This window comes from Corallococcus sp. AB011P (genome assembly GCF_003611605.1).
In the GTDB taxonomy this organism is placed as follows: Bacteria; Myxococcota; Myxococcia; order Myxococcales; family Myxococcaceae; genus Corallococcus; species Corallococcus coralloides.
In genome coordinates this window covers 57,672-115,342 of record NZ_RAVX01000008.1, presented here as the reverse complement: position 1 = coordinate 115,342, position 57,671 = coordinate 57,672, and the positions used below count along the sequence as shown (strand labels likewise).

The following is a 57,671-nucleotide window of genomic DNA, read 5'->3' as shown; positions in this document are numbered from 1 at the left end:
TACCTGGCCACGTTCCTGGAGATGAAGGGGCTGCGCGTGCTCAACAGCGCGAGGACCATCTCCCTGTGCGGGGACAAGGCGCTCACCAGCGCCGCGCTGGCCGCGAAGGGCGTGCCCATGCCGTGGTCGTTCGTGGCCTTCGACGAGGACGCGTGCCTGGAGGCGATTGAGAAGAAGGGCTACCCGGTGGTGACCAAGCCCGTGCTGGGGAGCTGGGGCCGGATGGTGGCCCGGCTGGACTCGCGCACCTCGGCCGAGGGCGTGCTGTCCACGCGCTTTGGCACCGGCGGCGCGCAGGACCACGTGGCGCTGGTGCAGGAGTTCGTGGACAAGCCGGGCTACGACCTGCGCGTCTACGTCATCGGACGCGCGGTGGGCGGCCTGCGGCGGCGCTCCGAGCACTGGATTACCAACACCGCGCGCGGCGCCGTGCCGGAGCGCTACGAGGTGCCGGTGGTGCACGCGAAGCTGGCGGAGGCCGCTGCGGAGGCGGTGGGCGGGGACATGGTGGCGGTGGACCTGCTGGAGACGCGCGGCGGCGACATCTACGTCAACGAAATCAACCACTGCGTGGAGTTCGCGCGCAGCATCGACGAGACGGGCGTCCCGCTGCCGGACCTCATCGCGGAGTACGTCGCTTCCGGAGCCGGAGGAGCCCGGCGATGAGCGTGCGCGTGGCGGTGTTGGGAGCCGCGGGCTACACCGGCGGCGAGGTGCTGCGCCTGTTGCTCGCGCACCCGGCCGTGGAGGTGGTGCAGGCCACTTCCGGCCAGTTCGCTGGCAAGCGCCTGGACTTCCCGCATCCGCACCTGCGCGGGGTGGGGACACTGCGCTACACGCAGCACGACGCGCTGGCGCCCTGCGACGTGCTGGTGAGCTGCATGCCTCAAGGCGAGCTGCTCCAGCGCTGGGCGAAGGTGTCCCGGCTGGCGGAGCGGGTCGTGGACCTGAGCGCGGACTTCCGCCTGGACGCCGCGGGGCATGAGCGCTGGTACGGCAAGCACCCGCGCCCGGGTGACGTGCCCGCGTTCGTCTACGGCCTGCCGGAGTGGATGGGCGACGCGCTGACGAACGCGCGTCACGTCGCGGTGCCCGGATGCATGGCGCACGCGGGACTCCTGGCGCTGCTGCCGCTCTTGCACGCGGGGCTCGCGCGTCCGGACGTGCTGGTGGTGGACGCGAAGACGGGCTCGTCCGGAGGCGGCTCCACGCCGGACCGCTCCTCGCACCACCCGGAGCGCGCGAACGCGCTGCGCTGCTACAAGCCGGTGGGCCACCGGCACACGGGCGAGCTGGAGGGCGTGGTGGCGCGCGTCACGGGCCAACAGCCCACCATCCACTTCAGCGCCACGGCCGTGCCAGGCGTGCGCGGCATCCTCGCGACGGTGCACGCCTTCGCGGCGCGGCCGGTGGAAGAGGCGGAGGTGGTGCGCGCCATCGCCACGCGCTACCGCGAGAAGCCCTTCGTGCGGCTGCTCCGGCCCAGCGCGTCCCTGTCACCGTTCCCGGAGCCCGGGCCGCTGCTGGGCACGAACCACTGTGACTTGTCGGTGGACGTGGACACGGAGCGGGGCCGCATCGTGGTGAACGCCGCCATCGACAACCTGGTGAAGGGCGCCGCTGGCACGGCGGTGCATGCGCTGAACCTGATGCTGGGCCGCCCGGAGACGGAAGGGCTGGGCTTCCGGGGCCTGCATCCGCTCTAGACCGCTTTCTGACTCCCGCATTTTGACTCCGAGGAGCCTCACCCCATGAGCATCCTGAGCACGAAATCGAAGGCGGACGCGTCGCTGTCCCCTGGCGCGGCGTTCGCGGCGGCGGTCCAGAAGCACGGCACGCAGGCGCACGTGGACTACGACACGTCCATCGTGGACGCGTTCCCCGGCTTCAAGCGCCGTCCGCGCATCGCGGTGCGCGGCATGTTCAAGACGGCCAAGGCGGAGCGCGACCCTGTCCCCTTCTGGTACGAGACGCACCCCCAGACGAAGCCCACCGGGCCCGTGGAGGACGTGGAGCTGCGTCCGGAAGCCGGCTTCGAGTTCCATCAGGACACGCAGGCGCTCAAGCCCACGCGCGCGTGGATTCAAGTGCCGCGCAACCTGCTGGAGGATTCCCAGTCGCTGGCGCAGTTCATCGACTTCCGGCTGCTGGTGCGGCTGAACACGGCGGAGAACCAGGCGCTGTGCATCGGCAAGGGCGGGGACGGCGTGCGGGGCCTGTTGCACACGCCGGGCATCGTGCGGCTGCCGGCGAAGAAGAACGCGGTGGCCTCGCTGCTCAACGCCTGCGCGCAGGTGGAGCAGATGGGTGGTTCGGCGGACGGCATCGTCATCAACTCGCTGGACTTCTACGAGCACCTGGTGGGCCAGCAGACGCTCCTGTCGGACCTGGCCGCCATGGGCATCCGCCTGTGCCGCACGCGCATGGTGAACCCGGGCACCATCATCGTGGGGGACTTCACCGCCGCGGCGACGCTGTATGACAGCCAGCGCTCGGTCATCCGGTTCGCGGAGCCGCCGCCGGGCATCTTCCCGCGCGAGGGACTGGCCGCCTACGGCGAGGTCTACACGACGCTCGCGGTGCACCTGCCCACCCACTTCTTCGTGGCGTCGCTGACCTGATGGCCTCCGCGAGCGCGAAGGGCGAGGGCGCGCAGCTCACGGTCCTCTACATCACCGGCTGGTGCCGCAGCGGCAGCACCATCCTGGGTAACGTCCTCAACGAGGTGCCGGGCTTCTTCCACGTGGGGGAGCTGAGCTTCCTCTGGAAGAACGCGTACGGGAACGGCTCCAACACGCTGTGTGGCTGCGGCCAGCAGTTGTTGGAGTGCGGCATCTGGGACACGGTGCTGACCTCCGACGTGCCAGCGGGCCAGACGCCGCGCGCGCACGCGGAAGAGGTGGTGCGCAGGCAGCAGTCCGCCGTGCGCACGCGGCACACGTTGCGGGTGCTGGACGAGGCTGGGGATTCGCAGGCGCTCCATGCGCACGCGGACTTCCTCGCGCGGACGTACCGCACCATCGCGCGAGCGACGGGGAGCAGGGTGCTGGTGGACAGCGGGAAGTTCCCGTCCGAGGCGGCGCTGCTGCCGCGCGTGGAGGGCATCCGGCCGCTGTACCTGCACCTGGTGCGCGACCCGCGCGCGGTGACGCACTCGTGGACGAAGACGAAGCAGTACGTCGTCCCCATGTCCGCGGCGCGCAGCACGGCGTACTGGCTGGGCTTCAACGCCGCGTCGGAGGAGGTGACGCGGAGGTTCCCCGCCCAATCGCTCTTCCTGCGCTACGAGGACTTCATCGCCGCGCCGGACCGCGCAGTGGACACGGTGCTGGACCTGGTGGGCGTGCCGCGCGCGCAGAACCCGGTGAAGGGCCGCACGGTGGTGCTGGGGAAGAACCACACCGTCACTGGCAACCCGGACCGCTTCCGCAGCGGACCCACGCTCCTGCGCGGCGAGGACGACGCATGGAAGGGGGAGCTGGCCTCTGGATCGAAGGCACTCACCGTGGCGCTCGCCTGGCCGCTGATGGCGAAGTACGGGTACTTCAGCGGAGCCCGGCGCGCTCCCACCGGAGGGGCCGCGCCGGATGCGGCGGGCGCGGAAACCCGGCCCTGAGCCTTCGGACATGAGCTCTGTCCTCACGGATGAGAAGGCGAGAACCCGGCTGAGCCCCCGTCGGCGGCGAACCGAAAAAACCTGTCCGACAGTCGGACAGGTTCGGGCGGCCATGGTGGTGGGCCCCCAGGCCAGCCAGGCTCCGGAAACCTGTCGGACAGTCGGACAGGTTTTGGAGAACCAGGGCCCGGGACCTCGTCCTTCCCGACCTGCGGAAACCGGTCGGACAGTCGGACAGGTTCTGAAGAACCGGGGCCATGGACCCCGCTCCGCCCAAGCGGAGGAAACCTGTCGGACAGTCGGACAGGTTCTGGAGAACCGGGGCCATGGACCCCGCTCCGCCCGAGCGGAGGAAACCTGTCGGACAGTCGGACATGGTTGGCGCGCCGGGGCCGGGGACTTCGCTCCGCCCGAGCCGCAAGAACCTGTCGGACCGTCGGAAGGATTTGGAGAAACAGGGTTGGGGGCTTTGCTCCGCCCAAGCCACGGAAACCTGTCGGACAGGTTCGAGAGAACCGGGACCAGGGACTGCGCTCGGTCCAAGTTGGGGAAACCTGTCGGACAGTCGGACAGGTTCGAGAGAACCGAGCCCGGGGCTTCGCTCCTCCGTGCAGCGGAAACCGGTCGGACAGTCGGACAGGTTTTGGAGAACCGCGGCAGGGGCTGCCGATCCAACCGGACCGCAGGAAACCAGTCGGACAGGTTTTTGGCGCACCGCAGCCGGGAGCCCGTCGTTCCATCTGGGGCACGGAAACCTGTCGGACAGTTGGACCGGTTTGGGCGCCCTGCGCCTGGAGGCTGCCGGTTCATCCGGGCCGCGGAATCTTGTCGGACAGTCGGACAGGTTGGGGCTGTGCCGGACGGGGATATCCGGGGCTCTGCGGGGGCCGTGCACCGGCGCGGTCGGGTGCACGAGGGACGGCTGGGCTGGGTTGGGGAGGGGACTCCGTCAATGCGGCTCTGTCCGGCGCGAAGTGGGGGACTTGTCTCTACGGGCCAATCGTTGGCGCTGGGCCTGGGCGGAGATGATGTGCGCTGGGTGCGGTTGGCGGAGCGGATGTTGTGCGGGGCCGGCTGGAATGCCGCGACCTGTGAATGCGTGGTTCGGTGATGTGCGGTGCGCTCGCTGGGGCGCAGCCGTGCTCCAACTTCTGGAGGGACGCGGATGGAACTGGGACTCGCCAACAAGGTCGCGCTCGTCGCTGGTGGCTCCAGCGGGCTGGGGCTCGCCGTCGCGGAGGAACTGGCGAAGGAGGGCGCGCATGTCGCCATCGGCGCTCGAGATACGGATCGGCTGGCCCAGGCGGAGGCTCGGCTCAAGTCCGTGGCCCGGGGCGGCCGGGTGCTGGCGACTCGCGTGGACGTGAGGGACGACGCGGACGTGCGCCGCTGGGTGGATGACGTGGTGGCGAAGCTGGGCGCGCTGCACGTCGTCGTCACCAACAGCGGCGGTCCTCCTCCCGGTCCGGCCTCTACCTTCGGCGTGGACGCGTACCGGAGCGCGGCGGACGCGGTGCTGCTGCCGCCCATCTCCCTGGCGCTCGCGGCGCTGCCTCACCTGAAGAAGGCCGGATGGGGACGCCTGCTGTTCATCACCTCCGAGACGGTGCACCGGCCCGTGGCCCGCTTCGCGCTGTCCGGCTTCGCTCGCATGGGCATCGTCGGCTTCTCCGCCGCGCTGGTGCAGGAGCTGGGCGACGCCGGCATCACCGTCAATGTGCTGGCGCCGGGCTACATGCGCACGCCTCCCGTCGAGCGCACCGCCGGCAACGCGGGTGACGTGGAGGCGGGCCTTCGCGCCATGGGCGCCCACATCCCGCTCAAGCGCGTGGGGCTCCCGGAGGAGTTCGCCGCCGCGGCGGTGTTCCTTGCCAGCGAGCGCGCTTCCTTCATCACCGGCACCGTGCAACTCGTGGACGGCGGCGCGAGCGTCATCGGATGAGCGCCACCTCCGCCGCTCCGTCCCGCCGTCCCGTCGTCGTGAAGATTGGCGGCGCGGCGGGCGTGGACCTGGAGAACGTCTGCTCGGACGTCGTGGAACTCGTAAGCCAGGGCGAGCGCGTCGTCGTCGTCAATGGAGGTTCGGAGGCCGGTGAGCGGCTCCTGGGCTCGCTGGGCCTGGCGCGCCCGGAGGCCACCACCGCGAACGGCAACGTCGTGCGCCTCACCTACGCGCCCACGCTGCGCGCGCTCACCATGGCGTGGGTGGGTGAGGTCAACAAAGCCGTGGTGCTGGCGCTGCTCACGAAGGGCGTCACCGCGCTGGGCCTGTGCGGCGCGGACGGCCGCGTGCTCACCGCTCGCCGCCGGCCGCCACTCAAGTTGCAGGACGCCGACGGGCGGATGCGCATCGACCGCGAGCATCTGGCCGGAGAGGTCTCCTCGGTGAACGCGGCGCTCCTGGGCACGCTGCTGGATGGCGGCTACGTGCCCGTCGTGTGTCCTCCCGCGGTGACGGAGGACGGCGTGCTCGTGAACGTGGACGCGGACCATGTGGCATCGTCCATCGCTGCGGCGCTGGGCGCGAAGGCCCTGGTCATCCTGTCCAATGTGCCGGGGCTGCTCGCGGATCCGAAGGACCCCGCCTCGCTGGTGCGCTCCAGCGACGACGTGGAGGGCTGCATGCCGCTGGCGGGCGGCCGCATGCGCTACAAGCTGGAGGCGGTGCGCCGGGCGCTGCTGGGCGGAGTTCCGACCGCGTACGTGAGCGCGTCGCGCGTGGCTCGGCCGGTGTTCTCCGCGCTGGAGGAGGCGGGCGGCACGAAGTTCACCCTTCGGGATGGAGGCAGGGCGGATGCGGGCGCGTGAGCCAGGCGTCGACTTGTTGCGGTGGATGGTGGAGCAGTACAGCCCCAGCCACCAGGAGGCCTCCTTCGCCGGAGCGCTGGTGGAGCGGCTGGGGACACGCGGCTGGCGGGCGCACACCGACGCCGTGGGCAACGCCGTCGCCCGCTACGGGGACGGGGACACCGTCATCGCGTTCCTGGGCCACATCGACACCGTGCCCGGGGAAGTGCCCGTGCGGCTGGAGGGACAGAAGCTCTACGGCCGGGGCGCGGTGGACGCCAAGGGCCCCCTGTGCGCGTTCATCGAAGCCGTGGAGCTGCTGGACGACGCGGAGCGCGCCGGCAAGCAGTTCCTGCTCCTGGGCTGCGTGGAGGAGGAGGTCGCCATCACTCGCGGCGCCCTGCACGTGCGCGACCAGTACGCCCCGGACTTCGTCATCAACGGCGAGCCCAGCGGCGCGCACGCGGTGACCATCGGCTACAAGGGACTGCTGCGCCTGGACCTGGAGCACCGCGCCAGCCGCCGCCACACCGCGAGCCGCGACTACCGCGCCGCCGCCGAACACGTCATCGAGGCGTGGAACGCGCTCAAGCGCCTGTGTGACGACTGGAACCGCGAGCGCCCATCCCTCTTCGAGCAGAACCTGCCCTCCCTCAACGCCTTCCACACCGGCGCCACGGAGACGGAGGAGTGGGCCACGGCCGCGGTGAGCATCCGCACCGGCCCGTCCACGGACACCGACGCACTGCTCGCGGCGCTGGCCACCGTACCCACCGTGACGGTGCGCACCGTGGCTCGGAAGAACGCCGTGTCCACCAACGGCAACGACGCGCTCTCCCGCGTCTTCAAGCAGGCCATCCGCGAGCGCGGCGTGAAGCCCACGCTGCGCCTGAAGACGGGCACGTCCGACTGGAACACCGTGGCCTCCGCGTGGGCCGTGCCCACCGTGGCGTACGGCCCCGGCGACGCCGCGCTGGACCACACGCCGCATGAGCACATCGACCTGCCGGAGTACGAGGAGGGCGTCGCGGTGCTCGCGCGCGTGCTGGCGCTGCTGCCCGTGAAGGGGACCGCGGGAGGCTGAACGCTCAGGTGCCCAGCGCGGCCAGGCCTCGCGAGCGCAGGGTCCGCATCCCCACCACGATGCCGAAGAAGAGCAGGGCACAGCCCGCGGTGATGGGCCGCACACCCACGCGGTCCGACAGCGCGCCCTGTCCCCAGACGCCCAGGATGTAACCCGCGTTCACCAGGAGCAGGAACAGGCTGCTCACGCGCGCCTGCAGCTCCGGCGGCGTGCGCGCCTGGCACACCGTCTTCAGTCCCGTGAAGGCGACCAGGTACACGGCGCCCAGGATGAACAGCGTCACCAGGGCCACCGGCAGCGAGGGGGACAGCCAGTACGCGGCGGAGCACAGCCCCACGAGCAGCAGCGACGCCTCCAGGAAGACCCGCCGCCCCATCCTCGCGACGAGGGCGCCGGAGCCGAACGCCGCGATGACCGCGCCCGTCCCCTGCGCCGTGAGCAGCATGGACGTGGTGGTCGCGTCCCCGCCCAGCACCTTCAGCGCGAACACCGGCACCAGGCCCACGAAGGGAGAGATGAGCAAGCCCACCAGCGCCCCGGAGCCCAGCGCGAGCGCGATGCCCGGATCCGTCCACGCCAGCCGCACGCCGCGCATGATGCCGGCCCACAGCGCCTCCACCTTGGGAGGCAGCGTGCTCGCCGCGCCGCGCATCCCCGCGAGCGCCAGCAGCACGGCGAGGAAGGACAGCGTGTTGACGAACAGCGCCCCGGCGATGCCCACCTTCGTCAGCACGAGCGCGGCCAGCACGGGACCGATGATGCGGCCCAGGTTGAACTGCGCCGAGTCCAGGCTGAGCGCGTTGTGCAGGTCCTCCGGAGGCACCACGGCCACGGTGAGCGCCGTGGCGCAGGGGATGACCAGCGTGCTGAACGCGCCGTTGAGCAGCGAGAGGACCGCCACCCACGGCACCGACAGGTTGTCCGTTGCGGCCAGCACCGTGAGCAACGCGGCCAGCAGCGCCTGCATGCATACGCACACGGCCATGAAGGTGCGCCGGTCGAAGCGGTCCGCGAGCGCTCCACCCAGGGGCGCGAGCACCAACGAAGGCAGGTGCGTCAGCGCGGCGACGCCGCCCGTCCAGGCGGCCTGGCCCGTCACCTGCGTGACGTAGACCCCCAGGGCCACGGACTCCATCCACGTGCCGATGTTGGACACGAGCGTGCCCAGCCAGAGAAGGGTGAAGTCGCGATGGGACAGGGCCCGGGCGGAGCCCGAACGTGAGAACAAGGAGGTGGCCACGGAGATATTCTTTCTACAGCGCGCCCCTGACGCGTGCTCGGTGGGCGCACGCCTACACGGTGTTTGACTCCCTGCCTGCCTTGGGAGACGGGGAAAGCCATGACGCGGCACAAGGTTCTCGTGGTTCCCCGGGAGATTGCCGGCGAGCGGCTCGACCGGTTCCTGACGAAGCACGTCCCGGGCCTCACGCCGGAGCGGGCCCGGGCGATGCTGGACGCAGGGCGCGTGCGCATCCGGGGCAAGAAGGCCCAGGCCACGCGCAAGCTGTGGGGCGGCGAGGAGCTCACCCTGGAGACGCCGGAGCCCCGGCCGTCGCCGCATGCCTCCCGGGAGGGCCCGGAGCTGCCGGTGCTGTACGACGACGCGGCGCTCGTCATCGTGGCGAAACCGCCGGGGTTGGTGGTGGAGCCGGAGGGGCGGGCGGCGTCGGTGGTGGGGCTGCTCGCGGCGCGGTGCCCGCCGTTCGACGTGGAGGGCGTGGTCCAGCCGGGCGTGGTGCATCGGTTGGATCGCGAGACGAGCGGATGTCTGGCATTGGCCCGGACGGATGACGCGGTGGCGGCGCTCCTGAAGGCGTTCCAGGAGAAGCGCGTGGACAAGCGCTACCAGACGCTGGTGCTGGGCCGTCCGCCGGACACGGGGCACCTGGAAGGACCGTACGCGAGGGACCCGAAGGATCCGCGCCGCTTCACGACCCGCGTGCCCTCCGCGCGCCGGGCGGCGCTGACGTTCACGGTGCGCGAGCGGTTCCGGGAGGGGGCGCTCCTGGACATCGACCTGGACACGGGGCGCACGCATCAGATCCGCGTGCAGCTGTCGGAGGCCGGGTTCCCGGTGCTGGGGGATTCGCTCTACGGCACGGAGGAGGCGCGCAAGCACCCGGCGGCGCTCGCGGTGGAGCGTCAGGCCCTGCACGCGTGGCGGCTGGAGGTGCCGTCCTCCGCCACGGGCCAACTCGTCCAGGTGGAGTCGCCGCTGCCGGAGGACTTCCTGCGTGGGCTCACGGTGCTCCGCGGAGGCGCGTGATACATCTCGGGCGCTGGGGACCTGGCGGATCAGGGCAGCACGAAGAGGGGAACATGCAAGCGCGGATGAAGTCGTGGGGCGGCCCGTGGGGAAGCCTGTCGTTGATGGTGGCCCTGCTGGTTTCGGGCTGTGGTTCCTCCACGAGCCCGTCGGGCCCCGAGCAGGATGCCGGCACGCAGGTGGATGCCGGGACGGATGCGGGCACCTCGGGCGACGCAGGCGTCGCGGACGCGGGCACGGTGGACAGCGGCGTACCGGAAGGCGCGCCCTGCGAAAAGACCCAGGGCGTGTGCGCGGGGGCGAAGCGGGCGTGGGTGGACGGCGCCTACGAGCCCGTGTGCACGGCGCGCTCCTATGGCGCGGACTACGAGGCGTCGGAGCTGCGCTGCGACGGCCTGGACAACGACTGCGACGGCGTGACGGATCCGACGACGTGGGCGGATGTCGCGCCGATGCAGTGGGCTCCTGATGACAGATGGGCGGACAGCCTGCCCGTGGAGGGGGGCTTCTTGTTCGTCTCTTCCGACGGCCTGGCGGCCATTGAGCTCCTCCGGCTCGATGCCTCCCTGACCCTGAAGGGCTCGGCGACCCTGCCGCTGTCGCCCGCGCCCATTCGCGTGTCGAGGACCCAGATGCTGCGGACCTCTCGCGGGCCGGCGCTCTTCTCCATCGTCGTGTACTCAGAGCCGAGCTACTTCGTGCGGGGGAGCCTCGTGCAGCTCGATGAGCTGGGGGCTCCCATCGGCGAGGGCGTCGTCCTCTTCGAAGGGCCCTACACCTGGGCGAATGGACACGTGGCCCCATCCCTGGATGGAGAGCGGCTCGCGGTGACCTGGACGTGGGATCTCGCCGGTGCCCGCGAGGTGCAGGGCATGGTTGTGGACCCCGCCGGCCAGGCCCTGGCGGCGCCCCGCGTGCTGCACCGGTCGGACTCGCTGGATCTCTCCGCGGCGGAGGTGCTGGGCCTGGGGGACGGCGGGTTCCTGGTGAAGGCGAACGAGAACAAGGCGGGCTCGTTCGATGACACGCGCGTCTGGCTGCAGCGTTACGACCGCGAGCTCCTGCCCGTGGGGGACGAGCGCATCCTCACGGTGAAGTATGCGGCCGCTCCCAGGCTGATGCTGACGGCTCCCTCGGAAGTGGGCGGCGCGGGCGAGCCGACGCTGCTCTACCGGGACACGCATGGACTTACTCCCCAGTTCCTTCAGGTGCGGTCCCTCTTCGACCAGGGCATGGCGGAGAGCCTGACCGCCACGAAGCAGAGCCAGACCGCCCTGTTCGGCGCGACGATGACCTCGCGGGGACTCCAGCTGGCGTGGCTCTCCATGCTCTTCGTTACCAACCCCAGCGGAGATGCCGCCTTCGGCTTCGAAGGGTGGCTCTGGGGGCGGAGCGCGACCGGCGTCGTGGAGGATTGGACTCCCGGCACCGCGTCCATGCCCATGCACGCCGCCGCGTCATGGGTGCGGCTGCATGAGCTGGCGGGGCATCAGCTGGGGGCGCTCACGATGACCGCCACGGACACTCCCCGGACCTACACCCTGCGTTCGCTGCGCTACTGCGCGCCCTGAGCCCGGCGACGGGCTCTGCTTCCCCGAGGAGTCTCCCGACCTCCTCGCGAAAGAAGCGCGCGGAGGACGGCTACCGGCCGGGGTCGTCCTCGGCGTCGGGCTCGGGCGGCTCCAGACGGGCCTGCCGCTCACTGGCCTCCCAGGAGGCCTCGGCGTCACCGGCGTGCACGCGGGCGGCGGCATCGTCGTCCTGGTCGCCGGTCCACGTCGTGTGGCCTCCCGCGAAGCCCTCCAGGGGGCGAGCGCCGCGATGCGACTCCACCTCCAGGTCCTTCTGCTCCTGCTCGCGCAGCCGCTCGCGCTCCTGCTCCCGCTCGTGCTCATGCTGCTGTTCAAGAATCCTGTCCGCCATATCGCATCACCTCCTGACCCAAGGTGGGGTGCGCCCGCGCGGGACGGCAGGGGGAGACGAGCGTTCGTGCACGGCCGCATGCCTTGCGTGCGGTCGGCTACGCTCCAGCTGCCCGTGTGAGCCGGGCATCTGGAGGAGCGCGGCGCATGAACGCGGGAGTCTCCATCGTCGCCGATGACACCCGGAGCTGGGGACTGGAGACCCCTGGCCCCGGCCTGCTGCTGCACGTGCCCGCCACGGGCCGCTGGGCGCGTCGGCCCTCCGTGCACCTGGAGGCGGCTCCCGGCTACCGCATCCGGTTGCGCGGCGCGGGGCAGACGCTGCTCTGGACCCGCATCGATTCCTATTGGGACCGCGCGGCCTTCCTCCGGGGAACGGCCCAGGCCCCCCAGGTCCTGCCACCCCTGTCCGCGCCCGAGGTCCGGGCCGTGGAGGCCGCGTCCGGCACCGGGGCCTGGTGGGAGGCCTGGGCGTGGCGGGTGGCGCGTGCGCTCGTGGAGGCCCCTCTGCCGGTGCTCCACGCCGGGTCCTGGTGTCTGCGCCCCGTGCGCGCCATCGCCTCGGAGAAGTCGGAGCGGCATCCCGTCTCCCCCATGGAATGGGGCTTCGGTCAGCCGCCGATGCCGCCGCACTCGCTGTCCGCCGTGACGCGGTTCCTCCACGCCTGGAACGAGGACTGGTGGGACGCGCGGACCGAACACACGCCGGGTGTCGTGCTCGGACTGCGGGCGCTCTCGTCACCCGAGGATGGCCGCGTGAAGAGCTGGCGCAAGCGCGCACGGGACGGGACGTTGCCGCCCGTGCTGCTGCTCTACGTGGACATCCTGGCGAAGTGGCTGGTGCTGGATGGCCACGACCGGCTGCACGCGGCGCTGCTCGAAGACGTGGAGCCTCCGCTCTTGGGCTTGTGGCCCTTCGTCACCCCGCCGCGTCCCGCGAGCGCCGTCCGCGAGGAGGGCGCCCTGTTCAGCGCGGAGTTCCAGCTGCGCTCCGGGGCGACGCCGGAGACCGTCGACCGCGTCAACCGCATGCTGCTGCTCAACTTCACTCCCAATCCCAGGGGAACCGTCTCGCGCGCCTGGCCGCTCCCGGGCGGGCGGGCCTCCTGGCGCGAGGAGGTCTCCGCCCGGCGCCGCGTTGCACCGGCCCCGCTTCCGGACGACATCGACTGGGATTGGTTCACGTAAGCTGTCCGGCATGTTTCAGCACTTCGAACGCACGACCACCGACCGGCTGCTGCTCCGCGCTGTTCGCGAAGGCGACCTGGACGCCGTCTTCGCCCTCCATTCGGATCCGACCACGAACCAGTTCAGCCGCCGTGGCTACATGCAGACACTGGACGACGCGCGGCGGATCATGGGCCTCTGGCTGGAGGACTGGGCGCGCGAAGGCGTGGGGTACTGGCTGGTGGAGCGGCTCGAAGCGCCCGGCGTCGTCGTGGGCCTGGGCGGCCTGCGCCACAAGGAGCTGGAAGGCCAGCGCGTGCTCAACCTCGCCTACCGCTTCACGCCCGAGACCTGGGGCTCCGGGTACGCGACGGAGGTGTCCCGCGTCGCGCTGGCGCTGGCGGCGCGGCACCTGCCGCACGTTCCCCTGGTGGCCATCATCCACCCGGAGAACGCCGCGTCCATCCGCGTGGCGGAGCGGCTCGGGATGCGCCTGGACCGCCACGTCACCGAGGACGGCATCCCGAACCGCGTGTATGTGATTGGCTGAGCAGCTCCTTCAGCGCGGGTCGAACGAAGCACAGACGCGCACGCCGATGCGGACGTCCCGCGCGGTCGCGTCGCCGGGAGACAGGTCGGCGCTCGCCGCGACGAACGAGTCGTAATACCAGGAGCCTCCCCGGAGCACGACGCTGCCGAACTCCGGCGTCACGGAGCGCGTGAGCTCGTAGGCGTTGCCCGCCATGTCCCGCAGGCCGAACGGGCTCACCGACGCGGGATGCGTTCCCACCGCGTCCGGTCCAAAGGCCAACGGCCGCCGGTCGTACGTCGCGTCGATGTTGGCGTCGTCGGGCTGGAGTTGGTCGCCGTGGGGATAGCGGCGGCCGTCCGCGCCCCGGGCCGCGTACTCCCATTCGTGCTGGCCACACAGGCGCGCTCCTGGCAGCCGCTTCGTCCGGTGGAGCCAGTAGAAGTAGCCCTCCAGGTCCTGCGCGGAGACGCCGGACAAAGGCAGCCGCTTCCAGTCGACGCTCGCGTGCCGCGTGCGCTCCGCGTAGAGCAGGGGCTCGCCTTCCTTCGCGGTGCGGAACTCCTCGCGGGTGCGGTGGAAGGTGAAGACCCAGCCCGTGCCCTGCCGCCACCGCAGCGTGATGGTGCCTCCGTCGCCGAAGTGCGGCTGTTCGAGGATTTTCCTCGCGGGCGCGTCCGGCGGCAGGTCTTCCAGGTAGGTCAGCCAGTCGCCAAACGTCACCTCGTCGCGGCCCACCAGATAGCCGCCGGTGAGGCAGTAGCGATGCATGGGCGGGCTGAAGGTGAAGCGGCGCACCACCTCCGGCTCGGCGCTGCCCAGGAGGAAGCAGCCCGGCGGAATGTAGACGTAGCCTTCGGGCACCTGGGTGGGGAGCGTGAGGCGCAACGCTTCACGCGCGCCGTGCGTGAGGAACACCGGAACGTCCAGGGGCACCCGTCCCGGCTGCGTGACGTGGAGCAGGTAGGAGCCTTCCGGGAGGACGAAGCGCGAGCTCCCGGTGGCCGGCACGGCTTCGCGGCGGAACGGCCCGTCGCTCCGGAGGACGCGCGTGATGGACAGGCGGGCTCCCGGCGGCGTGCTTTCGAACGTCAGCTCCGCGGGCTCGTGGAACCGCCGCAGGGAGGCCCCGCCCTCCTTCGCTGAGTCCACCTCCTGCTCCAGGCGCTGGAGCCACGCGTCGCGCTCGTGGCGCTGGTGGAACGCTTCCGCGAGGAGGACGCGCTCGGACAGGACCTCCGCGATGAGCCGGCGCGTGTCGGGGTGGTGGCGGTCGCGGTCCAGGCCGCGCTCCAGGCTCCGGCTGGCGCGGGTGAAGGCCGCTTCCGCCTTGTCACGCAGGGCGAGCGTCTCCGTCCAACGCTTCTCCGCGGCGCTGCGCAGGCCCGTGGCATTCGTCGCGGTCTCCGGGCCCAGCGAGGAGGGCGGCCGGCCGTCGAACATGGCCAGCGACTCCTCCCGGTTCGCGAGCGACCTCGCGGCGAGGGTGCGGCCCGAAGCCAGCGCCTCCTTCGCGGTGCCCAGCTCCGCGGCGATGAAGCGCGAGTCCTCCAGGTACGCCTGGAGCCGGAGGCCGCCATACGACGCGAGGACGGCGAGCGCGAGCACGAGCGCGGTGAGGCCCCGTCCCCAACGCGCGCGGCGCACGGCCCGGTGGGACGCCCGGAGGAAGGCCTGCTCCCGGGTGCCCAGGGTGGCGGGCTCCAGCACCCGCACTTCATCCAACTGGCGCTGACCCCACAGGGCCTCGCTGGCGCGGCGCAGGCGGTCCCACTCCACGCTGGCCGCCTCCACGCGCTTGCGCAGCACGCGGTGCCCGATGTCGTCATCCAGCCAGTCGCGCAGCGTGCCCCAGCTCGAGATGAGCGACTCGTGGGCAATCTCCCAGCGGGGCAGACCGCTCACCGTGCGCGTGTGCAACAGCCGGCCTTCCACGAGCATCCGCAGCGCCGCGCGGGAGGTGTCGTCCGAGGCGTCCGCGAGGTCCTCCGCGCCACGCTCGATGCGCGTGCCCTCCGCCGTCACCAGTTGGAGCAACAGCCGCCGCGCCGCCGCGTGCTCCGCGGGGCTCATGCGCGCGAGCACTCCGTCCGCATGCCGGGACAACGCTCCGGCCACGCCGCCCATCGCCTCCAGCGCCGAGCGCGTGATGCGGCCCCGGGCGGCGTCGCGGCGCTCCCACAGCTCCGCGAGCGCGAACTGGAGCAGCGGGAGGCTGCCCACGCCATGCGCCGTGGAATCGACGAGCGTCCGCACCAGCTCCGGCGACTCGAAGGCCACGCCCCTCGCGCGGGCCGGGCCGATGATGGCCTCGCGAACGCCCTCGGGCGATAGGGGCCGGAGGATGTAGAGCGCCCGCTCCGCCTCTTCCCCCAGGCCCGGGAGCGCGCACAGGCGCGTGAGGAAGTCGCCCCGCACCGCGAGCAGCACGTGCACTCCGGTAGACGGCAGGGCCAGCTCTCCCAGGAGGCGGGCGAAGTGCGCGGCCTGGCCGGGGTCGGAGAGGGTGAGCAGCTCCTCCAACTGGTCGACGAAGAGCAGCAGCCCCCGCCCGCGTCCATGCATCTCGCGCAGCGCCTGTCCCAGCCAGGCCGGCGTGTCCGTGAGGGCGGTGACGAGCTCCGCCTCCCTGCGCCCCAGCACCGGCGCGAGCGCGGCGGCCAGCGCTTCGAGCGGGCGATGACCGGGCCACAGCGTCACGATGTGCGGCTCGCGTCCGTCGCCCAGGTCTCCGGCCGCCACCCGGGGCAGCACGCCCGCGCGGCACAGCGAGGACTTGCCCGTCCCGGAGTCGCCAGCGACGAGCACCAGTGGCCGCGTGCGCAGGCGCTCCAGCACGGCGCGGATGTCGCCCTCGCGTCCGAAGAAGAGCGCCCGGTGCTCGGCCGCGAACGGCGCGAGTCCTCGGTAGGGATTGCCGGCGGCCAGCGGCGCGGGCGAGATGGAGCGCTCCAACTGCTCCAGTGATTCGCTCAGCGCTTCCGCGGAACCCACGCGCTCCAGCGGATCCACCGCGAGACAGCGCTGGATGAGTGCGGCGAAGTCGGGGTCCACCTCCGGTCCCAGCGCGGCGCGGGGCGGGGTGTCCTCGGGCTTTCGCGAGGCGCGGCGGGGCACCTGGCCCGTGCACAATTCATGGAGGATGAGGCCCAGTGCATACAGGTCGCTGCGGGCGGACGCCGGGCCTCCGGTGAGCACCTCCGGCGCCAGGTAGGGCAGGGTGCCCACGAGCAGCGGCGATCCGGACGCCAGCTCCGCGCCCACCTCGAAGCGCTCGGCGAGGCCGAAGTCGAGCAGCTTCACCTCGCCCTCGCGCGTGACGAGCGCGTTGGAGGGCTTGAGGTCGCGGTGCAGGACGCCCTGGCGGTGCGCCGCCGCCAGCCCCCGCGCCAGGCCCACGCCCAGGGACAGCACCCGGCGCCACGGCACGGGCAGGGGCAGCTCCGCGAGCGTCTCGCCGACGACGTACTCGGAGACGATGTACGGGTGGCCGTCCACCGCGCCCACGCTGAACACGCTGACGATGTTCGCGTGTTGCAACCGCGCGAGCGCCCGGGCCTCCGTGGTGAACAGGTCGCGGAAGCGCTCATCCGGCTGTGTCGCCGCCATGAACTTCACCGCCACGCGCCGGTCCAGCGACGTGTCGTGCGCCAGGTAGACGATGCCCATCCCGCCCCGGCCCAGCGGGCGCTCCAGGCGGAACGCATCGAACGACGGCGGTGGCGTCCAGGGCTCCGGCTCCGGCGGCGGCAGCCGGTCCGTCTCCCTCTCGTCGGAGGGCTCCGGGTCCTCCACGGACGAGCGCTGGATGCCGGGCGTGAGCGTGGCCAGCATGCTCCGGCACTCGTTGCATCCCGCGGCGTGGCGGTGCACCTGCGCCAGCGCCTCATCCGTCAGCTGGTCCTCGAGGAGCTGGACCAGGATGTCGTCGGTCAGGCAGCTGGAAGGGGGCGCGCTCACGGGGTGGGAGCCTTCACGCTAGCCACGCGGCGCGCGGCGTTCAATGACACACGCGGACACGCCCCCCCGCACCGTGCGCGCGCCGCGCGTGGGGGGCGGGCCGGGGCGCGCCATGCTATGGCGTTGCCATGTCCCAGGTGTCCGCACTGGCCGCGACCTTCCTCTCGCACACGAAGACGCGCTTCGTGGCCCCCTCGCCGGAAGAGCTCGCGGCACTCGACGCCCTGCTGTCGCGCGCCTGGGAGGAAGCGCAGGCCCGCTGGCCGGGCATCCCGCTGACCGCCGCGCGCTTCGTCACCCACGTCGCGGAGCGGCTCCCCCCGGCCAGCCCCACCGCGCCCATCGCGCCGCTCGTCTCCGCCCTGTCCCTGCCGGAGCTGTACCTGGCGTGCGCGTGCGTCCAGGGCCACTCCGTCGCGCTGGAGGCCTTTGAACGCCACTACCTGGCCCGGCTGCCGGAGCGGCTGCGGAGCCTGCGCCAGCCCGACTCGATGATCGACGAGGTCCGCCAGCGCGTGAGCGTGAAGCTCCTGGTGGCCAGCGCGGGCCACGCGCCCGCCATCGCGGACTACACGGGGCGTGGGGGCCTCTTGAGCTGGGTGGTCGTCATCGCCAGCCGCATCACCAACAAGCTGCGCGGACAGGAGAAGCCTTCCACGGAGGACGACGCGGAGGAGCTGTTCAAGGCGCTGCCCGCGCAGGGCCTGGATCCGGAGTTGGACGTGATGAAGCGCCGCCACCACGCGGCCTTCCGTCAGGCCGTGAGGGAAGCCGCCGCCACGCTGTCGGCCGAGGACCGCCATCTGCTCCGCCTCCACTTCGCCGACCGGCTTTCCACGTATGAGATGGCGCCGCTCTTCCGCGTCAACCAGTCCACCATCTCCCGCTGGCTGAAGCGGGTGCAGCAGCAGGTCTACACGGAGACCCGGCGCCGCCTGCAGGAACAGCTGGGCCTCTCCACGGAGGACTTCCAGAGCTTCATCGCCTTCGTGGACAGCCAGCTGGACCTGACCTTGAGCCAGCTCCTCGGCGAGAAGCGCGAGCCCTCGTCGGAAGGCTGAGCTACTGCACCCGCGCGGGCTCCGCCTTCGGGGGGCCATAGGAGAGGTTGCGCAGCAGCGCGGCCCCGGGCTTCACGTCGCCTCGGCGCACCGTGCACACCTCTCCCTCGCCGAGTGCGTCGCCTGTGTCCGCCTGGAAGCGGCCAGGGCACTCCTGGAGGATGATGTCCAGCGCGCGGCCGTCGCGGGTGCGGGAGAGGCAGGTGGCGCCGTCGGGTGCCCAGGCCGCCTCGAAGGACCCCTTCGCCGGGTCCCACTCGCGGGTCACCTCCGTCGCCCGCTCCAGCACGCCCAGCCGGTCGTAGATGTCGATGGTGGTGTCCTGGCGCGTGTGGCTCCGGCCGTTGCCGCAGTAGTCCGCGCGGGCCAGCCGGGTGCACGCCTGGTGGAGGCCGGACAGCGACTTCCCGTCCCGGGATGCCCAGGGCGCGTAGCCCCAGAGGATGCACTTGGAGATGGCGCCGTTCTCACACGCGAAGGTGACCCGGTCCGCCGCTTCGGAGTGGGCGCCGCTCGCGTCCCACACGCCGCCCACCGCCAGGGCCCGGGGCGCGGGAGAGCGGTCCAGCGCGACGCAGGGGTTCTCCCACTCGCGCGCCACCGGGTTCCACGCCTCGATGCGGTAGAAGACGCGGCTTGCATCATCCGCCGCGGGCTCCGCGCCGCAGATGGCCACCTCCACGGGCTTGCCGTCGCTGGCGGTGCCCTGGAGCACGGTGCCCACCACGTCGCTGGCCGTCGCACCGGCCTCCGGCGCGGGGACCGGCCACAGCCGGCCATGGTCGAAGCGCAGGGCCGTCACCCCGTCCTCCGCCTGCCGGGGCGCGTCCAGCGCCACGGAGACGAGCACGCTGGTGCGCTCGTCCGTCTGCTTCTCCGGATCCCAGCCGCGCTTGGTGCCCCACAGCATCGTGCCCTGGGGCCGGGCGATGCGCTGGGCCGTCTGGGATTGGCACCGGCGCGCGTAACGCTCGGCGTCGGTCGGGCCGCTCACGGACCGGGTGGGGCCGGGCTTCGGGGCGGCGGCGGGCGGCGCGGCCTGTCCTTGCGCGGACAGGAGCAGGAACAGGCACACCGGCAGGGTTCGGAAGGGCGCGTTCATCGCTTCCGATGAGCCCCCGGGCCCAAAATCGATGCACGGAATCCGTCCGCCCCCCGCACGGAGCCGTCAGTCCCAGCCGCGCAATTGGACGCGCACTCGCCGCAGCAGCAGGTCCCACTCCTGGCGCTTCAAGGTCGCCATCACGCGCCCGGTGACGATGGTGAGCCCCGTGAGGGTCATCACCAGGAAGCCGATGCGGTGGTCCCGCAGGCCCGCGTCGAGCAGGTTGGCCACCACGTCCAGGAGCAGGAACAGCGTCCCCAGCGCCAGGTAGGCGCGGATGCGCAGGGCCATGCCCACCGCCACCCCCAGAAGACAGACAGCGCCGAAGACAATCGCATACGTGCCATCCTCGGACTCTCCCAGGCTGGCCGTCAGCTTCGCCGCCGCGGGCACATACAGCAGCAGTCCGCCCAGGATGCGCACCGCGTTGCGCGCCGCGTGCGGGAGGCTGGACGTGAAGAGCTGTCCCATCATCAGGAGCAGCAGCCCGAGCGGCGCCAGGTACACCTCCAGCCCCTCCAGACCGAACGCGAGCGCGGCGATGAGCAGCGCCAGGTTGCAGGCCGCCGCGGCGAACGCGCCGAACATCCGGCTGCGCTCCACCGCGCCCAGCGCCGCGTACAGCAGGCCGGAGCCTCCCGCGAACAGGGCGGCATCGCCCGTCGCGTCGGCGGGGAGGATGAGCGCCACCGCGATGGGCAGGAGCGCCGCGAACCGCCGCGTCGCCTGCTCCACGGGACGCACACCCGCCCTGCGCGCCAGCACCGTCACGCCCACGAGGACGAAGCCCAGCGACAGCGCGAAGAGGGCGTCATGCTCGGGACGGAGGCCCTGCGCGTACAGCCCGCGCACCAGCGCGTAGACGCCCACCACCGCGAGCTGCACGAAGTAGACATGGCGGCCCGTGTGCTCGCGCCACGCGGCGTGCAGGGACACGCCCACGGCCAGCCCGATGGCCGCCAGCGCCACGGGCAGCACGTCCTCGGAGGCCTGGCCTCCCACGGCGACGGCCGCGAGCAGCGCCGCGCTCGCCACCAGCCACAGGTCGCGGCCCCAGCCCATGCCCCCCGCGACGTCGCTCCGGCGGCGGGACGTCATGCGGCGGGTGACCTGGAGGGCCAGCGCGCTCCCCGCGGCGGCCAGCGCCAGCTCCGCTCCGGACCGGGTGAAGAGGGGCTGGTACGTGGGGTCCCAGGGGGCCCTGGCCTGCGCGAGGAACGCCAGCCCCGTGGCCACGACCGCGCCTCCGGCGACCATCGTCCCGAGCCCCGCGATGAACCCTGCGAGCGCCCCGCGCCACTGGAAGGCCGCCACGAGCAGCGCCGCCGAGAGGAGGCCCAGCGTCAGGGGGAAGGCGAAGGACAGCATCCATTCGCCCGTCAGCCCCGAGATCATCTCCAACACGAGGAGGGGAACCGCCAGCGTCGATGACGTGTGCCCTTCGACGGCCAGCGCATACACCGCCGCCGCGATGAAGTAGGGCAGCACGGACAGGTGGGCACGCAGTCGCGCCCGGCCCTCGTCGTGGCCCCGACGCTTCGCGAGCCAGGGAGCGACGACCACCACCCCGAGCCCCAGCAGCGCCAGCGTGGGTCCCGGCCACGGTTCGAGGTGCGGCATCAGGTGGGCCAGGGCATGGACGAGCAGCAGGAGCCCCAGGCCCACCACGCCGCGTCCGCGCCCCCTCGCGCCGCCCACGAACAGCACGGCGCCGGTGGCGAGGACGAGGTCCGCCGCGAGCACGCCGGGTTGGAAGAAAGCCGCCGCCGCCACGAGCACCACGGCGGTGAGCGTTTCCCGGCTCAGGGCATCGAGGAAGGGGCCCGGGCGGTCATCGGTGCCCAGGGACAGCAGCCGCCGGAAGAACGCACGCCCCGCGTCCACCCGGGCCACCGCGACCGCGAACACCGCGTAGACGAGCCCGGCGGCGGCGATGCCCGCGAACGCCTGCTGCCACAGGAGGAAGTGCGTGCCGCCCGGCGGCATCCAGGCCTCCGGGTGCAACCATCCCAGCGAAGGGCTGATGAGATTCACAGCCGAGACGCGGATCCACTGCCCGTCGGGAGGCATCAGCGCCACCAGCGGACTGCCCATCAGCGACTGCTGCGCGGCCCAGAGCGCGGCGCCGGGAAGTCCCAGCAGCAGCCCCCAATGCGCCAGGACCCGCGAGCGGAACGAGGCCGCGAGCAGGACCGTCAACAGCGCCGGCCCCAGCACCAGGAGCGGCGGCACCAGGCCCAGCGCGCGGGACGGATCCGGCAGGCCCACGACGAAGGCCGAGCGCAGCAGCAGCACGGCCAGCACGGCCACGCCCAGGTGGGGCACCGCGTGGTACAGCGGCCCGTGCTTGGGTCTCTCCAGGCGCTGGGCCACCCACGGCCCTACACGCCGCAGACCCAGCGCCAGGACCCACAGCGCGATGCCGATAAGCGGCAGGCGCCAGGCGGACACGTCGGGCGGAAGCGGCCGGCCCGCGCGATTGACGGCCCCGGTGAGCGCGATGAACCCGCCGCACAGGGCGAGCGTCACCACCGAACCCCGCATCTGGAACGCCACGAAGCCACGCGACACGAACGCCAGCAGCGCGCCCGCCGTGAGCAGCACGCCCGCGAGCAGGGCCGCCGGACGCTCGGCGCTGTCGGGCAGGGCGACCCAGTTGACGAGCGTGATGACCGCGAGCACCGCCTGCACGAGCGCTGCGCCCGCGAAGCCATCCGTGAAGAGAGGCCGTCCCCGAGCGCCGAAAGGCAGGGGGAAGACGTCCAGCAGCCGCCGGCCCTTCACCGTGTCGAGTCCCTGGCCGCGAAGCATCGCGAACAGCGCGAAGCCGAAGCCCAGGCCCGCCGCCACGAGCGCGGCCCGCGCCGAAGCGAAGTCGGAGACCGTGCCCAGGCCCTGCGACACCGTGAGCGCGAGCCCCATGGCCGCCAGGAAGCCGACGAGCCTGCTGCCGTCGCGCCGGACGCGGAGCAGCAGCACCCCCGTGGCCACCGCCGTGGGCACGCAGGCGAGCACCGTCGAGAAGGGCTCCGCGACCCCTGAGAGCACGTCCGGCAAGGCGGGCGCGACCCCCAGCGCCCAAGCCACCCCGAGCGCGGCGATGGCCAGCGACAGGTCCTCAAGCGGCCGGAGCGCGTCCCGCATCCCCTGGCGCTCCAGCCACGCGGACTGCGCGAGCCCGCCCAGGCCATAGAGCACCGCCGCGAGCGCGAAGACGCCCAGGCCCGCCGCGCTGGACGCAAGCCACGGAGTCCCGTCCACGGCCGAGAGCGCCCCGAAGAGCAGCGCGACACCGCCCAGATAGTGGAGGCCCCGCCACCTCCACCGCCCCGCGAAGTGGGCCGCGAACGCGATGACCGCCCCCGTGTACGCCTGGGGCCAGGGCGCGTTCGTCCCCTGCGTCCACGCCAGCACGGAGAACGCGGGCATCGTCGCCAGCGAGACGACGACACTCCACGCGAGCATCCGGTTGCGCAGGATGCCGGAGGACGTCACGCGCGCCAGGAGCATCAGTCCGGACGCCACCGCCGCGACGCCGAAGCACCACCACGCCGGAACGTCCGGCGCCTGCACACGTGCGACCAGCGCCCCCGCGAGCAGTGAGGCCATGACGGCCGGATGCACCAGGGCCCGGCGGCGGAACTCCAACAGGAAGAAGACGAGCGCGGCCAGCACGGGTGCGCAGACGGATGCCGTATCCACCCAGGCGTCCTCACCCGGGAAGACCGAGAAGGCGCCGAGCGCCCCCGCGAGCGCGCCACTGGCCACCACCGCGTGCGCGAGCGTCTCGAACACCGGGGCCGCGCGGGGATGCGCCGCCCGGACGGCCTCCGAGGACGCCCCCGCCGCCACCACCGCGCCCATCGCCACCGCCCACAGCACGAGCCCCGCGAACAGGGGCGCCCCGGGCTCCAGCGCATCGAATCCGGAGGGGCCGCTCGCTACGCAGAAGACCGCCAGCCAGAGCGCGCCGTAGAGCGCGGCGCCCACACCGGCGAACGAAGCCGTGCCCGCCCGTGCCCGCCACACCGAAGCCCCCAGCGCCACCACGCCCGCGAACGCGCACAGCGCACGCAGCCAGGGCGCGTCGTCCCAACCCATCAGCGGCAGCCCCGCCAGGAGCGATGGGAACAGCGCCACCGCGAAGGTCGTGGCGGAAGCCCCGGGCCACAGCCGTCCCGCGGCCCGCAGAGGAATGAGCGCGACAGCAGCGACGCCGAACGCGGTGGGAACGCCGACCGTGGGCATCAGCGCCACCAGGGCCGACAGCGCGATGAACACCACCGGCAGCAAGGCGAGTCCGATGCTCGCGAGCACGCGCCCCGCCGACCGCGAGCGCCGCGCCAGGAACGTACCCAGCCCGATGAAGGCCGCGTGGTAGCCCAGCAGCGCGCCCGTGACGATGAGCTGCCGGGGCACTCCACCCAGCGCCCGCCACGCCTCGCGCACGCCCATGAGCGAGCCGCCCAGCACGAGCACCGCGCCGAGGAACCACCAGATGTACTCGTTGAAGCGGGGAGGGTTGTCGCCCTCGTCCAGCGCGATGACCGCCTCCAGGCCGCTGCCTCCCAGCGAGTCCAGGTGCCCCCGGCCGAACAACGCCTGCCCCGACCCCAGCGCCGAACCCAGGTCCTCCTCGCTGGAGGACTCGCGGTCGTCCTGCGCCACCACCACCCGCCGCCGTGCCGCCTGTTGTTCCCGCTCCGCCCGCGCCGTCTCATCCAGCGAGTGCGCGAGCGAGGCCAGCCAACCCGGACGCCACCCGCCCGCGCGACGCAGCGAGTGGGCCACGTCATCCGCCCAGGCCTCCACGCGCGCCGCGGAGTCGAGCGCCGGCTCCACCGGAACCGGAACCCCCACGGCCTCGGGCGCGGGCACCTCCAGAACGCTTACGACCGTTTCAGGAGGCGCCGCGAGCGAAGCCTCCAGCCGGACCGCCGTGTCCGCATCCAGCAGCCCATCGAAGCGCCAGTGCTCGATGCGCCGTCGCATCCGCGCCAGCACGACGTCATCCAGGTGCCGCCCGGTGGCGGGCACGAGGGCGGCACCGCACTCCGGGCACAGGGACCCGGAGTCCGGCGCACGCGGTTCCGTACAGGCAGGACAGAGCATGTGCGTCAGCATACCGGGTCGCTCACACCCGGAGTGCCGTCCCTGGAGACACTGTCACTTCAGGGAGCCCGGCCATGGCCTCCACGGCCGGGCTCCCCCCACGCCGGGCCTAAAGACCGTCGTGGTAGCACCAGCCGGTGGTGCGGTCGTAGCCGCCACCGGACAGCGGGTAGTTGATGAAGCCCAGCTCCTCGCCCGGACCGCACTCCGACCGGGCGCGGGTGTAGGGCTGGCACTTCGTCTGGCCGTTCAGGCTGACGCACGCGCCGCGCGCCCCTTCCGTGCCGCAGAACTCGGCGTAGCTCTTGGTGCACGTCTCACCAATCAGGGCAGGGTCGAAGTCGAAGCCGAGCGGCTCCAGGACCGCCTGCTCGATGCACGTGCCGTAGACGCCGCAGATGGTACCCGTGGGGCAGCCGGGGACCGCCGCCATCGGGTCGCACGTCTTCAGGCACTGCCGGTCATCCGTGAACAGGTCCGAGCACGCGAAGCCCTCCGCGCAGTCCGTCGTCGCCGGGTGGTTGGCGTCCGCCGCGGGCGTGAGGGTGCAGGCCGCGCCCTGCGTGCCCGTGCCCTGCGACTTCTCCAGCGTGCCGTCATCCGCGAAGTAGTTGTCCGCCACGCAGGTGTGACCCGGCACGCCCGCCGTCCACGAGCCCTCGCGCGGGTCGCAGCCCATGGGACGCACGGTGTTCCAAGTCGCGTAGCGGATCCACTTGCACTCGCCACCCGGGACCACCGCGCTGCCCTTGTAGGGCGCGCTGAGCGGCGCCGCGTTCACCGACTCGCGCAGCGTCACGTTGAAGAGCACGCCCACCGACTGCTGCGGCGACACCTTGAGCGCCAGCAACAGTGCTCCGGTGTCCGCCACGAACAGCTTCTGGCCCGTCGTGCCCGCGTCCTGGTAGCCGTAGACGCACTGCTCGCAGGTAAAGGTGTTGGCGCCGCCGGCCGCCAGGTCATGCACGCCCGTCGCCGTGTTCACGTCCAGCCGGACGAACGCCGTGTCCTTCAGCGCCGGATCTCCCAGGCCGTTGAACGTGCCCTGATAGGTCGGCTGGCCGCCGTACATCACCGGCGTCAGCTGGACGCCGTTCGACAGCGCGCCCATGGTGATCTCGGTACACCCCGCGGGTGGGGTGAGCTCATGCGCCTGCTGCTCCAGGACCTTCGCCTGCTCTTCCTGGTTGGGGACTTCCTCCCGCGGCTGCGGCTCCACGGCACAGCCCGTCAGCGCCAGCAGGGAAAGCACGGCACTCCAACGCCACGCACGAAACCCGAGGCTTCGAGTCGTCATTGTCATTCTCTTGGATGGTGGTTCAGGCTGTCAGGGGGGGACGGCAGCCGATCCGGGGAACCCGGATGAGGTGTTGATTACGTGAGGATGTCTTGAATTGACAGTCTGATTCGACATTGCGATGCGACTGTTATTGCCGTGGAATCCGTTGCGGATGGGATGGAATCAGCCCGGTGGATCCCAGATGGAATGTCTCCAAATTCGACGGGTACGAATGGGAAACGAATCAATTGCGGCTGTGGCACCCGGTGCCGCCATTTCACGTACCACCGGGGTCTGACACTCGCGGTGCTAGGGCTTCTTGTTGCGCTCCCGCAGCGCCTTGCACGGGTCGTCCTCCGGCATGGCCGGCGTGAACCAGACGTAGTCGTAGGGCAGGGTGGTGGCGCCAACGACAGCCGCGTAGTCCTGGGGGTTCAGCGCCTCCGGTGACACCTCCAGCAGCGCCACGCTCAGCACCGTGACGTCCTTCACGCGGCGCTCCAGGTGCGCGGGGACGCCCCGGTCCTTCCGGACGTGCCCGTTGCCGGTGATGAGGACCGCGCCGTCCGCGGGCACGGTCTCCAGCAGCCGGTCCGCCATCATCGCGTCGCGCGCCCGCTGCGCCAGCGCCATGGGCTCCAGCATCTCCTGGGGGAGCTGTCCGCAGTGCGAGCGGTCCAACTCCTCACGGACCGCCTTCGCCTCCGCTTCGGGCACGGGCGCTTCCAACCCCAGGCGCGAGCGCAGGTCGGAAGGAAGCGCGTCCGGCCCCTTCATCACCAGCTCCCGCACCTGCGCGCGGGGCAGGTTGGCGGCGACGATGGGCAGGCGCGCCTGGAGGCCCGCGGCGAACACGGGCTCGTAGAGGCTGAACGCGGGCCAGCCGCTGTGGGCCCAGTCCACCGCCTTCGCCAGGCCCTCCACGTCCTCTGGATGGGCCTTCAGCGCCGCGTCCACGGCGGGCTGCTGCGTGACGTCCAGCATCTCGAAGGCGAGCGCGGGACGCTGACCGGAGTCCGTCCTCGCGCGCACCAGCTCCGCCTGGAGCCGGTGATGGTCCGGGTGGTCGTGCCGTTCACCCAGGAGCACGAAGCGCGCGGGCACCACCGCCGCGCGCAGGGCGCTCTCGTCCACGAAGCGGCCTCCCGCCACGTCCCAGATTCGCCCCACCAGCGGGTGGTCCCGGTGCAGCGTCGTGGCCCACTCCCGCGCGGGAGGAGGGGAGGTCTGCTGCCTGCTGGCACAGCCGAGGGACAGCGCGAGGACGAGGGCGAATGAGGTTCGCGTCATCCCTTCATCTCACCCAGACCGCGCGGGGATTGCCCGTGTGAAAGCGGCGAGGCCCTCGCTCTCGGACACTGCGTCCGGAGAGCCCACCGGCGGTGGCCCGCCTGCTCCCATGGGGAATCAGTGGGCAGGTTCGAGGCCTCTCCGCTGAGAAGCCCTGCTCGGTAGGCGACGGAAAGGGCCGTCTGGCGGACTCCGGCGTTGAAGTGGGGAGACCGGCTGGCTACGTCCACACCAGGCCACCTCGTCCACGCGTCCCGCACCCCTCGAGCCTCCCCTGAGCCGTCCGACGAACGTACAGAACGCGGCGCAACCGGCGGCAGACGCAGGGGCCGCGCCGCGTCTCGAGGGATGGCTGGCGACGTTGCGCGGCGGCAGCGTGATGGGGCGGCTCATCCTGGAGCGGGACTGGTCCGGGACCCCGCTGGGCCCCATCGCGTCGTGGCCTTCGACGCTGCGCACCCTGGTGAGCATGTGTCTGACGACGCGCTTCCCCATGTTCATCTACTGGGGGCCGGAGCGCGTGCAGCTCTACAACGACGCGGGCATTCCCATCATGGGCGCCAAGCACCCGGACCATGCACTGGGGCCGCTGCGCGACGTCTTCCCGGAGCTGTGGCACCAGCTGGGGAGCATGTTCGACGAGCTGGAGCGCACGAAGCAGGCGAACTGGGCGGAGAGCCAGTCGCTGCCCATCCAACGGGGCGGCTCCGCCGAGGAGGCCTACTTCACCTGGTCCTACACCCCGGTGCTGGATGACGACGGCAAGGTGGTGGGCTTCTACACGCCGGCCCTGGAGACGACGGGGCAGGTCCTGGGGCAGCGGCGTTTGCGCACGCTGCACCTCCTCACCCAGCGAGCCGGCGGCGCGGGCTCCGTGGAGGAGGCGTGCCGGGCCGGCCTGAACGCGCTGGCGGAGAACCCCGCGGACCTGCCCTTCACGTGGCTCTACGTCACGGACGCGGACGGGGCACGGGCCTCGCTCGTGGGCTCCACTGGCATGGGCGCCCGGAGCGAGGCGGTGCCCGCGCACGTCGACCTGCGCGCGCCGGAAGATGGAGGACTCGCGGGAGGGCTCCTGGCTCCGGTGGCGGGCACGCGTCAGGCCGTGCGGGTGGACGACGTGAACGGGTGGCTCGGAGCACCGCTTCCGCCGGAGGCCGAGGCGCCGCCCCGGCCCGCCCTGGTGCTGCCGCTGCCGCACGCGGAAGGGGACCGCGACCTGGGCTTCCTGGTGGTGGGCCTGAGCCCCTTCCTGAACCCCTCGGGCGAATACCGGGGCTTCCTGGAGCTGGTGGCGGGGGCCCTGGCCACGGCCGCCTCCAGCGCTTGCGCACGGCAGGAGGCCGTGGATCGGATGGAGCGGCTCGCGGCGTTGGACCGGGCCAAGACGGCCTTCTTCAGCAACGTGAGCCACGAGTTCCGCACGCCCCTGACGCTGATGCTCGGGCCCGTGGAGGACGCGCTGTCTGACACGGCGGAGCCGCTGGCGCCGCGTCTGGCGGAGCGGCTGTCCCTGGTCCAGCGCAACGCCACCCGGCTGCTCAAGCTGGTCAACACGCTGCTCGACTTCACCCGGGCGGAGGCCGGACGCGTACGCGCGGCCTTCCAGCCCACGGACCTGTCCGCCTTCACCGCGGAGCTGGTGAGCCAGTTCGAGTCCATCGCGAAGCGCGCGCAGCTCACCCTCACGCTCGACCTGCCGCCCCTGGCGGAGCCCGTCTGGGTGGACCGCGAGATGTGGGAGAAGGTTGTCTTCAACCTGCTCTCCAATGCGATGAAGTTCACCTTCGAGGGCGGCGTCCACGTCCGGCTGCGCGCGGAGGAGGGCAGGGCGCGGCTGACGGTCCGGGACACCGGCAGCGGCATCCCGGAGGCGGAGCTGCCGCACATCTTCGAGCGCTTCCACCGCGTGGAGAACGCCCGCTCGCGCAGCCACGAGGGCAGCGGCATTGGCCTGAGCCTGGTGCAGGAGCTGACGAAGCTGCACGGCGGCACCGTGGGCGTGAAGAGCGTGCCGGAGCAGGGCACGACCTTCTGTGTCGCGGTGCCCCTGGGCAACGGCCACCTGCCGCGCGAGCAGCTCGTCCCCGAGGGAAGGGGTCCCTCGCACTCCGTCGCGCGGAGCGCCTCCGCCTACGTCGAGGAGATCCGCGGATGGCTGTCGCCGACGGGCCAGGAGGATGGGGCGCGAACGTCGGAAGGAGTGAGGGCCACCCCGCTGCTGCCACCCATGTCCGCCAGGGTGCTGGTGGTGGACGACAACGCGGACCTGCGCACGTACATCACGGGGCTGTTGGACGCGTCGGTGACGGTGGAGACGGCGGAGGACGGTTATGCCGCGCTCCAGGCCATCCGCGCGCGCCCGCCCGACCTGGTGCTGAGCGACGTAATGATGCCGCGCCTGGGCGGCTTCGGCCTGCTGCGCGAGCTGCGCGCGGATCCCCGGCTGCGGGCCATCCCGTTCGTCCTCTTGTCAGCGCGCGCGGGCGAGGAGGCCTCCGTGGAGGGCCTGGAGGCAGGCGCGGATGACTATCTGGTGAAGCCCTTCTCCGCGCGCGAGCTGGCGGCGCGGGTGCGCACCCAGCTGGAGATGGCGCGGGTGCGCCGGGAGGTGGCGGAGCTGTCGGCGCGTGAGGCGGGGCTGCAGGACGCGGTGCGCGCGCGGGACGAATTCCTGTCGGTGGTGAGCCACGAATTGAAGACGCCGCTGGCGGGCTTCCGGCTCCAGTTGGATCTCATCGAGCGGGGCCTGGGGCCGGACGCGCACGCCCGGTTGGGCGAGCGGCTCCTGTTCACCCGGCGGCAGGTGCACCGTCTGGCCACGGTGGTGGAGACGCTGCTCGACATGTCCCTGCTGTCCTCGGGGCCGGTGCACCTGAAGGCGGAGGACGTGGACCTCGCCGCGTTGGTAACGGAGGAGGTGGCCCAGGCGCGGGAGGAATTGTGCCGGGAGGGCTGCGAGGTGACCTTGCGCGTCGCGGGTCCGGTGCGCGGCCGGTTCGACAGGGCGCGCCTGGAGCAGGTGGTGCAGGGCCTGCTGTCCAACGCGTTGAAGTACGGACCGGGCAAGCCGGTGGAGGTGCACGTGGAGCAGGCGGGCCCGCGCGCGCGCCTGACGGTGGTGGACCACGGCATGGGCGTGCGCCCCGAGGACCGCGAGCGCATCTGGGAGCGCTTCGAGCGCGCGGTGTCCGTGCGCAACTTCGGAGGGCTGGGCCTGGGCTTGTGGATCGCCCGCCAGGTGGTGGAGGCCCACGGCGGCAGCGTCGGCCTGTCCGAGACGCCAGGGGGCGGCGCCACCTTCACGGTGTCACTGCCCCTGGACGGCCCGCGCTCCTGACAGGTCGTCACTTCGCTTCGGGAGCGAACGCGTCGACTGGTACGGCGCCAGTGCACGCGACGATCGTGCCGGGCCCAGCTTCGCCCGTGCATTCCGAGATCCTGAGCAGAGGATTGTTTGGGTAATTCCGGTTGCAGGGTTTGGCGGGAGTGCATCCACAGACAAAGGGATTCGGTATGTCTTCGCGGCGGCCCTGAAGCAGCAAGGCCCGCACTCTCCGTGGAGGAGAGGCGGGCCCTGTGTCTGGCATTGACTGTCTGACTGCGGGGAGTCCGCTACTTGGAATCCACCACCAGCACCATCCACCGGTCGGTGGCGTGGTCGATGCGCAGGTTGGCGGCACCGGCCTCCTGGAGCTGCTGCACCACGCGCTCCAGGAACTGGAGCTGCTCCGCCGTCGCGTCCACGAACACGTTGCGCGCGCCCGGGCCCTTCGCCTTCGGCTTCTTCGCCGGCGCCGCACCCGCGTGCAGCTCCGGGGCCGCCGCGGCCTTCAGCAGCGTCCCCGCGTCCTCCGCCGTCACCTCGGCGCGCTCGTCCTGCACGTCCACGTCCTGCTCCTCTTCCTTGGGGGCGGCGACCGGAGCGGCGGGCTGCGAGGACAGCTCCTTCTTCGCCTGTTCGCGCAGCTCGTTGAAGGTGCGCAGGTTGATGGTGGCGCCGAAGCGGTCCTTGAAGCTCTCCAGGGCGTCCTGGCGGCTCAGGTCGGGCTGGTTGCGGAAGAGGTCGAGCAGGAACGCGTGGCGCTCCTGCGACTGCTCCTGGGAAGTCCTGGGCATGGTGGTGTGGCTCCGGCGGTGTGGCCGCTCGTGAAAGGCGGCGCACCCTATACCCGAGCCTCCCCCCGGAACGAAAGCCGGGGGCCTGCTACCGCCCGCGCGGGCCCGGACGCGGCGTGCGGCCCCCACCCCGAGTCCCGGACGGACGCGGCTGCGCAGGACGGGGCCACGCGTTCGTCGCCAAGCCCTCCTCCGCATTCGAGCCCTCCGAGGCACGGCGCAGGCGCGCGGCCTCCGCGGCGGACTCCGGCGGCACCAACGCGTTCGGCCCCCGTCCAATCAGGTCCGCGCGCCCCGCCAGCTTCAGCGCCTCGCGCGCCAGCGGCCAGTGCTCCGGGTTCCAGTAGAGCAGGAGCGCCTTCTGCAGCCGCTTCTCCCGCAGGCCCTTCGCCGTGTACACGGGCTCCATCTTCAGCGGGTCCAGGCCCGTGTAATACATGGCCGTCGCCACCGACATGGGCGTGGGGATGAAGTCCTGCACCTGCCGGGGCCGCTTGCCCTTCTCCTTCAGCCACTGCGCCAGCATCACCATGTCCTCCAGCGTGGAGCCGGGGTGGCCGCTGATGAAGTAGGCGATGTCGTACTGCTCCTTGCCCGCGTCCTCGCTGGCGCACGCGAACATGTGCTGGAAGCGCTCGAAGCTCTCGATGCCGGGCTTCTTCATCTTCTCCAGCACGCGCGGCGACACGTGCTCCGGCGCCACGGACAGCTGGCCGCCCACGTGGTGCGCCGCCAGCTCCTTCACGTACTCCGGCGAGCGCTCCGCCAGGTCGTATCTCACGCCGCTCGCGATGAAGACGTGCTTGATGCCCGGCTCCTCGCGAACCTGCTTCATCAGCGAGATGAGCGGCCCGTGGTCCGTCTGGAGGTTCTCGCACACGCCCGGGTGCACGCAGGACAGCTTGCGGCAGCGGCTTTCAATGTCCTCGCTCTTGCACTTGAGCTTGTACATGTTCGCCGTGGGCCCACCCAGGTCCGTAATCGTCCCCCGGAAGTCCCCCATGCGCCGCACCTCGCGCACCTCGCGCAGCACGCTCTGCGCGGAGCGGCTCTGGATGACGCGCCCCTCGTGCTCCGTGATGGAGCAGAAGGTGCAGCCGCCAAAGCACCCGCGCATCAGCACCACCGAGTGCTTCACCGTCTCGTAGGCGGGGATGGGCTCCTTGTACATGGGGTGCGGCACGCGGTTGAGCTTCAGGTCATACAGCTCGTCCATGGCCACCGTGGCCGTGTCCCCGGGCTTCTGTCCGGCGCCGTCCTCCAGCGGCCGGGCGGGCGGGTTCATGTAGATGGCGCGGTTGCCGTGGCGCTGCGCGATGGCGCGCGCGTTGCCGGGGTTGGTCTCCATCTGGAAGTCCCGGCTCATCACCGCGAAGGCGCGCGTGTCCGCCACCACCTCCTCGTAGGAGGGCAGCACCACCACCTTGTCGTGGTCCGCCGCGCGCTTCGCCGGGTCCGCCTCCAGGGCCTTCATCGCCGCGTCGTTGATGAGGTGCGCGGTGCCCCGGATGTCCTTCAGGTCCTCGATGCGCTCGCCCCGGTGGAGCCGGTCGGCGATCTCCCAGATGGGCCGCTCGCCCATGCCGAACACCAGCAGGTCCGCCTTGGCGTCGAAGAGGATGGAGCGGCGCACCTTCTCGCTCCAGTAGTCGAAGTGCGCGATGCGCCGCAGGCTGGCCTCGATGCCGCCCAGCACGATGGGCACGTCCGGGAAGGCCTCGCGGCAGCGCTGCGCGTAGACGATGGAGGCCCGGTCCGGCCGGCAGTTGGTGCGTCCGCCCGGGCTGTACTGGTCCTCCGAGCGGTTCTTCTTCTGGGCCGTCAGCCGGTTGAGCATCGAGTCCAGGTTGCCCGCCGCCACCCCGAAGAAGAGCCGGGGCGCCCCCAGCGCCTTGAAGGGCTCCGCCGAGTGCCAGTCCGGCTGGGGGATGAGCCCCACCTTGAAGCCCCGCCCCTCCAGGAAGCGCGCGATGAGCACCGGCCCGAAGGCCGGGTGGTCCACGTAGGCGTCGCCGCTCACGATGATGATGTCGCATTGCTCCCACCCCCGGGCCTGCATGTCGGCGCGGGTGACGGGTAGGAACGGGTGGGCGTAGCGCGGGGTGATGGAGGCCATGGGCTGGGTTCCCCCTCAACAGTGGGGAGGGCCCAACCAACCCCATCAGGGCGGGCGCTGTCCACTGCGACGGCCGCCTGCCCTCCTGAGCCCCGAGGGACCGGCAACCCGTCAGGTCGTCCAAACCCAGACACGGAGTGCGCCGTTTCTCGCCTCCTTGCAAAGACAGACAGCAGGGTCATTGGGGCGCCAACGGGGTGTCTATGTATACCTGGACCTGGGTACATGTTTGCCCGTATTGCTAGAAAAATCCGTTTGTGGCAGAGAATAGTACGCGGGCCTGGCTGTCATTGTCTGGCGTCAGGCCGCTCCCCCCATCCCGGTCCCGCCCATCTCATTGGAGAGAGTCATGTCCCTGCGCCGTCCGTTGTCCCTGTTCGCGTCCCTGCTGATGCTGGGTGGCTGTGGTACCGAAACCCTGGAGGAGGGCGCGGCTCCAGGCCAGTCCAAGGCCGCGCTGCACACGGGCATCGACCTGGCGGTCAGCGGGTTGGGCGTGACGTGTGATGACGGGCAGGTGGCGACGGTGACGGGCACCATCGTCAACGAGGCGCCCACGGGCATCGACCCGTCGGTGGCGGGCATCTACGCGGGGGACCCGGCCGAGGGCGGCACGCTGCTGGCGACGGTGAACGTGCCCTGGCTGGTAGGCAAGGAGCGCTACGCGTTCGAGACGGCGGTGCAGGTGCCGGAGGGCACGCAGAAACTGTTCGTGGTCGCGGACGCGTTCAACTTCTTCCCGGAGGACAGCGAGGAGAACAACACCGGCTCGGTGACGCTGGCTCCTGGAGGTGGCTGTCTGGTGAACCAGGCACCGGTGGCGCTGTGCAAGAACGTGACGGTGGCGGCGAACGCGTCGTGCTCGGCGGCGGCGTCCATCGACGATGGTTCGTATGATCCGGATGGCTTCCCGCAGCCGCTGAGCCTCACGTCCAGCCCGGCGGGTCAGTACCCGGTGGGCACGACGCCGGTGACGCTCACGGTGTCGGACGGAATGGACTCGGCCACGTGCTCGGCCACGGTGACGGTGGTGGACGCGACGGCGCCGGTGGCCGGGGCGAGCAAGAACCTGGTGCTGGCCCGCACCCTGGGCGCCGACTACAAGACGGTCACGCTGGCGGACTGCGCGCAGCCCGCGGCGGACACCTGCGGCGGGACGCTGGACCTGCAGCAGTCGGCCTCCATCATCCGCGTGGAGTCGGATGAGTCCGAGGACGCGCTGTTCAGCCTGGCCCTCTTCAAGTGCCAGGACATCAAGCTGAGCGCGGACCGCAAGTCCGCGCAGCTGCGCGCGGAGTCCAGCCTGCTGGGCAACGGCCGCGTCTACACGATGGTGTACTCGGTGGCGGACGCGTCCGGTAACGCGACCATCGGCACCTGCAAGGTGAAGGTGCCCAGCCCCCTGGGCATCCTCTCCGTGGGCCTGGGGCCCAACTACTGCCAGGGCGAGGGTTGCCCGGCGGGCACGGGCAACGGGCTGCTCTGCCCGCTGCTGTAGTCCCCGCGGAGGTCCAAGGCGGTGAATGACGGCCCGGGTCCGCGAGTGTGCGCGGCCCGGGCTGTCGTGCGTGAAGGGGCCAGGGCTTCACCCCTGGTGCAGGCGTGCGAGGGGCCCCCGCGTGCGTTGACGCAGATCGCTGCCTCCCCTAGCTTGGCCGGCTTCCCGGCGCCGCCGCTTCCGAAGTGAGGAAGGGCCTCGCCGCGAGCACCCCGTATGATGCGCAGGACGGACGAGGAGTCGGGTCAGGGGGAGGCGCCGCGGGACGAGCGTGCTCCGGATGACCTCATGCCCGTGCTCCGCGTGGAGTACGACACCGACGTCCAGGAGGGACACGCCGCGCCCGTGCTCCGGGTCCGCTCGTCGTGGCCGCCGCAGGAGTCGGAGGACCCCGCGCCCGCGCCGACGGTGACGGAGGTGAAGGGCAGGGCGTCCGCGAAGGCGAGGACGCTGACCTTCCGGGAGCTGGACTCCGCGGCGCTGGCCTCCATGCCAGCCTCCCACCGCGTGAACCGCGCAATGCCCGCGCGTCCCGCCGTGCAGGGTGACGCTGCCAGCGCCGATGCGGAGCCCGTCTCCACTGACGCGTCGATGGACGCCGTCGAGGACAGGCCTCAGCGCCCGGTCGACGCTGGCACCGCCACGGCGAAATCCGCCGCGGCCCGTGCGCCGAACAACGAGGCGCTGGTGACGCCCGGCGCAGGCCCCTTCGACGCGGACGTCGCTTCGGGAGCGTCGAACGGCCGCGCTCCGAAGCCACCCGCGCAGGACCTCATCCGCGTGGACGACGTGGCCGACGCGCGTCCCACGGAAGAAGCACCGGCTCGCGACGTGTCCGCCTCCGGTGACGTCACCCCCGCGGAACGCGAGGCCATGCAGGCCGCCGTGTCCTCCGGGCGCCGCCGGGAGCAGTGGGTCGCCCCCACCTATCTTCCGGAGGACCTGCGCGACGCGCTGGTGGCTGAGCGCAGCCAGTACCGCGCGCAGCGGATCCAGGAGGCACGCGAGGTGGGCCTGGCCGGGCCGGGCGTGCTGGGACTGGTGCCCGTTCCCGCCGCGGATCCGGACTGGTCCGGCGGCTCGCTGCTCGGCTTCCTGGGCGAGGAGCTGGTGTTCGCCGGGAACATCGTCCACCTGGACTTCGAGTCCGGCCGCGTCTTCGCCTCCTCCGACTCCGGCGAGGACCTGGACCGCCGCGTCCTCTCCTGCGAGCGCTGGTGCTACCGGCCCTACGACTTCGCGGAGGCCCTGTGCGCCGCCGCGGCCGCCTACGAGGACCGCGTCTCCGACCTCACCAACGCCCTGGCGCGCGCGAAGGGTGAGCTCCTCCCGTCCACCCCGTCCCCCCGCGACGCGGAGCTCATCCCCGTGGACCGGCTGTGGCGCCAGCCGTGGGGCAGCATCTGGGGCCCTCCCGGCACCGGCAAGACAACCGCCGTCGCGGACCTCATCGCCCGCGCCCTGCGCGCCTGGCCGAACGAGCGCATCCTCGCGGTGGCCCCCACCAACCGCGCCGCGGACGAGCTGGTGATGCGCGTCAGCGCCCTGCTGGAGCGCGACCCCATCCCCCTGCGCCCCCTGGCCCGCAGCATCTTCCGCGGTGGCACCGGCGCCAGCGAGTCCCTCCACAAGTTGCCCACCGTGGCGCTGGAGGAGAACAAGACGAGCAAGCTGCTCAACACCATCCAGCAGCGCGAGCGCGAGCTCACCGTGGAGCGCTCCCGGGGCGGGCCCGCGCCGGAGCTCGCCCGCATGCAGGCGGAGCTGCGCACGCTGCGCGGCCGCGTGAAGGACCCCACGCTCAAGGAGGCGGAGAAGGGCGAAAGCCCCCTCATGGTCCTCACCGTGCACCGCGCCCTGCGGCTGGTGTCGGAGCTGGAAGGCGAGGAGACCTTCCAGCGGCTCGTGGTGGACGAGGCCGGCATGGTGACACGCGCGGCGACGGCGCTGCTGGCCCCGCTGGCCCGGCAGGTGACGCTCGCGGGTGACCCCAAGCAGATTGGCCCCGTGAGCCGCGCGGCGGAAGGGGCGGGGAAGGGCACCCAGACGTGGCTGCGCGCCAGCGCCCTGTCCCACCTGGAGGACGCGGTGAAGGACGCGGAGCGCCCGGACGTGCTGCTGCTGCGCACCCAGCACCGCATGCACCCGGACATCGCGAAGGTGGTGAGCCACTTCTGCTACGGCGGCGCGCTGGAGGACGGCGACATCGTGAAGGACCGGGCCCAGAAGCCCGCGCCCGTGCCCGCCTTCCCATCCCGCGCGATGTGGCTGGTGTTGGATGGCCTGAGCCGCGACACCCGCCGCCTCACGCACGGCCGGGGCGAGACGGGCTCCGGCTACCAGCGCGAGCTGTCCGCGGAGCTCGCCGTGACGCTGGCCCGCCAGGCCGTGCGTCTGGGTCTCACGGTGCTGTGCGTGACGCCCTACCGCGCGCAGGCGGCGCTCCTCCGCAAGCTGGGCAACGCGGCGGGGCTGCGCCACGACATGTTCAGCGCCTCCACCATCCACCGCCAGCAGGGCACCCAGTACGACGTGGTGATGGTGGACACGGTGGCCGGTGGCCGGCCCTTCCCGCCGCACACGCTGGTGCCCATCCTCAACGTCGCCGCCAGCCGCGCGAAGGAATACCTGCTGGTGCTCGCCTCGCGCGCGGAGGCCCGCGCCTCACCCGTGCCCGCGCGCTTCCTGTCGCTGCTCCCGCGCGTGCGCGTCCACGCCGGCACGCCGCCGAAGCTGGAGCTGCTCGCCACCCAGCCGCGGCCTCCTCCTCCGCCCCCGCCGCCGCTGGTGCCCGTGGGCCTGGGCGGTGAAATCGCGGGTGGCAAGGACACGGGCCCCCTCTTCACGCAGGAGCAGGTGTCCCTCTTCGAGCGCCGCTTCGACGACGGCCACCACCTGGTGCGCGGCGTGGCCGGCAGCGGCAAGACATACGTGCTGGCGCACTGGGCCGCGCGCTACCTGCTGGAGAACCCGCGCGCCCGGGTGCTGGTGTCCTTCTACAACCGCTCGCTCGCGCCGCTCGTGGACAAGCTGCTCATGGAGGCGCTCGCCGTGCGCGCGGGCCCGGATCAGGTCCGGCCGCTCAGGGCCCAGGTGACGGTGAAGCACGTGGGCGCGCTCCGGCGCCTGGAGCCCCACGCCTTCGACGCCGTCTTCGTGGACGAGGCGCAGGACATGGACGCCAAGGGCCTGGCGGCCCTGCACGCGCTGGTGCGCCCCATCATGGGCGAGGACGGCCGCGAGTCCCGCTGCTTCCAGCTGTTCATGGACGACTCGCAGAACGTCTACGGCCAGGTGCCCATCGACAGCTTGAAGGAGCAGCTCCCCGAAGGGCTGTCCTTCCGCGGCCGCACCCGCGTGCTCAAGGAGACCTTCCGCGCCACGCGCGACATCCTCGACGTGGCCTTCAACGTGGTGCTGGACCCGTTGCGCCAGCACCGCGTCACCGACCCCGGCATGCGCGAGTACATGAAGGCCGGAGAGCTGGCCCGCGAGCGGCTCCTGTGGCTGCCGGAGGAGACGCTGGAAGGCCTCTACCGCGTGCAGTCCACCGAGCGCGGCGGCGTGCTGCCGCAGGTGAAGGACTTCGCCTCCAGCACCAGCGAGGCGCGCTGGGTGGCGAAGGAGATCGCCCGGCTCGTGCGCGAGGAGGGCGTCCACCCCAGCGACATCCTGGTGGTGGCGCCGGTGATGCCCGCGTCGTTCACGGACGCGCTGCGCAAGGCGGGCGTGCCCGCGGAGGCCTACGGCGGCAAGGGCGGCCGGGACGTGACGGACTTCCGGGTGAGCGGCGTGGACCACGTGCGCGCCACCACGGTGTTCTCATGCAAGGGCCACGAGTGCCCCGTCGTCTTCTTCGCGGGACTGGAGGCCCTGGACTCCATCGAGGCGTGGATGGCGGGTGCGCGCCAGCGCAGTGAGCGCGAGAACGAACGCATCCGCCGCGCGATGTTCTACGTGGGGGCCACCCGCGCGATGAAGCGCCAGTACCTCACCGGCGTGCGTGGGGGCCGCTTCCTGCAGGTGGCCGCGTCCTACGTGGAGACGCTGTCCGGCCACCGCCCGGCGCCCTGAAACACAGGGCGCGGGACTTGTTACATCCGCCAGCCGCCGGGGACGCCGGCACTCTTGCCGAACGCCGGCTGCGCGTACACCTCACGGAAGCGCGCGCGCAGCAGGTCGAACGTCTGCTGGAGATCCGGCGCCGCGGCGCGCGTGTCCGGCAGCTGTCCGCCCATCCGCGAGAAGCAGCGGCTCATGGCGCCATCCAGCCACTGCGCCACGGAGGCGGTGTCCTGGTCCTGAAGCCGCTCGAACACGGACAGGGCGCGCTCCAGCGTCTCGCCGACCAGCTCCGTGGAGTCGACCACACTCCCAGCGCAAAGCTTCGCGGCCCGAACCTCCAGGGCCGGACGATGCTTGCGAACAAACTCCCCGAAGGCATGCAGATTCACGGTGACCATTCTTAACCCCTCGCCCCCACGCTGTCAGAACGCCGGCCGCGAAAATCCTTGGCTTCCGGACACCGTGAATCGTGTCGGTGGAAAAGGGTGGTGGGATGAATCATGTATCACTCTCCGTCATGGCAAGCGAGGGACCGGGAGCACTTCCCTCGGGTCGTGGGTCGTGCGGGCCACCCGGTGGGAGCGGGCAGACCCAGGGGGCCTGCGTTGTTCTTTGGCGCGTTTCAAGGAAAGCGAGAGACATGCGGCGCACGGTGGAGCTGACGGACATGCCAGGGAATGACGAGGGGCCCCGTGTCCTCTTGTTGCCCGGGCTGGGTGCGCGTGGATCGGGCTTTCGTGAGCTCGCCCTGCGGCTGACGGACGTGGCGCGTCCCGTCATGGTCGAGTACCCGGAAGGCGGGCATGCCGCGTGTGGCGCGAGGGCCCTGGCGGAGCAGGTGCTGCGCGTCACGGGGTCGGTGGACGCGGTGGTGGCCAGCTCCTTTGGCGGCATGGTGGCGGCGCACCTGGCCGCGGGCGGCGCGACGCGCGGCGTAGCGTTTCTTGGGGCCTTCACCCGCACCGAGCACGTGGGGCCTCGCGGAAGGCTCATCGCGATGATGGGACCCATCGCGGTGCTGGGACGTCCCGGACGCGTCGCGGCGTCGCTGGCGGCGTGGCGCCCGGTGGCCTCCCATCAGGTGGCGGACGTGGTGCCCACCACGATGCTGGAGCGGCTGACGACGCTGCGGCGCGCGTTCTCCATCCACGCGGAGCCGCCGCCGCCGGACCTGCGCCCGCTGAACGTGTCGTGTCTTTGCATCCAGGGTGACCGCGACGTGCTGGTGCCGCCGTCCTCGCTGGAGCGATTGGCCGCGTCGCTGCCGGAGGGCACGCCCCTGCACCTGCTGCGCGGGGCGGGACACGTGCCCTATTTCTCACACCCTGAGGAGTGCGCGCGGCTGCTCACGCCGTGGCTCCAGGCGCTCGCGCCCGCGGGGCTCGCGGTGCTGACGGCCCGGGGGCTCGGGGCGGATGTGGGAAGCGCGGCTTGACAAGGGCGCGCGCGGGCAACGGATCCACCCGCCCGGCGGGGGGGTGTACGGATGCGGGCGCGGGAAGTAGCTTCGCCTCCGCCGATGTCGACCCGTCCTCTTCGCGCGCTCCTCTTCCTGGCGTTCCTGTCCACGGCGGCACAGGCCGCCGCGGACTCCGCCCCCGGGCTGAATGCCTCGCCCGTGCTGCCCACCGCTCCGGCCCAGGCCGCCGCTCCGGCGCCCGCGCCCCGCCGCACCGTGTTGCTGTTGGGTGACAGCCTCATCGCCACGGGCTTCGGGGAGTACCTCCAGAACCAGCTCGCCGCGCACCCTCGCATCCGCTGCGAGCGCCGCGCGAAGTCGTCCACGGGCCTCGCGCGCCCGGACTTCTTCGACTGGCTGGAGGTCGGCCAGCAGGAGGTGCAGCAGCACCAGCCGGACGTCGTGGTGGTCATCCTGGGCGGCAACGACGGGCAGGCCCTGCACACGCGGCAGGGACGCGCCACCGTGGCCTGGGGCAAGCCGGACTGGCAGGGCGAATACCGCCAGCGGCTGACGGAGTTCGTCACGGCCATCTCCGCGCCGGGCCGCAAGATCGTCTGGCTGGAGCTGCCCGCCACGGGCCGCCAGCGCTTCGAGCAGAAGCTCGCGGTGATCCGCGACCTGCAGCGGGAGGTCATCGCCGCGCGCGGGGACGCCGTGCACCTGGACACGCGGCCCTACTTCACCGACGCGCGCGGCAAGGCACTGAAGCAGGCCCGCGTGGAGGGCTTCCGCAAGCCCATGCGCCTGCGCATGACGGACGGCGTGCACTTCACCGTGGCTGGCGGGCGCTACTTCGCGAACAAGGTGTACCCGGAGGTGCTGGGCGTGCTGGGCCTGGAGCACCCGGAGCCAGAGGAGCAGCACACCACGCGCCCCGCCGCCGCGAAGGTGAAGCCGGCGATGCAGGCCCTTGCTCCGGTAGCCCCGGCGGCTCCGGAAGCTCTCACGAAGCCGTAGCGGCCCTCCCGCGTCAGGAGTGGCGCGGCCAGGAGTTCTCGCTGCCCGCGTCGGGACGCAGCCTGCGCACGGCGCGCAGGAGCAACTCCTCGTCGCGCGGGTTGGCCAGGAAGCCGCGCGCCTCCAGCTTGCGCGCCCGTTCGAAGCCCTCGTCGTCCGACGTCCCGTGGACGATGAGCGCGCCCTCGATGTGGACCTCGCCCGCGAGCAGCCCCTCCATGGCCTGGAGGGGGGCGAGCACCAGGTCGTTGTCGCGCGTGTGCAGCACGTCCAGCGGCGTGGCGACGCGCGACGGGATGCCATTGCGCGCCAGTGTGCGGGAGATGAGCACCGCGGTGACGGGCGGCCATCCGTAGAGAATCAGCGGCGGGCTGGGCACGGCGGGGCGGCTCGGCTCCGGCGCGGCCCCGGCCGTCTCGCGGATGCCATAGAGGGCGCTGAGCGCGCGGGACAGGGCGCCGTCGGAGGCCAGGTGTGGCTCCACGCGTGCCTTGCCGGACACGGCCCGCACGTCATCCACCGCGTCCAGCGACAGCGGCGCGGGCACGGCCAGGTGGAGCACCTCCCGGTCCTCGCGCGTCTCCAGCCGCAGCGGTACGACGCCGTACTGCCGGGCGATGCGCGCGGGCACCAGCTTGGTCAGGGCACGGTCGAGCGGATGCCGGTCCAGGTCCACGGCCTCCACGTCGAACTGGATGGCCAGCCCGCGCAGGACGTCCGCCTCCGTGCACACGCCCTCGCTCACCAGGGCGCGGCCCAGCGGGACATGGACCTCGTGGTGGTGCACCAGCCCCAGGCGGAGCTGGCCTTTGTCGACCACTCCCAGCTCCAGGAGGATCTCCCCCAATGGGCGTCTGGTTCCGATTTCCATGCCCACTCAACGTGGCAACCGGCCCCGCACGCGACGACGCTCGGACGGGGGCTCGTCCGCCCGCCTGCCCTCAAGACGCGTGAAGGGGGAAGAGCGCCTCGTAGGCTTCCGGCTTGAAGCCCACGGTGACGGCCTTCTTCGTGACGAGCACGGGCCGCTTCACCAGCTTCCCGTCCTTCGCCAGCCACTCCACCAGCTCCGCGTCGGAGGCCGCGTCGACCTGCTCCTTGCCGAGCGCGCGGTAGCTCTGCCCGCTGGTGTTGAGCCACTTGCGCACGGACACTCCGCTTTGGGGAATCCACTGGCGCAGCTCCGCCACGGTGGGCGGCTGGTCCACGATGGGGCGCGTCTTGTAGGAGACGCCTCGCGCCTCCAGCCACTTCAGCGCCTTCTTGCAGGTGTCACATCCGGAGTACGCCAGCACGAGGATGTCATCGGACATGCGCGGGCTTCTACCAGAGCGCTTCCGGGAAGAGAGACCATGAACCGCTCCGCCACGCTCCACACCGTCCTGTCCGTCCTCTGCCTGCTGGGAGGTGGAGTGGGGTGCTCCGGCGAAGTCGAACCGGTTGAAGAGGTGCCGTCGGGCATCGTGCCCGACAGTGGCTCGCCGGACCGCGACGACGCGGGGACCCCGGACCGAGACGCGGGCACGTCGGACGCCGGCACGTCCGACGCCGGCACGGCTGACGCGGGGGCGTCCGATGCCGGTACCCCGGACGCGGGCACCGCCGATGGAGGCGTAGTCATCCCCGGAGACGGCGGCACGCAGGTGGCGGGCACGATGCCCGCGCGCCTGACGCTGGCCGGCTCTCCATACCGCGTCGTGGGCAACGCGCAGTACGTCGTCACCATCCCCAAGGGCCAGACGACGACGGTGGAGCCGGGCGTGGTCATCGACTTCAAGGGCAACCCCTCCGTGACGGACGCGGACGTGCGCGACAGCGCGCAGGACGTGATGAACCACCAGAACGGCCGCGTGGAGCTGCGCGTGTACGGCCGCATCCTGGTGCAGGGCACCGCCAGCGCGCCGGTGACCTTCACCTCCACCAATCCCTACGGCTGGTGGGGCATGAACTTCTTCGGAGACCAGTCCAAGGGCGACGGCGACCCCGTCTTCCGGCACATGGTCTTCGAGAAGGTGCGCAAGAATGACTACAACGGCGACCGGGACCGCACGCGCGGCGCGCTGTGGGCCTACTACCCGGGGCCGGTCACCATCGAGCACTCGCTCTTCCGCGACAACGAGTCCTCCGGCAAGTGCGGCGCGCTGGACCTGATGTTCACCGACGGCTCGGTGGTGACGGACACCCTCTTCGAGAACAACCGCACCCGCGACATCGACCGCTTCGCCACCGGCGACGGGGCCACGTCCGGGGGCGGCGCGATGTGCGTCACCCACGGGCGCAACTCCATCGTGCGTGGCAACACCTTCCGGAACAACACGCTGTCCGCCTTCCGGGGCAGCCGGTCCAACGCGCTCCAGCCGCGCACCTACGAGGTGTGGCCCAACGGCACGAACCACTACGACCTGGGCGGCGGCGGAGCGCTGCACTACTTCCAGCCCGACCACGACCTCATCGAGAACAACATCTTCGAGAACAACGCCGCCGTGCGCGGGCCCGGGGCGGCCCTCTACCTGGAGGACGTGCCCAACGCGGGCGTCACCCTGCGCGGCAACACCTTCACCGGCAACCAGGCCGGCGCCGGGGGCGTCATCGTCTGCAACCGGGGCGGCGGCGACGCCACCGAGCTGGTGCTGGGCGCCGGCAACACCTTCAGCGGCAACACCGTCAACGGCGCGGCGGCCCCGCAGGTGACGGGCGACTGCGCCCGCTGAAGAAGGCCACCCCCGAAGCCACTGGAGCCTGGAGCCCCTGCTCGCCCGCTTGGAGAGCAGGCGGGCTGCCATGCTTCAGGACCTGCCCCGTGGGGCCGCGAAGCGCATCCTTTCCGAAGCCAGCCCATTCCCTGGAAGGAGACGCATGGAGGGCACTCGCGCCGAACCCATCCCCACCCTGGAAGAGCCGCTGGAGGTGCCAACGAGGCGACGGCGGGGCTGGTGGATTCCAGGGGTGCTGGCGCTCGTGGCGCTCCTTGCGTTCATCCTCTCCCGGCACAACGAGGAGAAGCAGTTCCTGGAGCTGCTGCGGCAGGCCCGGCCCGCGTGGCTGCTGGTGGCCGCCGCGTGTCAGGTGGGCACGTACCTGTGCGTGGCGGGCATCTGGTGGACGGTCCTGCACCGGGCGCGCATCAAGACCTCGCTCTGGTCGCTGGCGCGGCTGTCGCTGATGAAGCTCGCGTTCGACCAGGTGATTCCCACCGGCGGCGTGGGCGGGTCGCTGCTCGTGGGCCGCGGGCTGCGCCGCCAGGGCGCGAACCCCGGCATCGCCGCGGGCGCGGTGCTGCTCACGGTGCTGTGCTTCTACATCGCGCAGGCGCTGGGCGTGGGCGTGAGCCTCTTCTTCCTCTGGCGCAGGTCCGAGCTGAACGAGTGGATCCAATGGCTCGTCACCGGCTTCGGCGTGGTGGCGTTGATCATCCCGCTGGGCATCCTCTGGGCCACGCGGCACCGCGAGTGGAAGCCGGGCCGCTTCGCCCGGCGCATCCCGTCCCTGGGCACCCTGCTCAAGGCCATCGCGGAGGTGCCGCCCGGCATGCTGCTCAACCCCGGCCTGCTCGTGCGCGGCGTCCTGCTGCAACTGGGCGTCTACGTGCTGGACGCGGCCACGCTGGGCGCCATGCTCCAGGCCCTGGGGCAGGAGGTCCCCCTGAGCACCGTGTTCGTCAGCTTCATGGTGGCCTCCATGGCGGAGACGGTGTCCATCATCCCTGGGGGTGTGGGCACCTACGAGGCCGCGTCCGTGGGCATGCTCAACCTCTTCGGCGTCCCGGTGGAGGCGGCGCTCGCGGGCACCCTGCTCCTGCGCGGCTTCACCCTGTGGCTGCCCCTGCTTCCCGGCCTGTACCTGCTACGCCACACCTTCCACCGCCGCCCCGTGCCCGGGGGGCAGGCAGGCTGACTTCGCCGGAAGTCGCGGAAGGTCCCACGCCTTTCGCCGCCGCTTCCCGTGGCCGCCCGTCTTGCGCGATGGTTCGCGCCGCGTGGACGACACCGGAAGGGAGAGCGAAGCACTCATGAACCTGGGCCCGGCGCTGTTCCTCCACCCCGGCGTGAAGGTGCGGCCGTGCGAGTGGGGCATGGGCGTCTTCACCGACACCTTCATCGCCGCGGGTGAGCTCATCGAGGAGTGCCACTACCTCAAGGTCCCGCAGCGGCAGTGCAGGGGTGAACCGCTCGATGATTATGTTTTCGAGATTCGCTGGCACCGCCACGAGGAGCCCCGCAAGGGCGACTGGGTCGCGCTCGTGATGGGCTACGGGATGATCTATAATCACGCCAGCGACCCCAACGCGTCCTACAGCCGCGCGGAGGACCGCGATGTGTTCCGTTATCACGCACTGCGGGACATCCACCCTGGTGAGCAGATCTTCATCAGCTACGGGGAGAACTGGTGGAAGGCGCGAGGTGAGGAAGTTCCTCCCTGAGTCGCTACGCACCGTGTGCGCACCTGACCGGTGCGTTCGCACTTCCTGCTCCGTGAGTGCCGCTTCTTCCTTGGGGAAGCATGGAAACGCTCGGAAATGAATTCACCCCTGTCCGCGTGGGGAGCAACCAGTACAATGCGAGCCGCCTGTGCGCCGGTGCTCCAGGCCGCGCGGATGCGAGGAATGCCAGACATCATGCCATTGCGTCGTTTCTACCTGTCCTCCGCTCTCGTGCTGTCCGCCTCCGCCTGCACCGGCAACATCGGTGGGCAGGACGCGGAGCTTGAAAGCGCGGCGGCCCCCGCTCGGGTGCGCCGGCTGACGCGCGACGAGTACAACAAGTCCGCCGCCGCGGTGCTGGGCACCGAGGTGGACATCGCCCAGGGCTTCGCGGCCGAGGACACCATCCTCGGCTTCTCCACCCACGAGCGGCTCCAGGTGACGTCGCTCCTGGCGGATCAGCTCGACACCGCCGCGGTGACGCTGGCGGAGCAGGGCAAGTCACAACTGAGTGACCTCTACGCGTGCCCCAAGGGCAAGACGCAGGACGAGTGCGCGCGGTCCTTCATCCAGCGCGTGGGTGAGCGCGCCTTCCGCCGGCCGGTGACGGCGGAGGAGGAGACGGACCTCTTGGCCCTCTTCAACGAGGGCAAGAAGGGCGGCACCATGGCGACGGGCGCGGAGCTGGTGCTCCAGGCGCTCTTCTCCTCCTCGTCCTTCCTGTACCGCACGGAGCTGGGGCCGGAGACCGCCCGCAAGGGCCAGGTGGTGGAGCTGACCGCCTACGAGCTCGCCTCCGAGCTGTCCTTCATGGTGACCGGTGGACCGCCGGACGCCACGCTGCTCGCCTCCGCCAAGGCCGGCACGCTGTCCTCGCCCGACGAGCGCGAGGCCCAGGCGCGCCGCCTGCTCAAGACGGAGGCCGCGCAGGTGAAGCTGCGCCAGTTCTTCGTGGAGTGGCTGGGGCTGGGTGGCCTGGCCAAGGTCAACAAGAACAACCTGGTGTACCCGGACTACAGCGTGGACTTCCGCGACTCCATGGTCCGCGAGCGCGACGCCTTCATCGACTTCATCGTGAAGGAGCACTCGGGCTCCGTGGCGGAGCTCCTGGGCGCCAACTACTCGTTCGTGGACGAGACGCTGGCGAACTTCTACGGCGAGCTGGAGCGCACCAACGTGGATGACAACACGGGCCTGGGCCGCGTGACGCTGCCGCCGGAGCGCCTGGGCATCCTCACGCAGGCGGGCGTGATGTCCACGTACGCCCACTTCGACTCGTCCTCGCCCATCAAGCGCGGCAAGTTCGTGCTCACGCGCCTGTTGTGCCGCACGGTGCCCGCGCCGCCGGCCAACGTGTCCACCATTCCCCCGGCCCTGTCGGAGAACGCCACCACCCGCGAGCGCTTCGCGGCGCACACCGACAACGCCGCGTGCGCCAGCTGCCACAAGACCATCGACCCCATGGGCTTCGGCATGGAGGACTTCGACGGCCTGGGCCAGCACCGCACGGAGGAGAACGGCAAGAAGGTGGACGCCAGCGGCGCGGTCATCGCCAGGGACGGCACCACCAACCTGGGCAACTTCACCGGCGGCGCGCAGCTGGCGCGCTTCCTGACGACGAGCGAGGAATTGGCCAACTGCGTGCCGTTGCAGTTCGTGCGCTACGCCATGGGGCGTGATGAGCACGCCTCGGACGCGGAGCTGCTCGCCGCCATGCGCACGGGCCCCTACCGCACGGATGGCATGAAAATCACCGAAGCGCTGGTCAGCCTGGTGCGTTCGTCTTCCTTCACCCAGCGGCGTCTGCCCACCCGTTGAGCTTTGACTTCCATGCCCCGCGACTTCTCCCGACGCAGCATCCTGAAGCTCCTGTCCGGCACGGCCATGGCGGCGCCCTTCGCGCACCTGCTCACCAGCTCCGTCGCCGAAGCGGCGGACGCCGCGCCCCTGCGCTTCATCGCCCTGTTCACCCCCCACGGCCTCCTGCCGGAGTACTGGGTGCCCAAGGGCAATGACACCAGCTTCAACATCGACTTCGAGAACTCCGTCCTCCAGCCGCTCCAGCGCCACCGGGACAAGCTCCTGGTGCTGGACGGCCTGGACTACCGCGTCCTCTACGAGCACGGCCGCACCGGCCACGAGGGCGGCCCCGTCACCTTCCTCACCGGCAGCCAGGTGGAGGTGTCCAGCGGTGACGAGCTGCCCGCCAACGCGTCCCTGGACCAGGTGATTGGCAACGCGGTGGGCGGTTCCACCCAGTTCCGCTCCCTGCAGCTGCACGCCTTCGAGCAGTTCGGCGCCCAGCACGTCTACAACAGCATCTCCTTCACGGAGAACGGCTCGCGCGTGCCGTTCGAGCTGAACCCCGCCAACGTCTACAAGCGGCTCTTCGCCAGCATGGGCGGCTCCGAGGCGGAGGCGCAGGCCATGCTGTCCAAGCGCAAGAGCCTCCTGGACTACCTCATCAAGGACGCCACCCGGCTGAAGTCGCGGCTGGCGGCCGCGGAAGGCACCAAGCTGGACACGCACCTGGCGGCGCTGCGCGACATCGAGCGGCGGCTCACCAACTCGGGCGCGCTCAACTGCTCCGCGCCGGTGAAGCCCGCCAACACCGACCTGGGTGACATCAACAACATGCCCGCCCTCACCGAACTGCACATGGACCTCATCGCCCGTGCGTTCGCGTGTGATTTGACGCGCGTGGTGACCATGACCATCCCCGGCCCGTCCATGCCGTGGATTGGCATCGACGAGGACATCCACAACGACATCGCCCACCGCACGGACACCCAGTCCGAGCCGGCGCGCACCGAAATCCGCCTGCGCATGGTGGCGGTGCAGCGGTGGTACTCCGAACAGCTGGCGCGGCTGATGGACACGCTCAAGTCCATCCCGGAGGGCAGCGGCACGGTGCTCGACAACACCGTCATCCTGTGGGGGAACGAGCTGGGCGACGCCGCCGGCCACATGAACGTGTCCATCCCCACGGTGCTGGCGGGCGGCGCGGGCGGGAAGTTCCGCATGGGCCGCATGCTGTCCCTGCGCCCCGGGAAGGACCCGCTGGGCGACTGGAAGGGCCCGGGCGCGAAGCTGGAGGGCGCGGTGCCGCACAACAAGCTGCTCACCTCCATTGCCCAGGCCTTCGGCGTGAACGTGGATCGCTTCGGCCACGACGATTACGCGGGCACGCTCGACCTCAGCTGAAGCCTCCTGGTGGCCTGACAGGCCCCGGAAAAGACAACGGGAGCGGACCCCTGGGGCCCGCTCCCGTTTTCATTTCAGCGAAGCGACGGTGGGGACTACCCGCCGAGCGCGCCGTTGATGAGGGGCGCGAGGATGCTCATGCCCGCGTCCTCGTTGTTGTAGTTGTTGGCCGGCTCGTAGATGCGGATGCGCTGGTTGTTGTTGATGAAGCGCGACAGGAAGACGTCCATGGGGACCATCTCGCTGTGGCAGGCCCAGGACTGCCACGGGCTGTCGATGTACTCGTACCAGTACTTCTTCTCCATCCGCTGGCAGGCGTGCGCGCCCACGAAGGTGATGATGGTGCTGCAGTGGCTTTGGTTGATGGCGCGGTGGTGCGGGATGAAATAGCTGAAGTTGTTGTACTTGTTCAGCTCGTTCACGAACGCATCCTGGTCCTGCTTCCAGTACGCGTGGATGGACGCCTGGTCGTTGGGCGTCTTGAAGCGCTCATACGAATAGCGCGAGTAGTTGTAGTCCAGCGTGTAGCCCGTGTACGCGAGCTGGTCGTTCGGGAACTCCGTGGCCACCATCTTGTTGATGGAGCCCATGTCGTTGATGTTGAAGCTGGCCGGCAGCTGGCTGAACACCGAGTCCAGGTTCCACGACGAGCGGATCTTGTCGTGCAGCGGGCGCGACAGGGAGTTCGCGTTCGGCGCCATGAAGATGGGGCCGGAGTCGTTGATCATGTACCCCTTGGCCGGGTTGATGGCCTTGCGGATGAAGTAGTAGCCGGCGGAGGTGGACGTGCCGCCCGCGCTGTAGCCCGTCACCAGCAGCTTCTGCACGCTGGGGAAGTTCTGCTTGGCGTAGTTCGCCGCGGCCAGCGTGTTGGCGTAGCCGTTGTGGTACCAGGTCAGCGGCGCCTGGCCGCCGGTGGCGTCCACGTACGTCTTGGCGTTGTTGCCGATGTGCACGTCGCCCGTGCAGTACGGCAGGTAGACGACGTTCCAGCCCTTCGTGACGATGTCCTTGCGGTCGCGGAAGGGCAGGCCCGGGTCCGCCCCGTTGACGATGGGGGACACGTACTTGGCCGTGAACTGCGTCATGTAGTCGTCGGCGATGCCGTTGGGGTTCGCCGCGCCCAGGATGCCCAGGCGGCCGCTACAGGAATCGTAGTCCCAGCACGCGCCACCACCCTCCATCATGAACAGCAGGTTGGGCGAGTTCGTCTTGTGCACGAAGAACTTGTACTGCGAGCCGTTGCCACACTTCAGGCCGGGCAGCGTCACCTTCTGCCAGGGGTAGGTATTGCCGCCGTCCACCAGCACGTCGACGATGCCTTCCACCAGCACTTCAGCATGCGCTGCGCCCACGGGGGCAGAGAGGGCCAGAAGGCTCATCCAGAGAAAACTTCTCATGCGGCTTCCTCCAAAGGGGGAGTAGTGAGTGGGGTTACGGCCGCGGATGATACGTTTTTGTTTATCAGCCGTAAGCGGGGAAACTTCGCTTGCGGTGAAAATAGTGAATTCCATGTTGGGTGCAGCATTCCATCCGAAACGATTGGGATTGTCGTCGCGCGTCAGCCAGGAATTGAGAATTGACGCGTCGTGACATGTTTTAAATGTATCAATTGCGCAGTGCGTCGCCGTAAGGGCATGGCACGGGTTGCGGCGGGTGCGGGGCGCGGGGTATGGCCTTGGCATGAGCACGCACGCGCGTTGGAAGCTGCCCCTGGGCACGGCGGGAGTCCTGGTCCTGGCGGTGGGGGCGTGGCTTGTCTTTGGCGGGCCGGCTCCGCGGGACGCCGCGCCGGTGGTGGCGCCCGCGCCGGTGACGCAGGCCCCCGCGCCGCCGCCCGTGTTCGCGTCCACTCCGGCGGTGCCCCGCGCGAAGGACGGCGGGCTGGACCTGGTGGGCGCGGCCACGGCCCAGGTGCAGGCGGCGGCACCGGACCCGGAGGACGCCCCCTATCCGGTGGACCTGGAGGCGCTGCGCGTGAAGCTGCCGGGCAACCTGTACTTTGAAATGGACGCGCCCACGAAGGACCCGGCGGAGCTGAGCCGCCGGGAGGGCGTGAAGGCGAAGTGGAACGCGCTCTACGGCAAGGTGCTGTCCAACGAGGCCTCGGAGGAGGAGGTGCACCAGTACTACGAGCACCGCCGCCAGGTGTCCGAGGACGCCATCGCCTTCGCCACCACGATGCTGCAGGACTACGGCGACAAGCTGCCCTCGGAGCACCGGGGCCTGCTGGAGCTGAGCGTGAACATGCACCGCACGCGCCTGGCGGAGCTTCCGCGCCAGGAGTCGGAGGCGCTGTCGCGCCGCGAGGCCCACGCCCAGCGGCAGAAGGAGTGGCGGGCCGGTGGTGGCCGTCAGCCCTGAATCGACGCGTCCGCGCCGGGGAAGGTGCGGATGAGCGGGGAGCGCACGGCGGAGGAGGCCACCCACAGCTGGTGGGAGGAGCGGGTGACGGCGACGTGCAGCCTGCGGCGGGCCTCGTCGTCCGCGGGGTAGGCGCGCGCGGTGACGTCCGGCAGGACGACGTAGTCGAACTCCAGGCCCTTCACGTTGTCCACGTCCGTCACGTCCACGCCGGGCTCGAAGGAGAAGTCGCCCTCCAGCACCAGCCGCGCCCAGGGCATCTCCCGGATGACGCGGTGGAAGGACTGGGCGGCCTCGCGGCTGCTGGCGATGACGCCCACCGACGCGTGCGGCTCGCGCAGCACCAGGTCGCGCAGGGCGTCTCCCAGGAAGAGCCACGCCTGGGCCTCGTCGGGGAAGTGGTGGAATCCCACGGGCGCGCCCTCGCGGCCGGCCTTCGCGGCGGTGGCCGGGGACTGGGTGCCCAGCACGTGCTGCGCCAGCTCCACCACCGGGCGCGGGCAGCGGTAGGACACCTGGAGCCGGCAGGTGGCGGCGTCGCGGATGCCCAGCTCGTCCAGCGCGGCGTCCCAGCCGGCGAAGCCCGCCGTCGTCTGTTGCACCTCATCTCCGGCGAGCGTGCAGCTGCGGCTGTCGCCGAGCAGCTGGCTGACGACGAAGAGCTCGAAGAGGGAGAAGTCCTCCGCCTCGTCCAGCACCACGTGCGCCAGCCGCTCCGCGCCCAGATGGCCCCGCTGCGCCTTGAGGAACATGAGGACGGGCAGGTCGTCCGCGTCCACGGTGCCCGCGAGCGCGTCCGGCGTGTCCGCTTCAATCGCGCGCCCGTCCACGGTGACGAGCCGGTCCTCGTCGAAGCCCTTGTACTGGCGCGACAGCGGCGTGGCGGTCTGCTGCCTGGTGTGCTCCATCACCTCCGCCACCACGGTGCGCGGCAGCTCTCCCTTCGCGTCCGCCACCACGGCCTCCAGGAAGGCGCGGTCCATGTACGCGTCCGCCAGCTTGATGCGCAGCCGGTCCAGCGTGGGGGGCAGGGCCTTGCCCTTGAACAAGGGCAAGCGGCCGGCCAGCGCGCGGCGCAGGGCGGGGTGGCGCTTGAAGCGCGAGACGAGCGCGGGCGTGTCCGGGGACAGCTTGATGCCCGGCACGCTGAAGGCGCTTCTCGCGGTGGCCAGCGACCAGGCCTCCAGCGTCTCCACGGACACCTTGCCCAGGCCCAGCGGCGCGAGCAGCCGGCGCGTGAGCCGGGCCAGGCCCTCCTCCGGGACGACGACCTTGGTGCGCGCCTGCGGGTATGACTTCGCGTCGTCGAAGATGACCTTGGCCAGCCGGTGCAGCGCCACCGTCGTCTTGCCGCTGCCCGCGCTGCCCAGCACCAGCAGCGGCTGCTCCGGGCCGGTGCTGACGGCGGCGTACTGCTCCGCGTCCAGGAGCGCCGTCACGCCGAAGGCGTCCTCCACGTGCGTGGCGCCCCGGCCCACGCCCAGGAAGCCCGGACGCGCGGCGGTGCCGCTGCCGCCCGCGAGCACGGAGGCCGCGTCACGGCCGCGCGAGTGCCAGCGGCCTTGTGAATCGCGCTGGAGCAGGTAGGGGCCGGTGCTGATGCGGGTGAGGACGCCCTTCTCGATGATGACCAGCCGGCGCGCCTCCACCTCGCCTTCGGAGAGCCGGTCTCCGAAGTACTCCTCGAACGCGTCGCCCTCCTCGTAGTTGTAGAAGACGCGGGCGACGGGGGCGAATCTCCAGTCGATGACGCGCACGCCGGCGGAGAGGTTCGCGAAGCTGGTGCGGCCGAGCAGGTAGTCGCGCGCGCCCGTGGGCCCGGACAGGCGCAGGTGCGCGAAGTAGGGGGCGTGCGCGTCTGGCAGCGGGACGGCCTCCTGCCGCTCCAGCATGGAGCGCACCTCGTTCATCTGGGTGAAGACGTGCGGCAGGTCCGCGGCGTGCGCCGTGGTGGCGTCGTCGCGCAGCACCGCCAGCTGGGCCATCAGCCCCTGTGTGTCCAGCGTGCGTTCCGAGGCCTGACGGCGCGCCTCCGCCAGCGCCTGCTGGACGCGTGACAGCAGGGCCTCTTCCTCGGCGATGAGCGCGAGCGCCTCGGGCGACAGCTCCTGCTCCTGGCCGGCCATGATGTCTTTCCTTTCCGCCCGTGGGCGTTCGTGGAGCGGGCAAGGTGAACGCTGGCCACCGCCGGGTCAACCCGTTGGATTTTCGGGCCGACTTGCTAGATTGAGGATCGCGGTGAAGGCGCCCGTCCCTTCTCCTGGGTCCTCCCGCACGCACGCTTCCCATCCACCCCGCCAGGTTGCCTCCCCATGGGGTGGGGTGGATGTCCGCGACTGATCGCAGAGGGGGGGGGTCTGTCGAATGGCGGCGCGCGCTGGAGGCAGGTGGCTTCTAACGGCACTCGCGGCTTGCTTCCGTCCGCATCCATCCCGAACACGGAGGATGTACCGGATGACCTCGATGAATGCGCCGTTCCGCTGGACGCTGTCACTCGCAGCCGCGCTGGGAATCGCCACGTCGGCGGGGGCGCAGGAGCCGGAGCCACAAACGGAGTCGGAGACGTCCACGACGACCGCGACCACCACGATGAGCTCGGAGGAGATGCAGAAGTCGGGGGGACACCACCAGGAGGGGCGCGTCGGGCCGCAGTTCGCGGTGAGCGGCAACGTGGGCTTCGGCCTGGGCTACGTCTACACGAACGGTCAGGCCCCGGGCGGCGGTCTGGAGGACCTGAAGATCACCCAGTCCGCGAAGATCTCCTTCCCCCTCATCGCGGAGCTGGGCTTCCGGGTGACGCCGCGGTTCTACCTGGGCGTGTGGGGCAGCTGGGAGCCGGTGCTCACCAAGACGAACGACCTGTCGTGCCCGGAGGGCTTCAGCTGCGACACCTTCCAGTGGCGCGTGGGGCCGGAGGTCCGCTACCACATCCGGCCGGGCTCAGGCTTTGATCCGTGGATCGGTCTGGGCGTGGGCCTGGAGATCCTCAAGAGCCATGTGGAGGGCGACACACAGGTGCAGGTCGCGCCAGGGGTGTTCCTCCCCACGCATGTGGACACGCACGTGACGGACCGGGGGCCCACCATCGCGCGCCTCACGCTGGGCGGCGACGTGCGCGTGGCGCGGTCCCTGTCGGTGGGGCCCATCATCACCGCGTCCGTGGGCCAGTACACGGTTCGCACCGGGACGCAGACGCTGGACATCACCGGCGTGGGCACCCGCGACCAGGGGCTCACGCCCGTGGATGACGGCTTCCACGCGCTGTTCACCGTGGGCATCCGCATCGCGTTCCTACCCCTGTAGCACCGCGTGGCGGCGCCCACCCTGAAGCAGGGGCGGGCGGTGGAAAACGCGTGGCACCCCCTTGGAACCTGGGGGCCGGGTGAGGTGTCTTGGGGCTCGGCTCCCCACCTCCCCCGGAGGGTGCATGTCGTCTCGCAAGGTGTTCGTCGTGGTGGCCGGGCTGGCGCTCCTGCTGGCCGGCGTCTTCGTCTGGATGCGCGCCGCCTCGCCCGCCGAGTCGGTGCGCGCTGAAGCGGCGGCGTCTCCTGAGCGGCCCGCGTCCGGCCCGACGCGGGCCCCGGTGCGGACCGAGGGTGGGGCGACCGCGCCCGTCGAACAGCCCATGCGGGACGCGGATGGCGCGCTGCGAGTGGAGACCGTCACGGCCTCGGGGCCGTTCGTGGGCGCGGAGGTGACGCTGTACCTGCGAGGGCCCGCGTCCCCAGGCTCACGGCTGCCGTCATGGCGCGTGGCGGGGCAGGGCCGGACGGATGCGGCGGGAGCGCTGGTGTTGCCCGCGCGTCCCGGGCCCTATCTCGTCACCGCGCACGCGGAAGGGCTCGCCCTGGCGCGCGCGGAGGTGACGCGTCCCCATGGAGAAGCGCTGTCCACGGTTCGCCTCCTGCTGGAGCCCGGTGTGTCGCTGACAGGCCTGACGGTGGAGCGCGCGGGCGGCGCACCCGTGCCGATGACGGGGCTGACGCTCACGCCGCATACCGGCTTCGAGGACGCGCTCCCCGTGTTCCTCCAGACGGGCGCGTCGGTGCCAGACGAGGCGCGGCATGAGGCGCTCAGCGACGCACGGGGCGCGTTCGGGTTCCACGGGCTGGCGCGCGGTGAATATCAACTGGAGGCGCGAGCCCCGGGCCACGCGCCCCACCGCATCGCGCGCGTGCACGTGCCGGGGACGGACCTGCGCGTGGAGATGGATGGCTCCGCGTTCATCGAGGGCTTCGTCACCCGGGCGGATGGAACGCCCGCGCCGGGAGCGCGCGTGAGCGCCTGGGGCGAGGACGGCGCGGTGGAGGTGGAGGCCGGAGACACGGGGAGCTTCTCGCTGGACGTGCCGCCCGGGTCGTTCCAGGTGACGGCCCGTCACGGAGCGGAGACGGGCGCGGCCGGAGGCGCGGTCGTCGTGGGGCCGGGCATGACGGTGAGGGACGTGCGGATCCGCCTGGGCGGCGCGGCGTCGCTCGCGGGAGTGGTGCGGCGCAAGGACTCGGGCGAGGCCATCGCAGGAGCCACGGTGGGCGTGCGCGCGCATGGCGACCGCGCGGACCTGCTCCAGGCGCGCTCGGAGGCGGATGGACGCTTCGAGGTGGGCGGACTCGCGCCGGGTGCCTACGACGTGCAGGTGCGCGCTCCGGGCTTCCAGCCGCTCACGCGCCCGGGGCTGGGCGTGCTCGCGGGGCAGCGCTTCGAGCTGGTGCTGGAGCTCGCGACGCCTGGGCGCATCGAGGGCACGGTGGTGGATGTCGCGGAGGCGCCGCTCCCTGGTGTGACGGTGGTGGCCCAGCTCAGGTGGCGGCCGTTGCCGGACGCGCTGCCCTCGGTGACGGACGCGCAGGGGCGCTTCACGCTGGAGGACGTGCCGGAGGGCACCGTGTACGTCGCGGCGCGCCGCGCGGACAGCGAGGACCAGGTGCGCCAGCCCGTGCGCGTGGAGGCGGGGAAGACGGCGACGGCGCGGCTGACGCTCGTGGGCGAAGGCGCGCTGGAGGGCACCGTGCGCAAGGAGGACGGAGCGCGGCCGTCCGGCGCGGTGACGGTCACCGCGCACCGGGTGGGTGCTCCGGCCTCCGAGTCCGTCGATGTGCCCGCGAAGCCGGATGGAACGTGGTCGATGCGCGTGGGCGCGGGGCGCTATCAGTTGAGCGCGTGGCTGTCCGCGCTGCGCTTCCAGAACGGGGACCAGCAGCAGGTGGTGGAGCTGGAGGCGGGCGGCCGGCGCCACGTGGACCTGGTGGTGGGCGAACCCAAGAAGCCGCTCCGCGTGACGGTGCTGGAGCCCAACGGCGCGCCGAGCGTCCACGCGACGGTGATGGCCACGGAGGCGGGCCACACGGACATCCAGGCGGAGGAGATGACGGACGCAGCCGGGCAGGCGGTGCTGGCCTTGGACGGCCTGGGCTCGGACGCGTGGCGCGTCTGGTCCACGAATGGCGGACGGCAGGGCGAGGCCGCGAGCGTGTCCGCGTCCCAGAAGGAGTTCACGCTCCAGCTGAAGCCCGCGGCCCGGCTGAGGGGCACCGTACGTTCGGCGGGAGGCCGCGAGGTGCGGGGCTTCGCGCTGACCGTGACCGCGGCGCGCGGCGAGGACGACTTCCTCTCCCGCGTGGAGCGTCAGTTCTCCGGGGACTCGTTCCAGGTGGACGACGTCTTCCCCACGCGTGTCACCGTCACGGCCACGCTGCCGGACGGGCGCGCAGGCAAGGTGGACGTGACGCTCGCGTCCGGCGCGGAGGCCGCCGTGGAGGTGGTGGTGGACGCGGGCGGCGGCGTGTCCGGACGGCTGGTGGATGCGCGCACGAACGAACCGCTCGCGGGCGCGTATGTGGACGCGGACGGCATCGCGTCCCCCACCACGGGCGCGGACGGGCGCTTCGAGTTGAAGGACCTGGCCCCGGGCGCGCACCGGCTCACCGCGTGGAGCCGGGGGCGGGAGCTGGTGGACCGGCGGATGACGCTCGCCGCGGGGAAGACGCAGGCGCTGGGGGACTGGCGCCTGGGGCTTCAGCGCGTGGAGCCGGGGCGGCTGGGCCTGAGCTTCGGCATGACGGGACGGGACGTCGTCATCAGCGGCATCGCGGAGGGCGCGGACGTGGCGGGCCTCCAGGTGGGGGACGTGCTGCGCTCCATCGACGGAGCGGTGGTGCTGGACACGGGCGAGGCTCGGCGGCGCGAGCTGGGCGCGCCGGGCAGCCCCGCGCTGCTCGCGCTCCAGCGAGGCGGCCAGGCGCTGTCCTTCACGTTCATCCGCGCACGCTGAAGGAGGCGCGGCTTGAA

The 57,671-nt window shown here is 71.4% G+C and carries 39 protein-coding genes (1 of these 39 only partly in view); 25 read left to right on the top strand and 14 right to left on the bottom strand.

Translation table 11 applies throughout. From position 1 onward, the window contains the following. From D7X30_RS21680 to D7X30_RS21650, 7 genes are all read left to right on the top strand, one after another. On the top strand, positions 1-666 hold the 3' portion of the coding sequence (locus tag D7X30_RS21680; RefSeq protein ID WP_120564869.1) for a RimK family alpha-L-glutamate ligase. It extends 189 nt beyond the left edge of the window; 666 of the gene's 855 nt are visible here — the last part of the coding sequence; the start codon falls outside the window, past its left edge; the stop codon is at positions 664-666. Next, positions 663-1,706, top strand: coding sequence for an N-acetyl-gamma-glutamyl-phosphate reductase (argC, locus tag D7X30_RS21675; RefSeq protein WP_120564868.1), 1,044 nt, complete (start codon positions 663-665; stop codon positions 1,704-1,706). The genes D7X30_RS21680 and argC overlap by 4 nt, the downstream gene beginning before the upstream one ends. A gap of 45 nt (positions 1,707-1,751) precedes the next feature. After that, on the top strand, positions 1,752-2,621 hold the full coding sequence (locus tag D7X30_RS21670; RefSeq protein WP_120564867.1) for a family 3 encapsulin nanocompartment shell protein: 870 nt from the start codon (positions 1,752-1,754) through the stop codon (positions 2,619-2,621). Beyond that, a complete protein-coding gene (locus D7X30_RS21665) occupies positions 2,621-3,616 on the top strand; it encodes a sulfotransferase (RefSeq protein WP_120564866.1) in 996 nt (331 codons plus the stop codon). Before D7X30_RS21670 ends, D7X30_RS21665 begins: the two co-directional genes overlap by 1 nt. Positions 3,617-4,781: 1,165 nt before the next feature. Then, the gene (locus tag D7X30_RS21660; protein WP_120564865.1) at positions 4,782-5,558 is read left to right on the top strand and encodes an SDR family NAD(P)-dependent oxidoreductase; all 777 of its coding nucleotides are present in this window, start codon (positions 4,782-4,784) and stop codon (positions 5,556-5,558) included. Next, entirely contained in the window at positions 5,555-6,424 is an 870-nt protein-coding gene (locus D7X30_RS21655; protein ID WP_120564864.1) for a [LysW]-aminoadipate kinase, read from the top strand. Before D7X30_RS21660 ends, D7X30_RS21655 begins: the two co-directional genes overlap by 4 nt. Next, positions 6,411-7,487 carry a M20/M25/M40 family metallo-hydrolase gene (locus tag D7X30_RS21650; protein WP_120564863.1) on the top strand — a complete coding sequence of 359 codons (1,077 nt, stop codon included), beginning with the start codon at positions 6,411-6,413 and terminating at the stop codon, positions 7,485-7,487. Before D7X30_RS21655 ends, D7X30_RS21650 begins: the two co-directional genes overlap by 14 nt. 4 nt (positions 7,488-7,491) lie before the next feature. Here the strand turns inward: D7X30_RS21650 and D7X30_RS21645 are convergent, their stop codons facing one another. Next, complete coding sequence (locus D7X30_RS21645; RefSeq protein ID WP_120564862.1) at positions 7,492-8,727, bottom strand: MFS transporter; 1,236 nt, start codon at positions 8,725-8,727, stop codon at positions 7,492-7,494. A gap of 99 nt (positions 8,728-8,826) precedes the next feature. On the opposite strand from D7X30_RS21645, the gene D7X30_RS21640 reads away from it, so the two are divergent. Both D7X30_RS21640 and D7X30_RS21635 read left to right on the top strand, forming a co-directional pair. Next, on the top strand, positions 8,827-9,753 hold the full coding sequence (locus tag D7X30_RS21640; protein WP_120564861.1) for an RluA family pseudouridine synthase: 927 nt from the start codon (positions 8,827-8,829) through the stop codon (positions 9,751-9,753). A gap of 53 nt (positions 9,754-9,806) precedes the next feature. Beyond that, on the top strand, positions 9,807-11,324 hold the full coding sequence (locus D7X30_RS21635) for a putative metal-binding motif-containing protein (RefSeq protein ID WP_147443270.1): 1,518 nt from the start codon (positions 9,807-9,809) through the stop codon (positions 11,322-11,324). A 70-nt stretch (positions 11,325-11,394) separates the two neighbouring features. Here D7X30_RS21635 and D7X30_RS21630 read toward each other — a convergent pair whose 3' ends face one another. Beyond that, on the bottom strand, positions 11,395-11,676 hold the full coding sequence (locus D7X30_RS21630) for a hypothetical protein (RefSeq protein WP_120564859.1): 282 nt from the start codon (positions 11,674-11,676) through the stop codon (positions 11,395-11,397). 146 nt (positions 11,677-11,822) lie between these two features. Here D7X30_RS21630 and D7X30_RS21625 point away from each other — a divergent pair, with 146 nt between their 5' ends. Together D7X30_RS21625 and D7X30_RS21620 are read left to right on the top strand one after the other, a co-directional pair. Further along, the gene (locus D7X30_RS21625) at positions 11,823-12,863 is read left to right on the top strand and encodes a hypothetical protein (protein ID WP_120564858.1); all 1,041 of its coding nucleotides are present in this window, start codon (positions 11,823-11,825) and stop codon (positions 12,861-12,863) included. 10 nt (positions 12,864-12,873) lie between these two features. Beyond that, positions 12,874-13,392: a GNAT family N-acetyltransferase gene (locus tag D7X30_RS21620; RefSeq protein ID WP_120564857.1), complete on the top strand. Its 519-nt coding sequence runs from the start codon at positions 12,874-12,876 to the stop codon at positions 13,390-13,392. A gap of 9 nt (positions 13,393-13,401) precedes the next feature. Here D7X30_RS21620 and D7X30_RS21615 read toward each other — a convergent pair whose 3' ends face one another. Continuing rightward, the gene (locus D7X30_RS21615) at positions 13,402-17,331 is read right to left on the bottom strand and encodes a bifunctional serine/threonine-protein kinase/formylglycine-generating enzyme family protein (RefSeq protein ID WP_120564856.1); all 3,930 of its coding nucleotides are present in this window, start codon (positions 17,329-17,331) and stop codon (positions 13,402-13,404) included. A 128-nt stretch (positions 17,332-17,459) separates the two neighbouring features. Here D7X30_RS21615 and D7X30_RS21610 point away from each other — a divergent pair, with 128 nt between their 5' ends. Next, positions 17,460-18,392 (top strand): sigma-70 family RNA polymerase sigma factor, encoded by a 933-nt coding sequence (locus D7X30_RS21610; RefSeq protein WP_120564855.1) that lies wholly within the window; start codon positions 17,460-17,462, stop codon positions 18,390-18,392. 1 nt (position 18,393) lies between these two features. Here D7X30_RS21610 and D7X30_RS21605 read toward each other — a convergent pair whose 3' ends face one another. The 4 genes from D7X30_RS21605 to D7X30_RS21590 form a co-directional block, all read right to left on the bottom strand. Continuing rightward, positions 18,394-19,494 carry an ADYC domain-containing protein gene (locus D7X30_RS21605; protein ID WP_120564854.1) on the bottom strand — a complete coding sequence of 367 codons (1,101 nt, stop codon included), beginning with the start codon at positions 19,492-19,494 and terminating at the stop codon, positions 18,394-18,396. A 66-nt stretch (positions 19,495-19,560) separates the two neighbouring features. After that, complete coding sequence (locus D7X30_RS21600) at positions 19,561-24,534, bottom strand: hypothetical protein (protein ID WP_233591700.1); 4,974 nt, start codon at positions 24,532-24,534, stop codon at positions 19,561-19,563. 184 nt (positions 24,535-24,718) lie between these two features. Beyond that, entirely contained in the window at positions 24,719-25,861 is a 1,143-nt protein-coding gene (locus D7X30_RS21595) for a hypothetical protein (RefSeq protein ID WP_233591699.1), read from the bottom strand. 336 nt (positions 25,862-26,197) lie between these two features. Further along, complete coding sequence (locus D7X30_RS21590; RefSeq protein ID WP_120564851.1) at positions 26,198-27,178, bottom strand: ChaN family lipoprotein; 981 nt, start codon at positions 27,176-27,178, stop codon at positions 26,198-26,200. 361 nt (positions 27,179-27,539) lie between these two features. Between D7X30_RS21590 and D7X30_RS21585 the strand changes: the two genes are divergently transcribed. Beyond that, complete coding sequence (locus D7X30_RS21585) at positions 27,540-30,518, top strand: ATP-binding protein (RefSeq protein ID WP_199724478.1); 2,979 nt, start codon at positions 27,540-27,542, stop codon at positions 30,516-30,518. Positions 30,519-30,793: 275 nt separating this feature from the next. On the opposite strand, the gene D7X30_RS21580 is transcribed toward D7X30_RS21585, so the two are convergent. Beyond that, positions 30,794-31,297 carry a hypothetical protein gene (locus D7X30_RS21580; RefSeq protein ID WP_120564849.1) on the bottom strand — a complete coding sequence of 168 codons (504 nt, stop codon included), beginning with the start codon at positions 31,295-31,297 and terminating at the stop codon, positions 30,794-30,796. An 88-nt stretch (positions 31,298-31,385) separates the two neighbouring features. Continuing rightward, the gene (locus tag D7X30_RS21575) at positions 31,386-33,413 is read right to left on the bottom strand and encodes a YgiQ family radical SAM protein (RefSeq protein ID WP_120564848.1); all 2,028 of its coding nucleotides are present in this window, start codon (positions 33,411-33,413) and stop codon (positions 31,386-31,388) included. 349 nt (positions 33,414-33,762) lie between these two features. Between D7X30_RS21575 and D7X30_RS21570 the strand changes: the two genes are divergently transcribed. Together D7X30_RS21570 and D7X30_RS21565 are read left to right on the top strand one after the other, a co-directional pair. Next, positions 33,763-34,911, top strand: coding sequence for a hypothetical protein (locus tag D7X30_RS21570; protein WP_120564847.1), 1,149 nt, complete (start codon positions 33,763-33,765; stop codon positions 34,909-34,911). A 216-nt stretch (positions 34,912-35,127) separates the two neighbouring features. Further along, a complete protein-coding gene (locus tag D7X30_RS21565; protein WP_120564846.1) occupies positions 35,128-38,985 on the top strand; it encodes an AAA family ATPase in 3,858 nt (1,285 codons plus the stop codon). A gap of 20 nt (positions 38,986-39,005) precedes the next feature. Here D7X30_RS21565 and D7X30_RS21560 read toward each other — a convergent pair whose 3' ends face one another. Then, positions 39,006-39,374, bottom strand: coding sequence for a hypothetical protein (locus D7X30_RS21560; protein WP_147443269.1), 369 nt, complete (start codon positions 39,372-39,374; stop codon positions 39,006-39,008). Positions 39,375-39,616: 242 nt separating this feature from the next. On the opposite strand from D7X30_RS21560, the gene D7X30_RS21555 reads away from it, so the two are divergent. Both D7X30_RS21555 and D7X30_RS21550 read left to right on the top strand, forming a co-directional pair. Further along, entirely contained in the window at positions 39,617-40,411 is a 795-nt protein-coding gene (locus D7X30_RS21555; protein WP_120564844.1) for an alpha/beta fold hydrolase, read from the top strand. Between the two features lie 84 nt (positions 40,412-40,495). Next, entirely contained in the window at positions 40,496-41,395 is a 900-nt protein-coding gene (locus D7X30_RS21550) for a DUF459 domain-containing protein (protein ID WP_120564843.1), read from the top strand. Positions 41,396-41,408: 13 nt separating this feature from the next. Here the strand turns inward: D7X30_RS21550 and D7X30_RS21545 are convergent, their stop codons facing one another. Continuing rightward, on the bottom strand, positions 41,409-42,266 hold the full coding sequence (locus tag D7X30_RS21545; RefSeq protein WP_120564842.1) for a general secretion pathway protein GspE: 858 nt from the start codon (positions 42,264-42,266) through the stop codon (positions 41,409-41,411). A gap of 70 nt (positions 42,267-42,336) precedes the next feature. Then, the gene (locus D7X30_RS21540) at positions 42,337-42,708 is read right to left on the bottom strand and encodes a Spx/MgsR family RNA polymerase-binding regulatory protein (RefSeq protein ID WP_120564841.1); all 372 of its coding nucleotides are present in this window, start codon (positions 42,706-42,708) and stop codon (positions 42,337-42,339) included. Between the two features lie 39 nt (positions 42,709-42,747). On the opposite strand from D7X30_RS21540, the gene D7X30_RS21535 reads away from it, so the two are divergent. The 5 genes from D7X30_RS21535 (at position 42,748) to D7X30_RS21515 (ending at position 49,019) form a co-directional block, all read left to right on the top strand. Continuing rightward, positions 42,748-44,106, top strand: a complete 1,359-nt coding sequence (locus D7X30_RS21535; RefSeq protein ID WP_120564840.1) for a right-handed parallel beta-helix repeat-containing protein — start codon at positions 42,748-42,750, stop codon at positions 44,104-44,106. Between the two features lie 145 nt (positions 44,107-44,251). After that, positions 44,252-45,289: a lysylphosphatidylglycerol synthase transmembrane domain-containing protein gene (locus D7X30_RS21530; protein WP_120564839.1), complete on the top strand. Its 1,038-nt coding sequence runs from the start codon at positions 44,252-44,254 to the stop codon at positions 45,287-45,289. Between the two features lie 115 nt (positions 45,290-45,404). Next, complete coding sequence (locus D7X30_RS21525; RefSeq protein ID WP_120564838.1) at positions 45,405-45,815, top strand: SET domain-containing protein-lysine N-methyltransferase; 411 nt, start codon at positions 45,405-45,407, stop codon at positions 45,813-45,815. A 195-nt stretch (positions 45,816-46,010) separates the two neighbouring features. After that, positions 46,011-47,633, top strand: a complete 1,623-nt coding sequence (locus tag D7X30_RS21520; RefSeq protein WP_233591697.1) for a DUF1592 domain-containing protein — start codon at positions 46,011-46,013, stop codon at positions 47,631-47,633. A 12-nt stretch (positions 47,634-47,645) separates the two neighbouring features. Beyond that, positions 47,646-49,019, top strand: coding sequence for a DUF1552 domain-containing protein (locus tag D7X30_RS21515; protein WP_120564836.1), 1,374 nt, complete (start codon positions 47,646-47,648; stop codon positions 49,017-49,019). A gap of 95 nt (positions 49,020-49,114) precedes the next feature. Here the strand turns inward: D7X30_RS21515 and D7X30_RS21510 are convergent, their stop codons facing one another. Further along, positions 49,115-50,419: a pectin acetylesterase-family hydrolase gene (locus tag D7X30_RS21510; protein ID WP_120564835.1), complete on the bottom strand. Its 1,305-nt coding sequence runs from the start codon at positions 50,417-50,419 to the stop codon at positions 49,115-49,117. 283 nt (positions 50,420-50,702) lie between these two features. Between D7X30_RS21510 and D7X30_RS21505 the strand changes: the two genes are divergently transcribed. Further along, positions 50,703-51,383 carry a hypothetical protein gene (locus D7X30_RS21505; protein WP_120564834.1) on the top strand — a complete coding sequence of 227 codons (681 nt, stop codon included), beginning with the start codon at positions 50,703-50,705 and terminating at the stop codon, positions 51,381-51,383. Here the strand turns inward: D7X30_RS21505 and D7X30_RS21500 are convergent. Beyond that, positions 51,374-53,509, bottom strand: a complete 2,136-nt coding sequence (locus tag D7X30_RS21500; RefSeq protein ID WP_120564833.1) for an ATP-binding domain-containing protein — start codon at positions 53,507-53,509, stop codon at positions 51,374-51,376. The genes D7X30_RS21505 and D7X30_RS21500 overlap by 10 nt on opposite strands. A 328-nt stretch (positions 53,510-53,837) precedes the next feature. Here D7X30_RS21500 and D7X30_RS21495 point away from each other — a divergent pair, with 328 nt between their 5' ends. Further along, complete coding sequence (locus D7X30_RS21495; protein WP_120564832.1) at positions 53,838-54,686, top strand: hypothetical protein; 849 nt, start codon at positions 53,838-53,840, stop codon at positions 54,684-54,686. A gap of 124 nt (positions 54,687-54,810) precedes the next feature. Then, positions 54,811-57,654, top strand: a complete 2,844-nt coding sequence (locus D7X30_RS21490) for a carboxypeptidase regulatory-like domain-containing protein (RefSeq protein ID WP_120564831.1) — start codon at positions 54,811-54,813, stop codon at positions 57,652-57,654. Positions 57,655-57,671 lie beyond the last annotated feature (17 nt).

What these genes read in the sequence shown, in the direction of transcription:
- D7X30_RS21560 (WP_147443269.1), bottom strand. Translation starts at nt 39,374, where the DNA reads ATGGTCACCGTGAATCTGCATGCCTTCGGGGAGTTTGTTCGCAAGCAT.
- D7X30_RS21565 (WP_120564846.1), top strand. Translation starts at nt 35,128, where the DNA reads ATGATGCGCAGGACGGACGAGGAGTCGGGTCAGGGGGAGGCGCCGCGG.
- D7X30_RS21575 (WP_120564848.1), bottom strand. Translation starts at nt 33,413, where the DNA reads ATGGCCTCCATCACCCCGCGCTACGCCCACCCGTTCCTACCCGTCACC.
- D7X30_RS21605 (WP_120564854.1), bottom strand. Translation starts at nt 19,494, where the DNA reads ATGAACGCGCCCTTCCGAACCCTGCCGGTGTGCCTGTTCCTGCTCCTG.
- D7X30_RS21525 (WP_120564838.1), top strand. Translation starts at nt 45,405, where the DNA reads ATGAACCTGGGCCCGGCGCTGTTCCTCCACCCCGGCGTGAAGGTGCGG.
- D7X30_RS21670 (WP_120564867.1), top strand. Translation starts at nt 1,752, where the DNA reads ATGAGCATCCTGAGCACGAAATCGAAGGCGGACGCGTCGCTGTCCCCT.
- D7X30_RS21535 (WP_120564840.1), top strand. Translation starts at nt 42,748, where the DNA reads ATGAACCGCTCCGCCACGCTCCACACCGTCCTGTCCGTCCTCTGCCTG.
- D7X30_RS21625 (WP_120564858.1), top strand. Translation starts at nt 11,823, where the DNA reads ATGAACGCGGGAGTCTCCATCGTCGCCGATGACACCCGGAGCTGGGGA.
- D7X30_RS21515 (WP_120564836.1), top strand. Translation starts at nt 47,646, where the DNA reads ATGCCCCGCGACTTCTCCCGACGCAGCATCCTGAAGCTCCTGTCCGGC.
- D7X30_RS21630 (WP_120564859.1), bottom strand. Translation starts at nt 11,676, where the DNA reads ATGGCGGACAGGATTCTTGAACAGCAGCATGAGCACGAGCGGGAGCAG.
- D7X30_RS21580 (WP_120564849.1), bottom strand. Translation starts at nt 31,297, where the DNA reads ATGCCCAGGACTTCCCAGGAGCAGTCGCAGGAGCGCCACGCGTTCCTG.
- D7X30_RS21520 (WP_233591697.1), top strand. Translation starts at nt 46,011, where the DNA reads ATGCCATTGCGTCGTTTCTACCTGTCCTCCGCTCTCGTGCTGTCCGCC.
- D7X30_RS21500 (WP_120564833.1), bottom strand. Translation starts at nt 53,509, where the DNA reads ATGGCCGGCCAGGAGCAGGAGCTGTCGCCCGAGGCGCTCGCGCTCATC.
- D7X30_RS21550 (WP_120564843.1), top strand. Translation starts at nt 40,496, where the DNA reads ATGTCGACCCGTCCTCTTCGCGCGCTCCTCTTCCTGGCGTTCCTGTCC.
- D7X30_RS21505 (WP_120564834.1), top strand. Translation starts at nt 50,703, where the DNA reads ATGAGCACGCACGCGCGTTGGAAGCTGCCCCTGGGCACGGCGGGAGTC.
- D7X30_RS21665 (WP_120564866.1), top strand. Translation starts at nt 2,621, where the DNA reads ATGGCCTCCGCGAGCGCGAAGGGCGAGGGCGCGCAGCTCACGGTCCTC.
- D7X30_RS21510 (WP_120564835.1), bottom strand. Translation starts at nt 50,419, where the DNA reads ATGAGAAGTTTTCTCTGGATGAGCCTTCTGGCCCTCTCTGCCCCCGTG.
- D7X30_RS21495 (WP_120564832.1), top strand. Translation starts at nt 53,838, where the DNA reads ATGACCTCGATGAATGCGCCGTTCCGCTGGACGCTGTCACTCGCAGCC.
- D7X30_RS21555 (WP_120564844.1), top strand. Translation starts at nt 39,617, where the DNA reads ATGCGGCGCACGGTGGAGCTGACGGACATGCCAGGGAATGACGAGGGG.
- D7X30_RS21570 (WP_120564847.1), top strand. Translation starts at nt 33,763, where the DNA reads ATGTCCCTGCGCCGTCCGTTGTCCCTGTTCGCGTCCCTGCTGATGCTG.
- D7X30_RS21640 (WP_120564861.1), top strand. Translation starts at nt 8,827, where the DNA reads ATGACGCGGCACAAGGTTCTCGTGGTTCCCCGGGAGATTGCCGGCGAG.
- D7X30_RS21590 (WP_120564851.1), bottom strand. Translation starts at nt 27,178, where the DNA reads ATGACGCGAACCTCATTCGCCCTCGTCCTCGCGCTGTCCCTCGGCTGT.
- D7X30_RS21610 (WP_120564855.1), top strand. Translation starts at nt 17,460, where the DNA reads ATGTCCCAGGTGTCCGCACTGGCCGCGACCTTCCTCTCGCACACGAAG.
- D7X30_RS21530 (WP_120564839.1), top strand. Translation starts at nt 44,252, where the DNA reads ATGGAGGGCACTCGCGCCGAACCCATCCCCACCCTGGAAGAGCCGCTG.
- D7X30_RS21660 (WP_120564865.1), top strand. Translation starts at nt 4,782, where the DNA reads ATGGAACTGGGACTCGCCAACAAGGTCGCGCTCGTCGCTGGTGGCTCC.
- D7X30_RS21635 (WP_147443270.1), top strand. Translation starts at nt 9,807, where the DNA reads ATGCAAGCGCGGATGAAGTCGTGGGGCGGCCCGTGGGGAAGCCTGTCG.
- D7X30_RS21650 (WP_120564863.1), top strand. Translation starts at nt 6,411, where the DNA reads ATGCGGGCGCGTGAGCCAGGCGTCGACTTGTTGCGGTGGATGGTGGAG.
- D7X30_RS21545 (WP_120564842.1), bottom strand. Translation starts at nt 42,266, where the DNA reads ATGGAAATCGGAACCAGACGCCCATTGGGGGAGATCCTCCTGGAGCTG.
- D7X30_RS21620 (WP_120564857.1), top strand. Translation starts at nt 12,874, where the DNA reads ATGTTTCAGCACTTCGAACGCACGACCACCGACCGGCTGCTGCTCCGC.
- argC (WP_120564868.1), top strand. Translation starts at nt 663, where the DNA reads ATGAGCGTGCGCGTGGCGGTGTTGGGAGCCGCGGGCTACACCGGCGGC.
- D7X30_RS21540 (WP_120564841.1), bottom strand. Translation starts at nt 42,708, where the DNA reads ATGTCCGATGACATCCTCGTGCTGGCGTACTCCGGATGTGACACCTGC.
- D7X30_RS21490 (WP_120564831.1), top strand. Translation starts at nt 54,811, where the DNA reads ATGTCGTCTCGCAAGGTGTTCGTCGTGGTGGCCGGGCTGGCGCTCCTG.
- D7X30_RS21655 (WP_120564864.1), top strand. Translation starts at nt 5,555, where the DNA reads ATGAGCGCCACCTCCGCCGCTCCGTCCCGCCGTCCCGTCGTCGTGAAG.